Consider the following 55938-nt stretch of genomic DNA (forward strand, 5'->3'; position numbering starts at 1 on the left):
GTGCTCACCATGCTCGCCGTGCTCGCCGTGGCCCTCGTGACCGCCGTGCTCACCATGCTCGCCGTGCTCGCCATGGCCCTCGTGACCGCCGTGCTCACCATGCTCGCCGTGCTCGCCATGGCCCTCGTGACCGCCGTGCTCGCCGGGCGGGCAGGCGCACTCGGACAGCCCGTGCTGGCCGGGGGCCCCCTCCTTGCAGGCCTCGCCGCCGGCGGCGGCGGCCCCCGGCCCTTCGGGGTGCCCGAGCGCCGACGGCTCGCCCATCGGCCGACCACGCTCGGCGCCGTCCTCGCCGGCTTGGACCGAGTCGCCCTGCTCAGTGGGGGTTTCGCCCTGCTCGGTGGTCTCGGTCGACTCCGGGTCGGCCGGGTCCGGGGTGTCCGACCGCAGGATGCTCCGGCCGGTGAAGGTCCAGGTGTTGCCGGAGAAGCCGGTGCGGTCCCCGGCCAGGCGCAGAAGGTTGTCGACCCATTCGCCCTGGGCCGCTGCCGACTCGGAGGCGATGCCGTGGTTGACGGAGGACGAGGCGTAGGCCGTGTGACCGGCACCCAGCACGAGCGTGGCCGAGGCCAGTCCGGACAGGACAAGGGTGGTGATTCGAGTACGCATGACACTCCAGGATGATCCGTAAAGCGGATCTTCTGAATACGCCCCTGCCTCACTCGCTCGCGGCTCGCACCGCTGCAGAGTAGTCGGATTGGCTCAACGGATTAGCGTGCGCGGGGGATGCCCCACGAAACAGGCGGGCCCGCTCCGACCGGAGCGGGCCCGCCTGGTGATTGACGAACCGTCAGAGAACCTGGAGGTTCTTCCGCAGCTCGAACGGCGTCACCTCGGAGCGGTACTCCTCCCACTCCTGGCGCTTGTTGCGCAGGAAGAAGTCGAAGACGTGCTCGCCCAGTGTCTCGGCGACGAGTTCGCTGCGCTGCATCAGGTCGATGGCCTCGCCGAGGTTCTGCGGCATCGGCTGGATGCCGAGGGCGCGGCGCTCGGAGTCGGACAGCGCCCACACGTCGTCGTCGGCGCCGGGCGGGAGCTCGTAGCCTTCCTCGATGCCCTTCAGGCCGGCCGCGAGGGTGACGGCGTAGGCGAGGTAGGGGTTGCAGCCGGTGTCGAGGGAGCGGACCTCGATCCGGGTGGAGCCCTGCTTGCCCGGCTTGTACATCGGCACCCGGATCAGCGCCGAGCGGTTGTTGTGGCCCCAGCAGATGTACGAGGGGGCCTCGCCGCCGGCGCCGGCGGTGCGCTGGGAGCCGCCCCAGATCCGCTTGTAGGAGTTCACCCACTGGTTGGTCACGGCGGCGGTCTCGGCGGCGTGCTTCAGCAGGCCGGCGATGAACGATCTGCCGACCTTGGAGAGCTGGTACTCGGCACCGGACTCATGGAAGGCGTTGCGGTCGCCCTCGAACAGCGAGACGTGGGTGTGCATGCCGCTGCCGGGGTGCTCCGAGAAGGGCTTGGGCATGAAGCTCGCGTGCACGCCCTGCTCCAGCGCGACCTCCTTCATGACCAGACGGAAGGTCATGATGTTGTCGGCGGTGGAGAGCGCGTCGGCGTAGCGCAGGTCGATCTCCTGCTGGCCGGGGGCGCCCTCGTGGTGCGAGAACTCGACCGAGATGCCCATCGACTCCAGCATGGTGATCGCCTGGCGGCGGAAGTCGTGGCCGACACCGCGCGGGGTGTGGTCGAAGTAGCCGGACTGGTCGGCCGGGATGGGCGCGGTGCCGTCGCCGGGCAGGTTCTTCAGCAGGAAGAACTCGATCTCCGGGTGGGTGTAGAAGGTGAAGCCCAGGTCGGAGGCCTTCTCCAGGGTGCGCTTGAGCACGAACCGGGGGTCGGCGTAGGACGGCGAGCCGTCCGGCATCAGGATGTCGCAGAACATCCGGGCGGTGCCAGGGGTCTCCGAGCGCCACGGCAGGATCTGGAAGGTGGTCGGATCCGGCTTGGCGATCATGTCGGACTCGTACACCCGGGCGAAGCCCTCGATCGCGGAGCCGTCGAACCCGATGCCCTCCTCGAAGGCCTGCTCCAGCTCGGCCGGGGCGACCGCGACCGACTTGAGGAACCCGAGCACGTCGGTGAACCACAGCCGGACGAACCGGATGTCACGCTCTTCGAGCGTCCGAAGCACGAACTGCTGCTGCTTGCCCATGGGGACAGTCTCACCTCTGCTCTTTACGCTCGTGTTACGCCCGGGAGGCCACCGGAGGACCCCTGCCGGCGAATGCCCCCATCATGGCCGATCACCGGGCGAGACGGCAGTCCCGACCCCCGGGAACACCCGCTGAACACCTCCGGAACCGTCCGGGGGCGGCCTCGGGACCACCGCGGAGCGACCCCCTCGCGGGACATTGCGTCAGATAGACGATTACACTCGGGGACATGCCCAATCTCCGTCTCGCCCTGAGCCAGATCGACCCCTGGGTCGGTGACCTCGCCCGCAACAGCGATGAGGTGGTGCGCTGGACCAAGCAGGCCGTCGAGGCCGGCGCCCAGCTGGTCGCCTTCCCCGAGATGGCCCTCACCGGGTACCCGGTCGAGGACCTCGCCCTGCGGCACTCCTTCGTCGAGGCCTCCCGCGGCGCGCTGGTCGAGCTGGCCGGCCGGCTGGCGGCCGACGGGCTGGGCGAGGTGCCGGTGGTGGTCGGCTACCTCGGGCGCTCCGAGCACGCGTCGCCGCGCTTCAACCGCCCGGCCGGGTCGCCGCAGAACTGCGCCGCCGTGCTGTACCGGGGCGAGGTGGTGACCCGCTTCGCCAAGCACCACCTGCCCAACTACGGCGTGTTCGACGAGTTCCGCTGGTTCGTCCCGGGCGACCAGCTGCCGGTGGTCCGGGTGCACGGGGTGGACGTCGCGCTGGCGATCTGCGAGGACATCTGGCAGGACGGCGGCCGGGTCACCGCGGCCCGCGAGGCCGAGGCCGGGCTGCTGCTGGTGATCAACGGCTCGCCGTACGAGCGCAACAAGGACGACCAGCGGCTGGAGCTGGTCCGGCGCCGGGCGGCCGAGGCGGGCTGCCCCCTGGCGTACGTCAACATGGTCGGCGGCCAGGACGAGCTGGTCTTCGACGGCGACTCGATCGTGGTCGGCGCGGACGGCGAAGTCCTCGCCCGCTCCCCGCAGTTCGAGGAGCACCTGCTGGTGCTGGACCTCGACCTGCCGGCGGCCAGCAGCGACCACACCGACGGTCTGCTGCTGAGCGACGGGCTGCACCTGGTCCGGACCGAGCTGGGCGGCGAGGTGCAGCCCGCGCCCGCCGAGCGGGCGGGCGCCGGGGTCGCGCCGCGACTGTCCGACGAGGCCGAGATCTGGGCCGCGCTGGTCTCCGGCACCCGGGCGTACGTCGCCAAGAACGGCTTCAGGTCGGTGCTGATCGGCCTCTCCGGCGGCATCGACTCGGCACTGGTGGCCTCGATCGCCGTGGACGCGATCGGCGCCGAGAACGTGTACTGCGTCTCGATGCCCAGCCGCTACTCCTCCGAGCACTCCAAGGACGACGCGGCCGACCTGGCCCACCGCACCGGGCTGCACTTCCGGACGGTCTCCATCGCCCCGATGTTCGACGCCTACCTGGCCGCCACCGAGCTGACCGGCCTGGCCGAGGAGAACCTGCAGTCCCGGCTGCGCGGCACCCTGCTGATGGCGATCTCCAACCAGGAGGGGCACATCGTGCTCGCGCCCGGCAACAAGAGCGAGCTGGCGGTCGGCTACTCGACCCTGTACGGCGACTCGGTGGGCGCGTTCGGGCCGATCAAGGACGTCTACAAGTCGCTGATCTTCCGGTTGGCCCGGTGGCGCAACGAGGAGGCCGAGCGGCGCGGCGAGGCGGCTCCGATCCCGGAGAACACCATCGTCAAGCCGCCGTCCGCCGAGCTGCGGCCGGACCAGAAGGACACCGACTCGCTCCCGGACTACGACCTCCTGGACAGCGTGCTGGCGCGCTACATCGAGGGCGACGAGGGCCGGGACGCGATCGTGGCGGCCGGCTTCGACCCGGCCGTGGTGGACCGGGTGGTGCGGCTGGTCGACACCGCCGAGTACAAGCGCCGGCAGTACCCGCCGGGCCCGAAGATCTCGGTGAAGAACTTCGGGCGGGACCGCCGACTGCCGATCACCAACCGCTGGCGGCGCGGCTGACGCTCGGTCAGTACCGGTAGGTGGCGACCACCGCGAGGTGGTCGCTGCCGTCCCGGGGCAGGGTGCGGGAGTCGACCGGGTCGAGCCCGCCCTTGCTCATGATCTGGTCGATCCGGGCCATCGGGAAGGACGCCGGCCAGCTGAAGCCGAAGCCGTCCCCGGCGGCGCCCTGGGCCGAGCGCATCTGCGAGGTGACCGGCGCGAGGCTGCGGTCGTTCATGGTGCCGTTGAGGTCGCCGAGCAGCAGCACCTTCTTGATCGGCTCGGCTTCGATCGCGTCGCCGAGCGCCTGCGCGCTGGCGTCCCGCTGGTTGACGGTGAAGCCGCCCTCGGCCTTCAGCCGCACCGAGGGCAGGTGCGCGACGTACACCGCGACCGGGCCCTGCGGGGTGCCGACCTGGGCCCGGAACGCCCTGGTCCAGCCCATCTTGAGGTCCACCGGCGCGACCCCGCTGATCGGGTACTTCGACCACAGCCCGACCGTGCCCTCCACGGTGTGGTACGGGTAGGCGTCGGCGAGCCCGGTCTCGTACGAGTGCAGCGCCCGGCCCGCGAGCTCCTGCAGGGCGACGATCTGGGCGCCGGAGGCGACCAGCCCCCGGATGGTGGCCGGCACGTCGGTGTTGGCGGCGGCGACGTTGTGGCTGACCACCGTCCACTCGCCCTTGCCGCCGCTCCTGTCGGTCAGCAGGCCGCCGAACAGGTTGACCCAGAGCACCACGGGCAGCAGCAGCGCGAGCAGCGCGGTGGCGGAGCGGCGCAGCAGCGCGGGCACCAGCAGCACCGGGACGGCCAGGCCCAGCCAGGGCAGGAAGGTCTCCAGCAGGCTGCCGAGGTTGCCGACGCCGTTGGGCACCTCGGCGTGGAAGGCGAGCAGCGCGGCGGTGAGCCCGGCCAGGGCGGCGATCACCAGGCCGCGCCGCCAGGTGGTGGCGCCGCGGGCGTCCCGGCCCCAGTCCCGCAGGCCGAGGAAGCCGCCGGACCGCGCTGCGGGGGCCGAGTCGTCGGCACCTCCGGGGGCAGCGATCCGCTCGGTCCTGTCCGCCTGCGCCATACCGTGGCTCCCGTTCGTTCGTGCCGTCCGCCGGTCCGGGGTCCGGCCCGTGCGGACGGGCACGGCACCGGACCGGTGCCGGTTCGATCGGATACCCGGCTCAGCCTATGCCGGGACAGACGTCACGCCCCCGGAGCGGGTTCCGGCGCGGCCCGGTTTGGTGAGTTAGGCCACGTCCGGTCGGTGCGGCGAGCGGGCGGCCGGGCCGCCGCGGGGCGTCCCCGGGCGGCGGGCCGGCGCCCGGGGTCAGCGCGGCCCGAGGCCCTCGATCAGCGAGTCGACCATCTTGCGGGCGAGGTCCGGGTCCTCCAGGTCGGAGTCGTCCCACAGGATGCTGCGGTAGAGGATCGGGCCCATCAGCAGGTCGCCGAGCAGCTCGAGGTCGAGGTCGGAGCGGAGCACGCCCTCGTCCACGGCGCCGCGGATGAGCTTCAGCCCGGCTTCGCGGCGCGGCTTGACCACCCGTTCGCGGTAGGCGTTGTGCAGCTCGGGCAGGCTGTGCATCTGGCCCAGGGCGGCCTTCAGCACCCAGCGGGTGCGCTTGGCGAGGCCGCGCCGGCGCATGTAGTCGATCATCTCGATCAGGTCGGCCCGCGCGCCGCGGCCGGTCGGCTCGGGCATCGGGACCTCCAACTTGCCGACCACGTCGACCAGCAGGGCCTCCTTGTTGGGCCAGCGGCGGTAGATGGTGGCCTTGCCGACGCCCGCCGCGGTGGCGATGCCCTCGATGGTGAGTTCGGCCATCGTGGTGCCGCTCGACATCAGGTCCACCACCGCGGTGAAGATGGCCTGTTCGGCGGCCTCGCTGCGCGGCCGGCCGCGGCGTGCGGCGGCACAGGCCTGGCCGCTGTCGGCGGCGCAGTCCTGATCGGTGTCGGCGGTCGGGGTGTCCGTCTTCATCCCCGCTGTACTCCCTCGCTGTCCCCGGGCGCGCGGGCGCCGTCCGTGTCGTTGGCGGTCCGTGTGGCGGGCGGGAGCCCGCCGCCGGACCGAGGCCCTGTCCCCTCGGGCGCACCCGGGGTGACAGGGCCATTGTCACTCAGTCGTGTTCGAGACCTCACCGCCGTCCGGTCGGACCGCAGGTCAGGCGTCCGCGGCCGCCGCCTCGACGAGCGGCTCGTCCCGCTGCTCGGGGGCCGGACCGGCCGGAGCACCGGGGGCGGCCGAGCGGCGCGGCAGCAGGAACCAGGCGACCAGCGCGCCGAGCACCGAGATGCCGACCGAGAAGGAGGCCACCACGTGCATGGCGTGGATGAAGGAGTCGTTCGCCGGGGCGATCAGGGCCTTGCCGCCGGGGATCCGGTCGGCGATGGCCAGGGTGGCCTCCAGCGACTCGCCGGCCTTGTCCCGCAGGTTCTCGGGCAGCTGGTTCAGCGTGTCGCTCATCCCGTCGCGGTAGACGGTGGAGAGCACCGCGCCGAGCACGGCGACGCCCAGCGAGCCGCCGACCTGGCGGAAGGTGTTGTTGACGGCCGACCCGGCGCCGGCCTTCTCGCGGGGCAGCGAGCCCATGATCGCGACGGTGACCGGCGGCATGACGTGCGCCATGCCGGCGCCCATCACCAGGCCGAGCACGATCAGCACCCAGATCGGGCTGGTGGCGGTCAGCACGGTGTAGCCGACGAAGCCGATCGCGACCAGCACCATGCCGCCGGCGGCGGTGGCGGCGACGCCGATGCGGTCGACCACCAGCCGGGCCCGCGGTGCGAACAGCAGCTGGGCGACGGCCAGCGGCAGCATCAGCAGACCGGCCTGCAGCGCGCTGTAGCCGCGCACGCTCTGGATGTAGAAGACGCCGAAGAAGGAGACGCCCATCAGCGCGAAGAAGATCACGCCGACGACGACCACGGAGGCGCTGAACACCTTGTTGCGGAACCAGCTGACGTCCAGCGCGGGGAACGCGGTGCGGCGCTCGAACCAGACGAAGGCGACCAGCGCGACCACACCGATGAGGGTCGGCACCCAGGCCCCGGCGGCCGTGAAGTCGGCCAGCTCGCCGCCCTTGATGATGCCGTAGATCAGTGCGACCAGGCCGATGATCGACAGCAGCACGCCGATCGGGTCGAGCTTGCCCGGGTTGGGGTCCTTGGACTCGGGCACCAGGATCGCCATCGCGATCACCGCGACGATCACGATCGGGACGTTGATCAGGAAGACCGAGCCCCACCAGAAGTGCTCGATCAGCAGGCCGCCGGTGATCGGACCGATGGCGATGGCCAGGCCGACCGCGCCCGCCCAGATGCCGATCGCCTTGGGCTGCTCGGAGCGCTCGAAGACGTTCATGATGATCGCCAGCGTGGCGGGCATCGCGAGCGCGGCGCCGACGCCCATCAGGGCGCGGAAGCCGATGAGTTCACCGGGCGAGCCGGCCATCGAGGACAGCAGCGAGGCCATTCCGAAGACCACCATGCCGGCCAGCAGCGCGAGCTTGCGGCCGAAGCGGTCACCGAGCAGGCCCGAGGTGAAGAGCAGTCCGGCGAACACCAGGGTGTAGGAGTTGATCGACCACTCCAGGTCGCTCTGGGTGGCGCCGAGGCCGACCGGAGCGGGGGTCGCGATGGTCTTCATCGCGACGTTGAGGATCGAGTTGTCGAGCACGACGACGAGCAGGGCGAGCACCAGGGTGCAGAGGATCGCCCAGCGCCGACGGTGGATGGCTTCCGGCACGCGGGGTGGCGCGGCTGCGGTGGTCATTGGTCTTCCCGTCCGTGTTGGCGTGGCACTGGCGGGCTATTCCGAGTCGGATCCGTCTCGTAACCCCCGCACCAGAGTAGCCGGGAATACGATACGAGACGACCCCGTTTCGTAAAAACGAGGCAAAGCCCGCCGCCTCCGCCCACCGCGACCGGGGCCCGGTGTGTCACGGATCGCACCGGGACGAACGCACCCCTCTTTGCGCGCACGCCGGGGCGTGCAAGCATGGAGGTGATCCGGGGACGCCGCACGGCGCCACGAGACGACAACCCTTCAGGAGTCCGTTCGATGAACGCTTCTTCGCCTTCGCCTGCCCAGAACCAGGCGTCGACCGCCACCCTCTACGGCGGGGTCACCAACCGCCGCATCACCGTCCGCGACCTGGCCTCCGCCAAGCAGCGCGGCGAGAAGTGGTCGATGCTGACCGCCTACGACGCCCTGACCGCGGGCGTGTTCGACGAGGCCGGCATCCCGGTCCTGCTGGTCGGCGACTCGGCGGGCAACTGCCACCTCGGCTACGAGACCACCGTCCCGGTGACCATGGATCAGATGGTGATGCTCTCCGCCGCAGTCGTCCGCGGCACCAAGCGGTCGATGATCGTCGCCGACCTGCCGTTCGGCTCCTACCAGGAGTCCCCCGCGCAGGCCATGCACAACGCGGCCCGGCTGATGAAGGAGGCCGGCGTCGGCGCGGTGAAGCTGGAGGGCGGGGAGCGCAGCGCCCGCTCGATCGAGCTGCTGGTCGAGGCCGGCATCCCGGTGATGGCACACATCGGCCTCACCCCGCAGTCCGTGCACGCCCTCGGCGGCTACCCGGTCCAGGGCCGCGGCGACGAGGCGGCGCACCAGCTGCTGCGCGACGCCAAGGCCGTCCAGCAGGCGGGCGCCTTCGCCGTGGTGCTGGAGGCGGTGCCGGCCGAGCTGGCCGCCCAGGTCACCGAGCAGCTCGCGATCCCGACCGTCGGCATCGGCGGCGGCCGCGACACCGACGCCCAGGTGCTGGTCTGGACCGACATGGCCGGCATGACGGCCGGCCGGGTGCCGAAGTTCGTCAAGCAGTACGCCAACCTGCGGGCCGTCCTGGGCGACGCCGCCCGGGCCTTCGCCGAGGACGTCCGCGGCGGCGCCTTCCCGGCGGAGGAGCACACCTTCCACTGACCGGTCGTACGGCCCAGTGCCCCCGCTCCGCCCCTCGGAGCGGGGGCACCGTCCTGCCCGGCCGACGGATGACAGCGGCGTGACAGCCTCCTGGCAGCGCGGTGCCACGACCGCCGCCGGGCTGACAGGGGGCTGACAGCCGGGGCGGACAACCTGGTGGCATGACACGAATCGCCACCGCCCCGAACGACCGGGGAGTCGCCGTCGGCAACGCCGTCGAGGTCCGCGGCATCGTCAAGCACTACGGCACCACCAAAGCCCTCGACGGGGTCGACCTCACCGTGCGGGAAGGCACCGTCCTCGGCGTGCTCGGCCCCAACGGCGCGGGCAAGACCACCCTGGTACGGGTCCTCTCCACCCTGATCAAGCCGGACGCCGGCACCGCCGTCGTCGGCGGCTACGACGTCCTGCGCCAGCCCAAGCAGCTGCGCCGGACCATCGGCCTCACCGGCCAGTACGCCTCTGTCGACGAACTCCTGTCCGGGTACGAGAACCTCTACCTGATCGGCCGGCTGCTCGACCTCTCCGGCCGCGAGGCCAAGGCCCGCGCGCACGAGCTGCTGGAGCGCTTCTCGCTCACCGAGGCCGGCAAGCGGACCGCCAAGACCTACTCCGGCGGCATGCGCCGCCGCCTCGACCTGGCCGCCAGCATGATCGGCCGCCCCCGGGTGCTCTACCTGGACGAGCCCACCACCGGCCTGGACCCGCGCACCCGCAACGAGGTCTGGGACGAGGTGCAGCGGATGGTCGCCGAGGGCACCACCGTGCTGCTGACCACCCAGTACATGGAGGAGGCGGAGCAGCTCGCGAACGAGCTGACCGTCATCGACCGCGGCAAGGTCATCGCCAACGGCCTGGTGTCCGAGCTCAAGGCCAAGGTCGGCGGCCAGACCCTGCAGGTCCGCCCGGTCCACCCGGCCGAACTGCCCGAGATGGCCCGCTGCCTGCACGAGAGCGGCATCACCAGCGCCACCTTCTCCGCCGACACCGGCCTGCTCGCGGTGCCGATCACCGGCGACGAGCAGCTCACCGCGGTGATCGGCGTGCTCGGCGGCCGCGGCTTCGCGATCGCCGGCATCGACACCAAGGTGCCCAGCCTCGACGAGGTCTTCCTCGCCATCACCGGCAAGCCCGCCGCCGACGCGGAGCCCGCCCCCAGCCTCGCCAAGGAGCCCGTCGCATGACCACCGCCACGCTCTCCCCCGCCCGGGTGCAGGACTCCCGGATCGGCCTGTCCGGAACGCTGCGCCACGTCGGCGCGCTGACCCGGCGCAACCTGATGCGGATCAAGGCCGACCCGGAGTCCATGTTCGACGCGGTGCTGATGCCGATCATCTTCACCGTGCTGTTCGTCTACGTCTTCGGCGGGGCGATGGCCGGCGACCAGGACACCTACAAGCAGTACCTCGTCCCCGGTCTGCTCGGGCAGACCGGCCTCACCCTCGCGATGGCCGTCGGCACCGGCCTCAACAGCGACTTCCAGACCGGTGTGATGGACCGCTTCCGGACCCTGCCGATCGGCCGGGCCTCCGTGCTGCTCTCCAAGATCGCCGCCGAGACCCTCCGCGGGCTGCTCTCCTTCGCGATCCTGATCGGCTTCGCGATGTGCATCGGCTTCGAGGTGAAGACCGGCCCGCTGGAGGTGCTGGCCACGGTCGGCCTGGGCCTGGTGTTCGGCATGTCGATCGTCTGGATCTCCATGCTGCTGGGCATGGCGCTGCGCAGCGCCCAGGCCGTCCAGGGCGTGGCCATGCTGGTCCTGATGCCGATGCAGTTCGGCAGCTCGATCTTCGCCCCGACCTCGACCATGCCGGGCTGGCTGCAGTCCTTCACCAAGGTCAACCCGCTGTCCGCGCTGGCCGACGCCTCCCGTGCGCTGCTCAACGGCGAGGGCGCGGTGGCCCACCCGGTGATGATCGTGCTGGTCTGGTCCGCGGCCGTGACCGCGGTCTTCGCCCCGCTGGCGGTGGCCCGGTTCCGCAAGCGGACCTGACCTCCCCGGAGAAGAGCCGCCGGCGGCCCTCTTCGGGGGAGGGCCGGCGGACCGGACGGCCGGTCGCCCGGGACAGGCGCCGGCCGTCGTACGGGCCCGGTGGGCCGGTGACCAGGGGACGGCACCGGCCCACCGGGCCCTCAGCCCTCAGCCCTCAGCCCTCGACGATCAACTCGTCCAGCAGCTCGTTCGTCTGCGCCTGGGTCATCCCGGCGCCGCGGGCGCGGGCCGCTTCGAACCCGGCGTCGCCGAGCAGCTCCCGCAGGGCGTCGGCGGAGCGCTCCCGCTCGACCCGGTCCAGGTAGCCGCCCTTCGGGCCGTTCAGTCCGGTGTGCGCGCCGAGCAGCACGGCCGCCGCCTCGGCCCGCCGCAGGTCCCCGTCCCGCTGGGCGAAGCCGACCAGCACCGCGGCCACCGCCGGCACCACCATGACCGCCACGTGCTCGGCGAACCCGCTGGCGGCCGAGATGGCGCGCAGCAGCCTCCGGCCCTCCCGCAGCAGGGCGTAGCCCTGGTCCGGATCCCCGGCCCGGGCGATGATCCAGCCCCGGGCGCTCACCAGCATCCCGTCCACGATGCCCGGTGCGAAGCCGCCCACCCGGACCACGTCGAGGGCGTCCAACTCGGCCAGGGCCGCCTCGTACTCGCCGCGCACGGCGTGGATGCCGCAGAGCGTCAGATGGCCGAACATCAGCGCGCCGGTGGTGGACTGGTTGGCGCCCGGGGCGTCGACGGAGGCCAGGGCCTCCCGGACGATCCGCTCGCCGCGCTCCATGTCGTGCTCCAGCACGGCGGTGCCCAGGTGCACCCGCAGGATCGGGACCTCCTGCGGCGCGCCCAGCTCCTCGGCCAGTTCGATCGCCCGCGCGTACGCGGCGGCGGCAGCCTGCGACTCGCCCTGGTTGGCCAGGCTCTCCCCGTGCGCGGCCAGGGCCTGGGAGATCCCCCAGAGGTCCCCGGCCCGCTCGTACAGCTCCAGCGAGCGCTCGCCGTCGCGCAGGCTCTGCTCGGCGCCGCTCGGCCAGTCGTTCATCATCCGGGCCCGGACCTGCAGGATGAAGGCCAGGTCACCCGGCCCGCCGTACTGCTCGCAGCCGCGGACGGCGTCGTCCAGCAGGTCCTTCATCAGCTCCAGCCGGCCGGCCAGGAAGGCGCCGAACACCCGCATCAGCGCCGGGAACCGGTAGGCCTGCGGCAGCTCCGGGCCGTAGGCGTCCATCAGCTGCCGGGCGACCACGACCGCCTCCGGATCGCCGAGCACGTCCAGGTTCCCCTCGAACAGCCCGATCAGCCGGTACATCGCGAGCAGCCGGCGGGACTCCTCCAGCACGCCCTCGGGCATCGGCACGCCGTACGCGAGCACGTCGCGCTCCAGCGGCAGCGGCGGCGGGACGTCGGGGCCGAACGGGTCCGGGCCGAGGGCGGCGACCGCGTTGTACCAGCCGCGGGCCTCCATGCTGTAGGCGCGCAGCGACCAGTACCAGCTCATGCCGAGGCAGAGGACCAGCGCCTGTTCCTCGTCCCGGAGGTCGATCGCGCGGCGCAGCACGGCCCGGATGTTGTCCTGCTCGCGCTCCAGCACGGTCAGCCAGTGCAGTTGCCGGGGGCCGTGGATCTGCTGTTCGGCCTCGGCGACCAGGGCGCGGAAGTGCGCCAGGTGACGGGCCTCGGTGGCGGCGCGCTCGGCGGCCGACTCGGCGAGGCGCTCGGTGGCGTACTCGTGGATGGTCTCCAGCATCCGGTAGCGCGGCAGGCTGGCGCCGTCCAGGTCGGCGACCAGCAGGGACTTGTCGACCAGCGACAGCAGCAGGTCGGCGACCTCCCCGGGGGCCACGTCGAGGCCGTCGGCGCAGACCGCCTCGGCGTCCTCCAGCTGCCAGCCGCCGGAGAACACCGCGAGTCGGCGCAGCACCGCTCGCTCCCGCTTGCCCAGCAGGTCCCAGCTCCAGTCGACCACCGCGCGCAGGGTCTGCTGGCGCGGCAGCAGGGTGCGGCTGCCCGCGGTGAGCAGCGCGAACCGGCCGTCCAGCCGGTCGGCTATCTGGCGGGCCGTCATCACCCGCAGCCGGGCGGCGGCCAGTTCGATGGCCAGCGGCAGCCCGTCCAGCCGGCGGCAGATCTCGGCGCAGGCCTCCGGGTCGCCCTGCGGGTCGAATCCGGGACGGGCGGTGGCGGCGCGCTCGGCGAACAGCCGCAGCGCGACCGGGTCGGGCAGCGGCTCGACCGGCAGCACCGTCTCGCCGGGCACGCCGAGCGGCTCGCGGCTGGTGGCGAGCACGGTCAGCCCGGGGCACTCGGCGAGCAGCGCGTCGGCGAGGTCGGCGGCGGCCTGGATCAGGTGCTCGCAGTTGTCCAGGACGAGCAGCATCCGACGGTGGGCGCAGTGCTCGACGAGCCGGCGCAGCGGGTCCTCGGCGCGCTTCTCGATCACTTCGGCGACCATGCTGGTGCTGTGCAGCACGATCTCGCGCAGGCCCAGTGCGGAGACCACGGCGGCGGGCACCGCCTCCGGGCTCTCCAGCGGGGCCAGTTCGGCCACCCAGACGCCGTCCGGCCACGCCCCGACGCGCTGTTCGGCCCGGCCGGCCTCGACCGAGAGGCTGGTCTTGCCGGAGCCGCCGGGGCCGGTGAGCGTCACCAATCGACGGTCCGTCAACAGTCCGCGCAGCGAGCCGAGATCGACCTCTCGGCCGACGAAGCTGGTCAGCCGGCCGCGCAGGTTGCCGCCGGTGCGCGGGAGTTGGGGCGTCGGAGCGGCCGCGGCCGGCGGCCGCTCCGGGCCGGGTTCCGCCTCCGCCACGGGGGCGAGCAACTCGGCGTAGAGGGCCTGGAGTTGTCGGTCCGGGTCGACGCCCAGCTCATCGGCCAGCGCCCGCCTGGTCCGCTCGTAGTGGCGCAGCGCCTCGGCCGTCCGGCCGCTCGTGTGCAGCGCCCGGATCATCAGCAGCTGCAGCGGTTCGTCCAGCGGCTGCCGCTCGCACAGCTCGGCGAGTTCGGCGACCAGCTCCGCGGCCAGGCCGAGCCCGAGGTCGGCGGTGATCCGGTGGCGGTGGGCCTCCTCGCGCTGGGCCTCCAGCCGGGCGGCCGGGCCGGTGCGGTCCGGCAGGTCGGCGAGGGCGGGGCCGCGCCACAGCGCCAGGGCGGCGCGCAGCCGCTCGGCGGCGAGCGCGTCGTCCCCGGTGTCCAGGGCGCGGCGGCCCTCGGCGCTCAGCCGCTGGAAGTCGGCGAGGTCGGTGCCGGGGCCGGTCAGCCAGTACCCGGCCGGGCCGGAGCCGACCTCGTCCCGGCCGATGGTGCGGCGCAGCCGGCCGACCAGGGTCTGCAGCGCGGCGGAGGAGTCCTGCGGCGGATCGGCGTCCCACACCTCGTCCACCAGCAGGTCGGCCGGGACCGGGCGGCCCTGCCGCAGGGCCAGCGCGGTGAGCAGCGCCCGCAGCCGGGCGCCGCCGAGGGGCACCGGGGTTCCGTCGTCGTGGTGGGCCGTGGTCGTCCCGAGGATGCCGTAGTGCACCGGACCATTCTGGTCGATCGGCGCGGGTACGGCCGCACAATTGTGCTGCCCGCCCGGACCGGCGACGGAACGCGGCCGGGCGTTCGGACGTTCACCCGGAGCGGCTTGTCCGGTCACCGGCCCGCCCGGCATGATCGACCCCTGCCCGCCTCCCGACCTCCCACTGCCCACGGAGCATCCACACCATGACCTTCGCCGCCACGCCGCGCTCCCGCAGCGAGGACCGCCGGATCAGCCCGGTGTTCTGGGTGCTCCTCGCCGTCCTCGCCACCTCCGCCTGGGCGGTGTACGCCGACTACGGGAACAGCTCGTTCGGGGTGTTCCTGTTCGTGGTCGCCGGCTGGATGGTCTCGCTCTGCCTGCACGAGTACGCCCACGCGCGCACCGCGCTGCACGGCGGCGACATCACCGTCGGCGCCAAGGGCTACCTCACGCTCAACCCGCTGAAGTACACCAACGTGCTGCTCAGCTTCGTGCTGCCGATCGTCTTCATGATCCTCGTCGGCATCGGCCTGCCCGGCGGCTCGGTGTGGATCGAGCGGCACCGGATCCACGGCCGGCTCAAGCACAGCCTGGTCTCGGCGGCCGGGCCGCTGGTCAACCTGCTGTTCGCGGCGGTGCTGCTGATCCCGGTGGGGGCGGGGTGGCTGCACGGCGGCGGCGGGGTGTACGTGTGGGCCCTCGGCGTGGACCCGTACAAGCCGATCGAGTGCGCGATGGCCTTCCTCGGCCTGCTCCAGCTGAGTGCCGCGCTGCTCAACCTGCTCCCGGTGCCCGGCCTCGACGGCTACGGGATCGTCGAGCCGTGGCTGTCCGCCAAGACCCGGCGCGCGGTCGAGCCGTTCGCGCCGTACGGGATGCTGGCGGTGTTCGCCCTGCTGTGGCAGCCGCAGGTCAACCACCTGTTCTTCGAGGCGGTGCACGGGCTGATGGGGCTGTTCGGGGCGGACGGCCGGGTCTCCGACCTGGGCTACGCGCTGTTCCGCTTCTGGGACAGCTGAGGCCGGAACGCCTCGGCCCTGCCCGCCCGGCCCCCGGTCATGCGCCTAGCCCTGCTCGGCGGCCGCGGCGTGGGCCTCGGCGATCTTCGCCCGGCGGCGGTTCAGCCACACCACGTTGCTGGCCACGCCGGCCATCGGCAGCCAGATCAGGCCCAGCCACAGGCCCTGGGTCAGCGAGAAGACGGCGGCCGCCAGCGCGAGGACGACGACGATCAGGGCGAGCAGGGACGTGCGGGGCATGGCGGGAGACTCCTAGAACCGGGTGCGGCCGGTCGGTTGCGGCCGCGACCCATTGTCGCCGACCTCACCTCCGGAACGGGTCCAGGGGTGAGGTCGACACGGCGTCCACCGGTCAGACGTCGGTGATCCGCAGGCCCGCGTGGGCCTTGTAGCGGCGGTTGACCGAGATCAGGTTGGCCACCAGTGCCTCGACCTGGTGGGCGTTGCGCAGCCGGCCCGCGTAGATGCCGCGCATGCCGGGGATCCGGGCGGCCAGGGCGCGCACGACGTCGGTGGCGGCCCGCTCGTCGCCGAGCACCATGACGTCGGTGTCGATCGCCTCCACCGACTCGTCCTGCAGCAGCACCGCCGAGAGGTGGTGGAAGGCGGCGGTGACGCGGGAGTCCGGGAGCAGCGCGGCGGCCTGCTCGGCGGCGCTGCCCTCCTCCGGCTTCAGCGCGTACGCGCCCTGCTTGTCGAAGCCGAGCGGGTTGACGCAGTCGACGACGATCTTGCCGGCGAGTTCCTCGCGCAGTGCGGTCAGCGTGGCGGCGTGGCCGTCCCACGGGACCGCGATGATCACTACGTCGCTCTCCCGGGCGACGGTCGCGTTGTCGGCGCCGCGCACGCCGAGGCCCAGCTCGGCGGCCGAGGCCTCGGCCCGGGCCGCGTCCCGGGAGCCGATGATCACCTGCTGGCCCGCCTTGGCCAACCGCAGGGCCAGGCCCCGCCCCTGGTCGCCGGTGCCGCCGAGGACGCCGACCACCAGCTGCGAGACGTCCGGCATCTCGTGGGCCGGGTTTGTCGCTGAATCGAGGGAAGTCATGGGCCGATCCTGCCAAATCCCCGGCCCTGCGCGACATTCTGGCCCGCATGGATGCGGTGAGAGTTTCGGCACTCCGGGAACGGCTGGCGGGTACGGGCTGGTTGGAGGCGGTCGGCGGCTTCGCCGGGTCGCTGCGGCGCTCGGTGCAGCGGCGCGGAGCGGGCACCCTGCTGCTGGTCGGAACCGAGGCGTACGAGCCCTGGCACCTGGCCGCCCACCTCGCGGACGAGGCCGCGTGGTCGGCCGTCCCCCGGCTGGCGCCCACCCTGCTGCGGCACCGTCCGCCGGCCGGTGCCCCGGCGCACCTGGCGTACGACCTGCGGCGGCTCACCGAGGCCGGGCGCGGCGCCACCGTCCTGGTGGTGGCCCCGGAGGCGGCCGGCGCCCCGCTGCTGGAGCGGGTGCACGACGCCCGGCGGCACGGCGCGACCGTGCTCGCGCTGGACGGCGCCCCCACCGCCGCGGGCGACCTCGGCGGGCTCGCGCACGAACGGCTGGCCGTCGGCACCGCCGCCGAGGAACCCTTCGACCTGGCCCAGCACCTGGTCAGTGCCGCCGCCGGCCGACCGGCCGGCCGCCGCTCCGCCCTCGACCGCCTGGCCGACCTCGCTGGCCGGCTGACCTCGGCACCCGGCCTCAGCCGCTGGTAGGCCGCCGGTCAGGAACGCCGCAGCATCACGTGTCGTAGATCGTGGAACGGTGGTTGACGTGGACGACCCACACCACCAACTGTCCGTTGTCGATCGTGTAGATGATCCGGTAGTCGCCCACCCGCAGGCGTCTGCGGTCGGGCTGCGACACGAGCGCGGTGGTGTTGAAGCCGAGCGGATCGCTTTCCAGCTCGGTCAGCTTGGCCAGGATGCGAAGCGCCACGTCACGGGGGATCTTCCGGAGTTCGTCCCGGGCTTCCGGCCGGAAGAGGGTGCGGTACTCACTCACTGCGGGCCAGCGTCTCCCTCATGACGTCCTCGATCGGGATGCCCTGCGAGGGGTCGGCCATGCGCTCGTCGATGATCCGGTTGATCTCGCGCTCCTCCCATTCCTGGTACTTCCGGAGGACCTCGATCGACACGACGGCGGCGACCTGCTTGCCCCGGCGCGTGATCACAGTGGGGACGTCCTCCCGATCGGCCCGCTCGACGACCTCGGCCAAGTGCGCGCGGACATCGCGGATCGACTTTATGGGCAGTGGCTGCGTCATGCGCCCAAGCGTACGTTCTGTACCAGGTGTACACAACGGCGGGCGGCTCGAAAACCCTTTGCGGGCGTGGCGGGGACCGGCTCAGGATGATGGTTCGTGAACGTCGACGAACCCCCGCACACCTCCGCGCCCGGGCGGCTCCGAAGGGCCGTGCGCTCGCTGACGCCCGACCTGTCGCCCTGGCGTGCCTCGCGCGACTTCCGCCTCCTCTGGACCTCCGGCTGCGTCACCGGCTTCGGCAGCTTCCTCACGCTCGTCGCCGTGCCGATGCAGATCAAGGAGCTCACCGGCTCCTCCTTCGCGGTCGGCCTGATCGGCGCCGTCGAACTGGTGCCGCTGATCGTCTTCGGCCTGTGGGGCGGCGCCCTCGCCGACGCCCTGGACCGCCGCAGGCTGGTGCTGCGCGCCGAGGCCGCACTCGGCGTGCTGGCCGGGTTGCTGCTGCTCAACGCGCTGCTGCCGCACCCGCTGCTCTGGCCGATCTACCTGGTCGCCGCGCTGGTCGCGGCCGCCGACGGCCTGCAGCGCCCGGCCCTGGACTCGCTCACCCCGCGGATCGTCCCGCACCGGCACCTGACCGCCGCGTTCGCCCTCAAGTCCCTGTACCACAACGCCGCTTCGGTGGCCGGGCCGGCGCTGGCCGGCGTCGTGGTGGCCCTCGCCGGGGTGCAGACCGCGTACGCGCTGGACGTGCTCACCTTCGCCGCCTCGCTGCTGCTGCTCGTCCGGATCAAGGCGGTGCCGCCCGCCACCGGCGCCGAACGGCCTTCGGTGCAGGCGGTGTTGACCGGCGTCCGGTACGCCTGGAGCCGCAAGGACCTGCTCGGCACCTACGCGATCGACGTGTGCGCCATGCTGTTCGCCTACCCGGTGGCCGTCTTCCCCTTCCTGGCCTCGGAGTCGGGCGCGGACTGGGCGCTCGGCCCGATGTACGCGGCCTCCGCCGCCGGCGCCCTGCTGGTCGGGGCGACCAGCGGCTGGACGTCCCGGGTGCACCGGCACGGGCGGCTGCTGCTGGCCGCCGCCGTCGGCTGGGGCGCGGCGATGGCGCTGGCCGGACTGTCCGGCAGCGTCTGGCTGGTGCTGCTCGGACTGGCGCTGGCCGGCGGCGCCGACGAGATCAGCGGGCTGGCCCGCTCGACCATGTGGAACCAGTCCATCCCGGACGGGGTCCGCGGCCGGATGGCCGGTGTCGAGCTGCTCAGCTACTCGGTCGGGCCGCAGCTCGGCCAGGTCCGGGCGGGCACCGTGGCCGGGCTGATCGGCGTGCGCGCCGCCGTCTGGACCGGCGGGGTCGCCTGCGTCGTCGCCGTCCTCGCGGTCGCGGCGGCGCTGCCGAAGCTGCTCGCCTACGACGACCGCACCGACCCGCACGCCGCCGCCGTCCGCGCCGAACACGAACGGACCGAGCAGGAACGGGCGCTGCGGGAAGGGACGCAGCAGGAGCCGGCAGCCGAGCGGGAGACGGAGAAGTCCACCGGGACGGCCGCCACGCTGTGACAGACTGCCCGGCATGAGGACCGGGGGCTGGAAGCCGTGGACGGCCGTGGTGATCGTCGTGGCCGCCGTCGCGGCCGGCACGCTCAACTGGGCGCTGTCACCGGGTGACAAGGCCGCGGACCAAGCGGCTCCGACACCCCGCGCGGTCGGCGGCACGCTCGCCCCGCAGCCGCCGGACGTCGCGGCCCTGGCCGCCTCCCCCGAGGTCGCCGCCGCCGACCGGTCCCTCACCGCCGAGATCGACCGGCGGCTGGCCACGCTGCTCCCGGCGCTCTCCGGCGCCCAGCCGATCGGCGAGGGCGTGCAGGACGGCTGCGGTGTCGATCCCGGCAGGTCCGACGGCTCCGGGGTGCACTGGCCGGCCCCGACGTGCCGCCGACAGGTGGTCAAGTACCTGGCGGTGAGCGGCGATCCGCAGCAGGCCCGGTCGCGCTGGGACCAGGCGATGGCCGCCCAGGGCGCCCAGGGCGCCGACTCCAACGCCTCGCCCCGGCCCGGCGAGGGGCTCTGGTACGGCTTCCCGCGCACCGACGGGGACCGCGACCTGCTCGGGGTCAGCCTGGCCTTCGACGAGCGGAAGGACCCGAGCGGCGCCCCGACCCCGGGCGCGGGCTTCCCCTGGAAGCCCGCGGCGCCGAACGCCACCACGACGGCCTGGGCCGACCGGGAGTCCAAGCCCGCGCCGCCCGTGGACCAGGCCGCCGCCCAGGCACTCGCGGGCGGGCGGCGCCTCGTCGTACTGAGCGTGGACGAGGAGTACTTCACCGCCCCCGAGCCGCACTGACCCAGCCTGCTCCGGGCCGCACCGTCCTCCCTGCTCCGGGCCGCTGTGCCCTCCCTGCCGCGAGCCGGCGCCGTCTACTCGGTCGTCCTGTCCTCGGCCGTCCCGCCCTCGGGCCTGTCGCTCCACCGCGGGTCGTTCTGCCACTCCCGGTTGCGCTCGTCCGCGGTCTGCAGCGCGTGGGCGGCCTCCTCGGGGCTGCCGTACGGCCCCAGGCGGTCCTTGGCCGGGCACTCCGGGCCCTCCTCGACCTTGCCGTGCTTGATGCAGTAGAACCACTCGCCGGGCTTTCCGGTCGGCTTGCGGTGGAATCCGAGGGGCATGGCGTACTCCCGTTCAGTCGGATGGGTCGGTACCGATCATTCCCCGGCCCGGGTGGGTCCGCACACCGCCCGTCCCGGCCGGGACCGGCGACTAGACTCGCCGCCATGGCTCTCGTACCCGGCATCCAGTCCCCCACCCGCAAGGTCCCGGCGCACATCGCGCGTCCCGAGTACGTCGGGCGGCCCGCCCCGACCCCGTACACCGGGCCCGAGGTACAGACCGCCGAGACCATCGAGAAGATGCGGATCGCGAGCCGGATCGCCGCGCAGGCGATGGAGGAGGCCGCCAAGCTGATCGCCCCCGGAGTCACCACGGACGCGCTGGACGTCGTCGCGCACGAGTACATGTGCGACCACGGCGCCTACCCGTCCGACCTCGGTTACCGGGGCTTCCCCAAGTCGGTCTGCACCTCGATCAACGAGGTGATCTGCCACGGCATCCCGGACTCGACCGTGCTGCTGGACGGCGACATCGTCAACATCGACGCCACCGCGTACATCCACGGGGTGCACGGCGACCTCAACGCCACCTACCTGGTCGGCGACGTGGACGAGGAGTCCCGGCTGCTGGTCGAGCGCACCCGGGAATCCCTCAACCGGGCGATCAAGGCGGTCAAGCCGGGTCGTCAGATCAACGTCATCGGACGGGTCATCGAGTCCTACGCCAAGCGCTTCGACTACGGCGTGGTGCGGGACTTCACCGGACACGGCATCAACACGTCGTTCCACTCCGGCCTGATCATCCCGCACTACGACAGCGAGCGGGCCACCGAGGTGATCAAGCCGGGCATGACCTTCACCATCGAGCCGATGCTGACCCTGGGCACCTACGACTACGAGATCTGGCCGGACGGCTGGACGGTCGTCACCAAGGACCGCAAGCGCACAGCCCAGTTCGAGCACACCCTGGTGGTCACGGCGGACGGCGCGGAGATCCTCACCCTGCCGTAGCGGCGACGGCGCCTAGCCGATGAGCCACTGCTCCTCGGCTACGGCGCCCACCTCGGTGCAGGCGTCGGTCAGCACGTCCAGGACGCGCAGCGGGTCCGGCAGCGGCTGCTCGGGCCCGCGCAGCCACTGCACCCGGGAGCCGTCCGGCAGCGCGGCCGGCGGGAGCAGGGTGTACGAGCCGCGGCAGTGCCAACGCAGGCCGGGGTGCTCGGACATGGTGTCCGGGGTGGAGTCGAGCGCGCTGGGCCACCACTCGTCCTCGTCCTGCGGGGTGCCGCGGGTGGCGGTGAAGAAGAGGTAGCGGTCCTCGCCGACGGCGGCGACCGGGCCCTCGACGCCCAGCGCGGTCAGCCGCTCCAGCGCCAGCCGCCCGGCCTCCGCCGGGACGTCCAGCACGTCGTGCACCCGGCCGGTGGCGGTGATGAAGTTGGCGTTCGGGTCGCGGGAGAGCCAGCGGGAGAGCTGCTCGGGATCGGTGGTGGCCTGGGTCTGCCAGGCGAAGGAGACCGGGTGCTGGGCCGGGGCCGGACAGGCCACCCGGTCACAGGAACAGCGGTAGCCGGTCGGATGGGCGGCCGGCGCGAGCGGGAAACCGGCGTGCACCGCCCCGAGCAGCTGATCCAGCCCGGTGGCCGGGCCGTCCGCGCCCCCTGCCCTGGCCCGCTGACGATCACGCCTCTGCCACCAGGTCGTCCACCTGCCGCCGGCTTCCATCGGGCCCCTTCCGCGCAACTGCCGTGCCTGGTGCGACACAGCGTTCGACGTACACTCCGACGCAACGCACGATGCCCCCGCATGCTTCCCGGGGTGCTCGGCCCTGCCGTCCGCGCCCTGTCGACCGCGGCCCGGGGTCACCGGACGGCCGACGCCCGGGTCACGGTACGGAGTCGCGGCAGCACGCTGTCCGCGCCGGATCGGCCGGAGAGCGCGCGGATCCGCGCCTCGCCCGGCCCGTACGGGGCCCGCTGACCCGGGTGAACCCCGAGGGCGTACAGGCAAGGATAGGGGTGCTCGGACCCTCCGGATGACCGGGGGCGGTGCCTCTCCGGTCACACTCCCGCGCGCACCCCGGGCACACTCCCGGCACTCCGCCCTCACGAGGCCTTCCGCTCACCCTCCCACCCGGCTGCCCCCGGTCACCCGACGGGGAGGCCCGGACACCTCGCGGAGGTGAGACCCTGGGGGGATGAAGAGCACGGACACCGCGTTCGTCGGCGGCCCCCTCGACGGGAAGATCCTCCCGATCCCGCTGGGGCCGATGCTGGGCGTGCCCAAGAAGTACACCGTCCCGGTCCCCGCGCACGGTGACGTTCCCGCGCGCACACTGGTGTACGTCCGGGCCAAGCAGGTTCGGGGCCTGAGCTGGTTCTGGCGCTACGAGTACGACGAGGCGGCCTCCGCCAAGGCCTCCGGCTGACGGAGCCTCCGGCCGGCGGACCGCCCGCTCCCCCATCGCCCTCGGGAGGTCGGCATGGCCAGGTCGGTACGGCACCCGCGAAGCGGTTCCCGCGCGGTCGCGCACCACAACCGGCAGGTCGCCGGGGTCACCGGGGTGCTGCTGGCGGCGGTGAGCCTCTACACGGTGACGATCGGACCCAACGGCTGGCTCTGGTTCGGCTGGGCGGTGCTGCTGCTGGTCTGCGTGGCCCTGTTCCTGGTCCACCCCTGAGCAGCGGCACCGCCCGTCACGCCGGTGCGCCTCCCCCCGCCCCGGTCAGTCATCCTCGGCGAGGATGAGGTAGAGCTTCTTGCGGGCCTCGGTCAGCACGGCCAGGCCCTTGGCGCGCTGCGCCTCCGTCCCGGTCGCCATGACCTGCCGGATCGCCTGGTCGACGGCGGCCAGCGCCTGGCCGACCTCCTGGACGGCCTCCCAGTCGACCTCCCGGCCGGCTTCCGCCCACGGCTCCGCCGGGCCGGCCTCGGCCTGGGCCCGGCCCGCCTCGGTGAGCGAGACCAGCCGCTTGCCGCCGACCTCCTCCGCGGTGATCAGGCCCTCCTCCTCCAGCAGCTGGAGGTTGGGGTAGATCGACCCCGGGCTGGGCCGCCAGGCCCCGCCGGTCCGCTCGGTGATCTCGGCGATCATCTCGTAGCCGTGCATCGGCCGCTCCTTGAGCAGTGCCAGCAGCGAGGCCCGCACGTCACCGCGCCGGGCCCGGCCGCCACGCCGCCCGTGCGGGCCGCCCCGCCGGCCGCCGTGACCGCCGAAGCCGTGCCCGAACGGGCCGCCCATCGGCCGCCCGGGGCCACCGCCGCCGAACGGCGGACCGAACCCGCCGAACGCCTCCCGGCCCTCGAAGGCCTCCCCGGGCATCCCCCGGAAGTCCGGCCCCGGCCCACGCCGACGACCGCCGCCGCGCGGGCCCTCTCCACGAAATCGCGTTCCTGAGCGCATGGCGCCCACCTCCTGTTTCTCCGAGACAGTCGAGTCACTGTCTCGATAGTTCGACGATATATCGGTGACTGTCGCTCGTCAACGGTTCGCCGATATGTCGCCGACAGTCGTCCCGATGGTCCCCGGACCGTGTCGGGCGCGGCCCGCCCGACCGCGCCCGACACGGCCGCCAGGCCCGGACTCGGCCACCACCCAGCCGCTACGGTGGCGGGCATGGCCGGAGAACGAGATCTTGCGACGCTGCTGCGCGGAATGCGCCCGCTGCTCAACCCGGGGCGGTACGTGTACTGCACGCTCCCCGCGAAGGTGCCCGCCGGCATGCGGCCGGTGGTGACCGTCGCCGAGCCCGAGGGGGTCACGGTCGTGGTCGCCCAGGAGGAGGCGGACGCGCTCGGGCTGCGCTACGAGTACGTGGCGGCCTGGATCACGCTGCAGATCCACTCGGCGCTGGAGGCCGTCGGCCTGACCGCGGCCGTGGCCGGGCGGCTCGCCGAGGACGGGATCAGCTGCAACGTGGTGGCCGGCTTCCACCACGACCACCTGTTCGTCGCCGCCGACGACGCCGAACGCGCCGTCCGCGCCCTGGAGGAGCTCTCCGAACGCCAGGGCCCGTCCTCGGGCTGAACCGGATCCGCCCGACAGTCCTGCCGGGTGGCCGCCGCCGACGGGGCCTTCGACACTGGGAACAGCCGCCCCGCCGGGGGCGGCCCCATCGGAAGGAGACGGCCGCCATGGCCATCTGCGTCACCTGCGGCAACGACTACTGGCTGGCCTTCGAGATCAAGACGGTCACCGGCGACACCTACACCTTCGACAGCTTCGAGTGCGCGATGGAGAAGCTGGCACCCCGCTGCGAGCAGTGCAACGTCCGCATCGTGGGCCACGGCGTCGAAGTGGCCGGGATGTTCTTCTGCTGCGCCAACTGCGCCCGGGTCAACGGCGGCCTCGGCGAGCAGATCCGCGACGCCGTCGGCGCGCATCCCGCGTAGTCGCGGGGACTCCCGCGTCGTCGGGGGGCGCATCCCGCGTACGCGCGGCGCGCCCCGCCCGGGGGCGGGGAAGGGGGCGGAAGAGTCGGCCTGTACGCCGGGTTCTGTCTCCCGGGTTGCTTGCGCGGCCCGAGGAGGCGGCCATCCATCTAGGGCTGCCGTTGCCGACAGCCTCGTGCGGTCCACCCGCGGACTCGGGCGAGCAGCCTTCAATCGTCCGCGCACGGCGCCCGAGGGCACCGATCTTGACCTTGCTCCAGGTGGGGTTTACCTAGCCGGCCGGGTCACCCCGGTCGCTGGTGGTCTCTTACACCACCGTTTCACCCTTACCCACCACGAAAAGCGGTGGGCGGTCTGTTTTCTGTGGCACTGTCCCGCGGGTCACCCCGGGTGGGCGTTACCCACCACCCTGCTCTGTGGAGCCCGGACGTTCCTCGGCGGGTCTGGTGACCCGTCGCGACCGCCCGGCCGGCTCTTCCGCCGTAGTGGTCATCGTAGCCGCTCGGGCGGCGCCTCCCGTACACCGGACCGCACCGCCGGAGGCTCGCCGCCGAGGCGGTCGGCGACCCGGGCGGCCGTCGCGCTCGCCCAGGCACCGGTGGTGACCAGACCCAGGACGAGGATCGCGCCGCCGAGGCCCACCAGGATCCACCAACCGACGTGGCTGGCCGGGGCGAAGCCGGTCACGACCGGACCGACCACCGCCGAGGTGACGACCGTGCCGATCACCGCGACGCCCAACGACTGGCCGATCTGACGGCTGGTCGAGGCGACCGCCGCCGCCACGCCCGCCTGGGCGCGCGGCATGCCGGAGACCGCGGCGTTGGTGATCGGCGCGTTCACCATGCCGAAGCCGAAGCCGAACAGCGCGTACGCGGCCAGCAGCAGCGCCGGCGGGGAGTCGGCGGTGAGCCGGGTGAGCAGCAGGCCGCTGGCGGCGAGGCCGAGCCCGGCCGCGACCAGCGGCAGGCGCGGGCCCCGGCTGCCGACGATCCGTCCGGACAGCGGCGCGCAGACCAGCATCATCCCGGCCATCGGCAGCGTCCACAGGCCGGCCTCGACCGGGTCGTAGTGCCGGACGACCTGCAGGTAGAGGGTGTTGAGGAAGAGGAAGCCGCCGAGTGCGGCGAAGGCGCAGACCGCGGTGACGGTCGCCCCGGTGAACGGCGCGCTGGCGAAGAACCGCGGGTCCACCAGCGGCTCGGCCACCCGCCGCTCCCACAGCGGGAACGCCACCGCCGCGGCCACGGCGGCCGCGGCGAGCGCGAGGATCAGCGGGGAGGTCCAGCCGTTGCCCGGGCCCTCGATGATCGCGGCGGTGCCGCAGCCGAGCAGCACGATCATCAGCAGCTGCCCCACCGGGTCCAGCCGGCGCGGCCGGGGCGAGCGGGACTCCGGGACGTAGCGGGCCGTCAGCGCGATGGCGACCAGCGCGACCGGGACGTTGATCAGGAAGATCGACGGCCAGCCCGCGCCGTCCACCAGGAAGCCGCCGACCAGCGGGCCGAGCGCCATCGAGATGCCGACCACGCCACCCCAGACGCCGATCGCCCGGGCCCGCTCCCTGGGATCGGTGAAGGTGTTGGTGATGATCGACATCGCCACCGGGTTGAGCATCGAACCGCCCACCGCCTGCAGCGCCCGGAAGGCCACCAGCCAGCCGAGGTTCGGCGCCAGGCTGCACAGCAGCGAACCGAGCGCGAAGCACACCAGCCCGGTCTGGAACACCCGGCGGCGGCCGAACCGGTCGGCCACCGAGCCGAACAGCATCAGCAGCGAGGCCAGCACCAGGGTGTAGGCGTCGATGATCCACTGCAGCCCGGAGGCCGGGGCCCGCAGGTCCCGCTGGATCGCGGGCAGCGCGATGTTCACCACGGTGTTGTCGAGGCCGACGATGAACAGGCTCAGGCAGCAGATCGCCAGGACGAGCAGGCGGCGGCGCGGACCGGGCCCGGACTCGGGGGCGGACACGGGGGCGACGGCGGGGGGCTGGGCTTCGAGCACGGACCGATCCTCCCACCGCGGGCCCGGGGGCGGGGCGGCGGGACGGACCGTACGGGTGGCTCGCGCGGGCGTGCGGGTGGCGGGCGCGGGCTTGCGGGCGGCGTACGGGAGCGTGCGGCCCCGCCCGGTCAGAGCGCCGCGAAGCGAACGGTCCGGGTGGCCGGGTCGGCCTTCGTCAGCCGGACGTCGATCACCCGACCGAGTGGCAGCCGACCGGCCGCACCCTCCGCCGCGCCGGCGCCCGGCGCGTCGCAGCGGGCCCGGACGGCGGGGTCGCGCAGCTGCACGGTGCCCGAGCCGGGCCGCTTCTCGTCCACGTCGACGACCACCGCGGAGAAGTCCTCGCCCTCCCGGCCGGCCAGCAGCTCCGCCTCCACCAGGTCCACGCAGACGCGTTCGACCTCGGCCGAGCGGCGGTCCCCGCTCGCCATCAGCTCCGGTACGGACGGCAGCGCCTCCCGCGCCCAGTCCGGCACCTCCTCCCCCGCCGCCACCGCCGCGCACACCTCCTGCGCGAAGCGGTCGCCGAGCCGGCGCAGCGGCGCGGTGCAGTGCGCGTACGGGGCGGCGAGCGCGGCGTGGCCGGGTTCGGCGGGCGCGGGCAGGCCGCGGGACTCGTCGAAGGCGTGGTAGCCGGCGCCGCGCAGCAGCCCCGTACAGGCGTTCAGGAAGGCGGCGTTCAGCGGCACGTCCGGGTCCAGGGAGCGGATCAGCTCCGGGTACGGGAGCGCCTGCGGCCAGGCCACGTCCAGTGCGGCGGCGATCCGGCGCAGCCGCTCGTAGGCGGCGGCGGGCGCGGCGGGCAGGGTGCGCAGCAGGCCGACGCCCGCGTCCAGCATCAGCTCGGCCGCGGCCATGCCGGTGAGCAGCGAGATCTGGGCGTTCCAGCCGTCGGCGGGGCCGGGCGCGCGGTAGCCGAGGACGTAGCCGTGCAGGGTCTCCTCGACCTCCTGCTCGGGCACCGGCAGGCTGACCCCGCCGCGGGCGCGCTCCTGCTCCTCGCGCAGCCGGCCGACGGTGGCGAGCAGGGCGAGCTGTTCGTCGGCGCCGCCGAGCTCCACCGCGCGTTCGACGGCGGCGTAGTCCAGGCGGCGGTGCGATCGGACGAGCGCGCGGCGCAGGTCGGCGAGGACGACGGCGCCGTCGGCGTCCAGGTCCAGCTGCCAGAGCAGGGCGGGCCGGGGCTCGCCCGGCAGCAGGCTGGCGGCGTCCTCGGAGATCCGGGTCGGGTGCAGCGGGACCCGGTGGTCCGGGAAGTAGAGGGTTTCGACCCGGCGGCGGGCCTCGGCGTCGATCGCGCCGCCCGGGCGGACGAACGCGGCGACGTCGGCGATCGCGTAGTACACCCGGTAGCCGCCGCCGGCGCGGTGGGTGAGGTGCATGGCCTGGTCGAGGTCGCGGGAGCCGGGCGGGTCGACGGTGAACAGCGGCAGGTCGGTGGCGTCGTCCTCGGGCAGGCGGGGACGCTCGGCCGCCTCCTCCGCCTCGGCGAGCACCGCCTCCGGCCACTCGGTGTGGATCTCCAGGCGGGTGCGGAGTTCGGTCAGCTCGGTGTTGATCCGGGCGGAGTCGGCGGCCTTGACGCGCAGTTTTCGGCGAGGCATGGAGGCAGCGTAGAGCGGAATCGGGTGATTCCGGACGGAGGCTCAGCGTCCCAGCAGGGACTTCAGGTCCTTCGCGGCGAGCGCGACCGCGTCGTCGTACCCGCCGGTGGCCAGCCGCAGCATGAACGCCACGGCGTCGTCCGGGTGCGGGTCGGTGTACGGCTCGCCGTTGTAGTCGAGGAACAGCAGCATCGCCTCGAAGGCGGTGCGCTTGTTGCGGTCGACCAGGGGGTGGTTGCGGGCCAGGCTCTGCCCGAGGGCGGCCGCCTTGGACCAGAGGTCCGGGTAGGCGTCGTCGCCGAACAGGCTCGCCTGGGGGCGGGCGATCGCCGAGAGCAGGCCGCCGAGGTCGCGGATGTTCTCCGGGCCGCCGGCGAGGTAGGTGACGTCCTCCGGGTCGAGGTACTCGGTGTGCGTCGTCACAGGTCCTTCAGCCTCTCCAGCGTCTCCGCGTTGGCGGCGCGGATCCGGGCCACCATGGCGGCCCGGCGCTCGGCCCTGCCCGGCCGGGCCTGCTCGGTGAGCGCCTCGGGCACCTCGGACTGCCGGACCTCGAAGGCCAGCTCGGCGGTGTCCGACCCGGCGGGCGCCTCCGTCACCCGCACCCGCCCGGCCATCACCGCCTGCGCCGTCGCCCGCAGCGCGAACTCCAGCGCCTGCCGGGTCTCCTCCGGCAGGCCGGCGGGCAGCCGCACGGACAGGGACTCCTCCACCGCGTCACCGTCGTCGGGTACCAGGTCCAGGGGTCGCAGGGTCATCTCGATCACTCTCCTCGCTGCTCACGGTAGTGGCGGGCGGGGCATGTTCCCACCGGATTGCCGCGGCCACCGCTCACCGGCCGGCAGTACCGCCGGCCCCGCTGCCCGGCGTCGGGAGCCGGAGCGGTCGCAGTAGGGTGGCGGGGTCCGTCCGCCACAAACTGTTGAGGAGTCCGCTGTGCTGGTGCTGTTGCCGCCCTCGGAGGGCAAGGCCGGATCCGGGGACGGCGGGCCGGTGGCGCTGGACGGGCTGTCGCTGCCCGGACTGACGGCGGCGCGCGCGACGGTGCTGGACGCGCTGGTCGGCCTCTGCCGGGGCGACGAGGACACCGCCGCCGAGGTGCTGGGACTCTCCCCGGGCCTGCGTGGCGAGATCGCCAAGAACGCCGGGCTGCCGACCGCCGGTGCCCGCCCGGCGGGCGAGGTGTACACCGGGGTGCTGTTCGACAACCTCGGCCTGGCCACCCTGGACCCGGCCGCGTACGACCGGGCCGAGCGTTCGCTGCTGGTCTTCTCCGGCCTCTGGGGTGCGGTGCGGATCTCCGACCGGATCCCGTCCTACCGCTGCTCGATGGGCGTGAAGCTCCCCGGCCCGGGGGCACTCGGGGCGTACTGGCGGGGCGCGACGGCCGCCGTGCTCCCGGAGGTCGCGGACGGGCTGGTGCTGGACCTGCGCAGCTCCGCGTACGCGGCGGCCTGGAAGCCGGCCGGCGAGGTGGCCTCCAGGACCGCGACCGTCCGGGTGCTGCAGGAGCGGGGCGGCAAGCGCACCGTGGTCAGCCACTTCAACAAGGCCACCAAGGGCCGTCTCGTCCGGGACCTGCTGGTCGCCGGGGCCGAGCCGAAGACGCCCGGCGAGCTGATGGACGCGCTGCAGGAGCTGGGCCACCGGGTGGAGCTCGCGGCCGAGGGCACCGCCCGCAAGCCGTGGCAGCTGGACGTGGTCGTCACCGAGGTGCACTGACCCCGCCGGGGCCCGGGGGCAGCCGGGGGCAGGGCGGGTCAGCGCAGGTGCGAGGTGTCGTTGAGCAGCCGCAGCGAGGCGTTGCCGTCCGAGTAGTACTGGACGGCGCAGATCGAGGCGGCGCTCAGCTCCATCCGGTACATCGAGTCCGGCGGGGCACCGAGCGCCAGCCGGACCAGCGTCTTGATCGGGCTGACGTGCGAGACCACCAGCACCGTCTTCCCCGCGTACCGGGCGATGATCTTGTCCCGGGCGACGCCGGCCCGGTGGGTGAGGGTGGTGAAGCTCTCGGCGCTGCCGGTCGGCTTGGCCTTGGCGGAGCCGAGCCAGGCCGACAGGTCGTCCGGGTGGCGCTCCTGCACCTCGGCGAAGGTCAGGCCCTCCCAGTCGCCGAAGTCGACCTCGCGCAGCCCGTCCTCGTACCGGACGTCCAGGCCCAGCCGGGCGGCGACGGTCTCGGCGGTCTGCCGGGTGCGGCGCATCGGGGAGGCGACGACCGCCTGGATGCTGCCGCGCGCGGCGAGTGCCTCGGCGGCCCGCTCGGCCTGCCAGCGGCCCTTGTCGGAGAGCTCCGGGTCGCTGCCGCCGCTGCCGGAGAAACGCTTCTCCGGGGTGAGCGGGGTCTCGCCGTGGCGCAGCAGGACGAACGTGGTCGGGGTGCCGAGGTCGGCGGGGGCGGCCCAGCCCGCCTTGGGGGCGGCGGTCTCCAGCGGCGGCTCGTCGACGGACGTGGCGGCCGTGGCGACGGCCGGGGCCTTCGGCCTGGGCTCCCACTGGCGCCCGGCCTTGCCCGCGTCCATCGCCTCGTTGGCCAGCCGGTCGGCGTCCTTGTTCCGCTCACGCGGGATCCAGGTGTACGCGACCCGGCCGCGCGGGAAGACCGTCCGGGCCTCGGCGGCGAGCGGCTGCATGTCGGGGTGCTTGATCTTCCAGCGCCCGGACATCTGCTCGACGACGAGCTTGGAGTCCATCCGGACGTCCACCGAGGCGTCCGGGTCGAGCTCCCGGGCCGCCTTGAGGCCGGCGATCAGACCCTTGTACTCGGCCACGTTGTTGGTGGCGTGTCCGATGAACTCGGCGGCCTCCGCGACGATCTGCCCGGTGTCCCCGTCACGGACCACCGCGCCGTAGCCGGCCGGCCCCGGGTTGCCCCGGGACCCGCCGTCCGCCTCGACGATGAAGCGCGCCGCCACCGGCTCAGACGCCCGTGTCGGCGGTGCGGACCAGGATCCGCGAGCAGTTCTCGCAGCGGACCACCTTGTCGGCCGGCTCGGCCTTGATGGCGTTCAGCTCGGTGATCGAGAACTCGGTGCGGCAGCCCTCGCAGCGGCGCTGGTAGAGGCGGGCCGCGCCGACGCCGCCCTGGGTCTCGCGCAGCTTGGTGTAGAGCTTCAGCAGGTCGGCCGGGATGACCGTGGCGACGGTCTCGCGGTCGCGCTTGACCTTGTCGGCCTCGCCGTCGATCTCGGCGAAGGAGGCGTCGCGGCGGCCCTCGGCCTCGGTGAGGACGACGGTGGAGTGCTCCAGGCGGGCGGACAGCTCGTCGACCCGGGTCTTGGCGCTCTCCTGGCGCTCCATGATCTCCAGCACGACGTCCTCCAGGTCACCCTGGCGCTTGGCGAGCGAGCCGATCTCGTGCTGGAGGTTCTCCAGGTCCTTCGGCGAGGTGATCGCGCCGGAGTCCAGGCGCTGCTGGTTGCGGGCGGCACGGGCACGGACCTGCTCGACGTCCTGCTCGGCCTTGGTCAGCTCGCGGGCGGTGTCGCCCTTCTGGGCCTCGGCGGCGACGACGAGGTCCTTGAGCGCGGTGTGGTCGGCGGTCACCTTGTCGATCTCGGCGTGCTCGGGCAGCGTCCGGCGCCGGTGGGCCAGCTGGTCGAGCTTCGAGTCGATGGCCTGGAGGTCGAGCAGGCGGATCTGGTCGGCGGGCGCGGCGTTCAAGCGGAGAGCTCCTGTGAATCGGGTCAGGCGGTGAAGGACATGGGGGCGTGCGCGGTCCACGGGTCGGTGACCCGGTGGGAGACCTTGGTCTCCACGGTCCAGCCGCACTTGTCGGCGGCGGACTGCAGGGCGCGCTCGGCCAGGCCGAGCCAGGGCCACTCGGTGGCCCAGTGGGCGGCGTCGACCAACGCGACGGGCGCCGCCTCGGCGGCCTCGGAGGCCGGGTGGTGGCGCAGGTCGGCGGTCACGTAGGCGTCGACGCCGGCCGCCCGTACGTCGGCGAGGAAGCCGTCGCCCGAGCCGCCGCACACCGCGACCCGGCTGATCAGCCGGTTCGGGTCACCCGCGACACGGACGCCGGCGGCGGTGGCGGGCAGGCCCGCGGCGACCTGCGCGGCGAACGCGGACAGGGGCAGCGGGGGCTCCAGCAGACCGATCCGGCCGGAGCCCCGACGGCCCAGCGGGTCGGTCGGGTCCGGCACCAGCGGACCGGTCACCCGCAGGCCCACCGCCTCGGCGAGCGCGTCCGAGACGCCGGGGTCGGCGTGGTCGGCGTTGGTGTGGGCGACGTGCAGGGCGATGCCGTTGGTGATCAGCGTGTGCACCACCCGGCCCTTGAAGGTGGTGGCGGCGACGCTGGTGGTGCCGCGCAGGTAGAGGGGGTGGTGGGTGACCACCAGGTCGGCGCCCCACTCCACGGCCTCGTCGACGACCGCCTGGACGGGGTCGACGGCGAACAGCACGCGGTTGACCTCGGCCTGAGGGTCTCCGCAGACCAGGCCGACGGCGTCCCAGGACTCCGCCCACTGCGGCGGGTAGACCTCTTCGAGCGCGGTGATGACGTCGGACAGTTTCGGCACCTGTCGAGACTACCGTGCGCGCGGGGGCGATCGGGCCTCGGCCGTTCGGGCGCCGGGGCCGCCGTAGGGCGGTCGCGGGGTGCCTCGGCGACGGAGGCGGGGCGGCACGGGGGCCGGTGCGAGCGTCCGCGCGGGTGTCGGCGCCGGATCGGCGCCGGATCGGAGCCGGATCGGAGCCGGATCAGCTCGGTGTTCGAACGGCTCGCGGAGGGGTTCGGACGGGGGTGCCGCCGGCGCACGGATGCGCGTCAACCTGCGACGGGGGGCGCCCGGACGGCCCCGCGCGGGCCGTGCGCGCCCGCACGCCCGGCGCCCGCTGCACACATCACGGCTCTCGTACGAATTCGAAACCGCCCCTGGATCACCCTTACGAGTGAAGTGACCGGCTCTGCGTTGAGCCGCCGGTTTTCTCGAAACTAACTTCAGTCCTGCGAACGGGAGTTGCCCCAGTCGCCCCGGCGGACCGGCGGGGCGGCGGGGCGGGCACCCCGCCGGCGCGGACCCCGGGCGACGGGCCCTGGGCCCCGCCGATCGAGAGGCGTCGTCCTCATCGCCCCTGGAGGGGCAGCAACCGACGAAGGGATGTGGTGGCGAATGAGCGCGAGCACATCGCTGCGTGCTGCTGGGGGCCGGGGATCGGCGCGCCGCGGACCGGATGCGGACGGTTCGTGGCCGGAGACGACGCGGGCGGCGCTGGCCGGCGCCGGAGGCCGGGGAGGCGACGGCGGCTGGGACGTCACCGTCGGCGGCTTCTGGTGCACGGCCAGGCCGTCCGCGTCCTCTCCCCTGCCCGAGCAGGGGTGGAAGCTCCATGTCAGCGCGGCGACCCTGGTGGGCGAGGAGGTGCTCTCGGCGGTCGTCCGGGTGCTCACCGAGGACCCGTGCAGCTTCAAGTTCGCCGCCGCCCGGGAGCGGCTCAGCGAGCTCAACTCCCGTAACAGCGACCGGGGATCGGCGGGGAAGTTCATCACCGTCTATCCGGCGGACGACGCGCAGTTCCAGCGGCTGGCGGCCGAGCTCGACCGGGCCACCGCCGGACTGCCGGGGCCGGTGGTGCTCTCCGACCGGCCGTACCGGCCCGGGAGCCGGGTGCACTACCGGTACGGCGCGTTCGCGCTGCCGGCGGAGCTCGGCAACGACGGGGAGTACCGGTCGGTGCTGCGCGGGCCCGGTGGGGAGCGGGCCGAGGACGTGCGCGGCGGGTCGTACCGGGCGCCGGCCTGGGTGCGGGACCCGCTGCGCACCGGGGCACCGCCGCGATCGGAGACATCACCGCGATCCGGCGCATCGCCCCGCTCCGCGGCCGCCGGGGGCGGGCAGCGCAGGGGCGGCGTGCTGCTGGCCGGACGGTACGCGGTGACCGCCGCCGTGCGGCACGGCGCCAAGGGCGGGGTGTTCCTCGGACGGGAGGCGTCCAGCGGCGCCGAGGTCGTGGTCAAGCAGGCCCGGGCGCACATCGAGGTCGACCGCGCGGGCACCGACGCCCGCGACGCGCTGCGGCACGAGGCCGCGCTGCTCGACCGCCTGAGCGGGCAGGACCTGGCGCCGCGCGCCGTCGAACTGATCGAGCAGGACGACTCCGTCTTCCTGGTGCAGGAACGAATCGCCGGACAGCCGCTGGGCAGCTGGGTCGCCGCCCGGCTGCGCCGCGACGGCAGCCCCGACGTCGACTGGGCCGAGGCCGGGCCGGTCGCGCACGCCCTCCTCGACCTGGTCGAGCGGGTGCACGCCCAGGGCCTGGTGCTGCGCGACCTCTCCCCCGGCAACGTCATGGTCCGCCCCGACGGCACCCTGCGCCTGGTCGACCTCGAACTCGCCGCCGAGGCCGGCCGGACCGCCGGATCGGCCGGCACCCCCGGCTACCGCGCCCCCGAGCACGGACCCGGCCGCCTCGCCCCCGCGGGCAGCTGCGTCGCCGACCCGGCCGTCGACCTGTACGCCCTCGGCGGTCTGCTCTTCCTCCTGGCCACCGGCCACGACCCCCTCCTGCCGGACGACCTCCCACAGGCCCGCCCGGTCACCGAACGCCTCGGCCGCTGGCTCGCGCTCGCCGCGCGGACGGGAACCACCGCGCGCCGCCTGGCACCGGCCGTCCTCGGGCTGCGGGCCGACGAGCCGGAGCGGAGGTGGGCGATCGCACGGGTGCGGGAGGCGCTGCGCGAGGACGAAGCGCCGCAGGGCGCCGACGCCGGCCGCACCGACGCCGGCCGCGCCGCGCGACCCGCCCTGGTCACGCCCCTGTGGCACGCACCCACCCGACGGGGCGCCGGCCCCGCACGCGACGCTTCCGCACCCCTCGACCTCCTCCCGGACGACGGCCCGCTGGGCGACCGCCTCCTGTGCGACGGCCTGCGGCACATCGCCGCCACCGCCACACCGGAGCGGCGGGACCGACTGTGGCCGGTGGTGCGCGCCGGCGAGCGGACCGATCCGTGCAACGTCCAGCACGGCGCCGCCGGGGTGCTGGCCGTCCTGGCGCGGGCGGTCGCGGCCGAGGGGTTGCCGGACGACGTCCGGACGCAGGCCGCGCGGACGGCCCGGACCGCGGCGGACTGGATCGAGCGGCGCACCGCCGCCGAGCCGGTGGTGCTGCCCGGACTGCACTTCGGGCGCTCGGGGACGGCCTGGGCGCTGCTGGACGCCGCCCGGGTGCTGGACGACACCGCACTGGCCGAGCGCGCCGCCGGGCTCGCCCGCCGGATCGCCGTCGAATGGCCCAACCCCGATGTCTGCCACGGCGCGGCCGGCGCCGGATTCACCCGACTGCGCTTCGCCGCGGAGGCCTCCGGGGCGCCCGACTCCGGCGCGACCGACTTCCTCGACCGGGCCGCCCACGGCGCCCACGCGCTGCTCGCCGCCGCCGGCCGCGAGCCGTACGGGACGGTCTGGCCGGTACCGGCGGACTTCGACTCGGCCCTCGCCGGGATCACCCACCTCGGCTTCGCCCACGGCGTGGCCGGTGTGGGCACCTTCCTCCTGGCCACCGCCGAGGCCACCGGCGACCGTGCCCTGCTCGCCGGCGCCGCCGAAGCCGGGCGCACGCTCGCCGCCACCGTCCGCTGGGGCGAGGCCCGGGACGGCGAGGGTCGGGACGGCGGGGCCCAGGACGCGCGGGACAGCGGACGGGCTCCCGCCGTCCGCGCGACCGCCTGGTGGCCGCAGAGCGCCGGCGACCCGGCGCACATCCGGCTCGCCCACTGGTGCAGCGGATCCTCCGGCGCGGGCAGCTTCCTGCTGCGGCTCTGGCGCGCCACCGGCGACGCCGAGGCGCTCGACCTGGCCCGCGCCGCCGGCCGCGCCGTCCTGGCCGCCCGCTGGCACGGCGGGGCGAGCGCCTGCCACGGGCTGGCCGGCGACGGCGAGTACCTCCTGGACCTCGCCGAGGCCACCGACGAGCCCGAGTTCCGTACCGGAGCCGAACAGCTGGCCGCCCTCCTGGCCACCCGGGCAGCCCTGCGCGACGGCCTCCTGGTCCTCCCGGACGAGACCGGCACCGGCTGCGCCCCCGCCTACGGCACCGGCACCGCAGGCCCGTTGGCCTTCCTGCTGCGACTGCGCCACGGCGGCCCCCGGCTCTGGCTGGACCCGGCCCCGCCCGCACCACCCGGACTCCCCTCCGGCGGAAGCGGGGTGAGCGGAGCATGAACGTGGCCACCCGGACCATGACCCAGGCCCTGCGCCGGCTGAGCTTCGCCTTCGCCGCCGACGGCAGCCACGCCGCCTGCCTGGCCGCGTCCGCCGACAGCGGTTGGTACGTGGAGAGCTGGCGACTGCCGCCGGACGGCACACCGGCCGCGCCACTACCGCTGCCGCTGTCCGGCAACCGCTCGGAGAGCCTGCGCTCACAGCTGGTCGCCCTGCCGGACGGCTCGGTGCTGGTCTGCCGTCACGACGGCGATCGGCACGACCTGGTCCGCCTCCACTACGGCGAAACCGCCACCGTGGAACAGCCGTTGGCCTCCCTCCGGATGGCCGGGCTGCGCCTGCTGCCGCTCCCCGTACCGGAGGGCGCCGGCCCCCGGACCCCGGTGGCGGTCGCCCTCGGCACCGACACCCGCCCGGCGACCACCGCCTGGCTGGTGCGGGCGGACGGCAGCGAGCCCGAACCGGTCGCCGAGATCGCGGGACTGCACGGCGGCGGCACCTGGCTGGACCGCACCGGCGCACTGCTCGCCCTGGACCGGGTGCACGCGGGCCTGGTCCGCAGTGTGGTGCTCGACCTGCGCAGCGGCACCACCACCCCGCTGCTGGAGATCGGCGAGCGCAGCAACGACCGCCTGGTGCTGTTCGACCCGGACAGCCGGTTCGCGATGGTGCGCAGTGACGCCCCCGGCACCGACCGGCTCGGCTGGGGCGTCCTCGGCGGCGGCGAGCCGCTGCGGTTCCCGGAGTGCCTGCACGTCGCCGGCATGTTCCTGCGGCCGGTCGCCCTCCACCAGGCGGCGGACGGCCCCCGGGTCGCGGTGCAGATCGACCACGGCGCCGGATCCGCGCTCGCCCTGTGGCGGCCGACCACGGGACGACTGGACCCGGTGCCGGTGCCGCCCGGGCGGCTCGGCGCGGTCGGGCACTGGGACGCGGCCGGGCTGCGGCTGCCGTACTCCTCGCCCGACCATCCGGCGGCACTGGCCACCCTGGACGTGGACGCGCTGCTGGCGCACGGCCCGGTACCGACCGGCACCGGCCCGATGCCACTGCCGCTCCAACTCGCGCCGCTGGCCTCGGGACTGCCCGGCCCGTGGCGGGACACCGCACTGCCCTGGCAGCCCGGCGGGGTGCGCACCGTCCGGACCCCGCCGCCCGGCTGGCAACTGGACGGCAGCACCCCGCCCGGCGAGGGCGGCCGCTGGCAGCACGCCCAGAGCCTCGAACTGGCGGGCCCGGCCGGCCCGTTGGAGGCCGTCGTGTACGGCGGCGACGCCTGGCTGAGCAGCCCGCACCTGGTGCTGGCGCTGCACGGCGGCCCGGCCGACGCCTGGCGGCTGGAGTTCGACCCGGCGCTGCAGCGGATGGCCGCCGAGGGCCTGGCCGTGGTCGCACCCAACCAACGCGGCTCCACGGGCTACGGCGTGGCGCACGCGCTGGCCATCCGGGGCGCCTGGGGCGGGCCCGACCTGGACGACGTGCTGTACCTGCTGGACGGCATCGCCGGCCAGCGCGCGGCACTCGGCCTGGAGCCGCCCGCGCTGTTCGGGGTCAGCTACGGCGCGTTCCTGGCACTGCTGGCGGCCGCACACGCACCGACCGGCCAGGTCGCCCGCTGCGCGGTGGTCGCCCCGTTCCTGTCCGGCGCCCGACTGCTGGCCGAAGCGGCGCCCCCCGTAAGGGCGTTGACCACCCGGCTGGGCGGCGGCGAGCCGATCGCCGACGCCCGCGGCCCGCGCGACGTGCTGCAGCTCGCGCACCGGCTGAGCGCGCCACTGCTGGTGGTGCACGGCAACCGGGACGAGATCGTCCCGGTCAGCCAGTCCCGGTCGCTGCGGCACGAGTTGCTGCGGATCGGCCGGATCGAGGGCGAGGACTTCCGGTACGTCGAGGCGGCCGGAGCCGGGCACGAGGTGCTCGCCGAGGAGGGCGCCGCCGTGCTGCACGAGCTGCTGGCCGCGTTCCTGCGGACCGGCCGGCCGGGCTGAGCCCGCCCCGCCACCCGACAACCCACAGACTCCCGGGCCCGCCGAGGCCCGGGGCACACCCCCGGCACGGTGGATGGAGGCCGTCCGGGGGGCGATACCCGACGCCCGCGTGCAGATCGCGGCGGGCGTGACCTCAAGGGGAGGAACCGATCATGGAGAACATGGTGGACTTTGAGACCGACCTCGCGGCTCTGCAGGACCTGCCGGAGACCGAGTCCGTCGAGCTGACCGGCCACGGCAACGGCTGCCAGTACACCTGTCTCATCCTGACCTGCCTGCTGTTCACCGTCAGCTGAGCCGGCGGCTCGGCCGACCGTCGATCGGGCGGTAGTCACCGGGTGCCGCCCCTGCCTGTCCGGACAGGCGGGGGCGGCACCCGCCCTCTTCCGGCCCGCTTCCCGCGTGGATTCCCGCCGTTCCCGCTTTCCGTTCCCGCTTTCCGTTTCCGACGCTCCGTTTCCGACGCTCCGTTTCCGACTCCGACGGGAGCTCCCGGTTGCCCCGCCGCCCCACCGGTTGGACCCTCGCCCTCGGCCTCGCCCTGCCGATCGGGGCCGCCGGCACCCTCGCGCTCCCCGCCGTACTCGCCGGAGCCGTCGACGCCGTCCTCGGCCGCCGCTCCGGGCCCGGCGCCCTCCTCCTGCTCGCCCTCGTCCTGGGCGCGGCGGCCGCCGCCGACGCCACCGCCGCGGCAGCCGGACCGGCCTGTTCCGCCGAGGCCACCGCCACCCTGCGCGGACGCCTCGTCCGCCACCTGCTCGCCCTCGGGCCCGGCGGCCGGCTGCACGGCGGCCCGCCGCCCGGCGACCTCGCCGCCCGTCTGCTGGGCTCGGCCGGCGCCGCGGGCGGCCGACTGCCCGCCGCCCTGGGCGCCACCACCGCGCTGCTCACCTCGGTCGGCGCGATCGTCGGGCTCGGGGTGCTGTCACCGTGGCTGGCGCTCACCTTCTTCGCGGGCGTGGTGCCCGGCGTGGTGCTGATCCGGCTCTTCCTGCGGCAGGCCGGGCCGGTGTTCGCCCGCTACCAGGAAGTCCAGGCCGCGCTCGCCGCCCGACTGAGCGGCGCCCTCACCGGACTGCGCAGCATCCACGCGGCGGGAGCCCAACAGCGCGAGGCAGAGCGGGTGTTGGCCCCGCTGCCGGAACTCGCGGCGGCCGGGCACGCGCTCTGGGCGGCACAGCGGCGCACGGCCTGGCAGGCGACCCTGCTGATCGCCCTGGTCGAGGTCGCGGTGCTCACCACCGCCGGCGCGCTGCTCGCCGACGGCGCTCTCGCCCCCGGCGCGCTCGCCGCGGCGGCCGGCTGGGCGGCACTCGGCGCGGGACTGTTCGAGCAGGTCGAGGCGCTGGTCGGGGTCGCCCATGCGCGCGCCGGGCAGGCCCGGGTGGACGAGCTGCTGGCGCTCGCGCCCGCCCCCTCCGGTACGGGCGCGCTCCCGGCCGGCGGCCCCGGGCGGGTCGAGCTGCGGGGCGTGGTGGTGCGCGACGGCGACCGGGTGCTGCTCGGCCCGCTCGACCTCACCGTCCCCGGCGGCCGCACGGTCGCGCTGGTCGGGCGCTCCGGCTCCGGCAAGTCGCTGCTGGCCGCGCTCCCCGGGCGGCTGCGCGACCCCGACGAGGGCACCGTCCTGATCGACGGCGTCCCGGTCGGCACGCTCGCGCCGACCGAACTGCGGCACGCGGTCGGCTACGCCTTCGCCCGGCCCGCACTGGTCGGCCGTACCGTGCGCGACGCGCTGGCCGGCGCCGGCCCGACCGAGGCGGCGGCCGCCCGAGCGGACGGCTTCCTGCAGCGACTGCCGTCCGGCTGGGACACCCCGCTCGGCGAACTCCACCTCTCCGGTGGCGAGTTGCAGCGCCTCGGGCTCGCCCGGCTGCTGGCCCGGCCGACCCGGGTGGTCGTCCTGGACGACGCGACCTCGGGCCTCGACCTCGCCACCGAGTACCAGGTCACCGAAGCCCTCGACCGCGCCACCCACGGCCGCACCCGGCTGGTGATCGCCCACCGGGCCGCCGTCGCCGCCCGCGCCGACCTCGTCGCCTGGCTCGACGCCGGCCGCCTCCGCGCCCTGGCCCCCCACGCCACCCTGCTCACCCACCCCGACTACCGCGCCACCCTCGCCGACAGCGCCTTGCAGGCCGCTGCCGCCGGGTGACGGCCTGCGTGGGAAGTCGGCGGGTCCGACTTCCCACGTCGGTTCGCCTTCCCACGTCGGTCCGACTTCCCACGCGGGTCCGACTTCCCAGGTCGGTTCGCCGATCCCGTTCCGCGTTCGCGCCCGAAGGGCAGTTCCTCTCACAGAAAGCCGGCCCAGCCGACCAGCCATGCAGCCCACCTCGCTCCCCTCCACAGGAAGTCGGCGACATCGACTTTCCACGCCGCGGGGCCCCGCCACCGCGCCGCACCGACACCGCCGCGCGCACCGCCGACCGTCCGGACGCGCGGACAGCCCGGCACCGAAGGCGCCCGCCCGCGCCCGCGCAGGACGTCGGCGGGGCCGACGTTCCGCGCTCGGCGCCCCGCCCGGGTGGGGGCTGCTCTTCCGGCAGTTGGCGACCACCCGGGGACCGCTGGTGCGGTTGCTCGCGTGGTCCGGGGTGGAGGCGCTGCCGCCACTGGTGTCCGGACTGTTCGTCTCGGTCGCCGTCGACCAGGGGTTCCTGGCCGGCCGGCCCGGCGTCGGGGTCGCCTGGCTGAGCGGGTTCGGCGCCGCCATGGCCGTCCGGGCGTACGCGACGCGGGCCGGGTTCCCGCACCTCGCCGCCGTGGTGGAGCCACTGCGGGACGCCCTGGTCGAGCGGGTGGTCCGCAGTGCGCTCGCCCGCCCGACCGCGGATCCGGCCGAAGTCGCCCGGCTCACCGAACAGGTCGAGTCCGCCCGGCAGTTGACCGCCACCCTGCTCCGCACTCTGCGCGGGGTCGGGGTCACCCTGGTCGCCGCACTGATCGGCCTGACGCTGCTCGCGCCCGTCGTCCTGCCGCTGGTCCTGCTGCCGCTGCCGGTCGCCGGGCTGCTCTTCGCCCGGCTGCTGCGCCCGATGGTGGCGCGGAGGCGGGCGGTGGTGCTGGCCGAGGAACGGCTCGCCGCCGAGGCCGGACGGGCGCTGCACGGGCTGCGCGACATCCAGGCGACCGGCACCGGCGACGAGGTCGCCCGGGCACTGGTCGAGGCCGCCGACGCGAGCGCCGCCGCCTCACGGGCACTCGGCCGGGCGTCGGCGCTGCGCGCGCTCGTGGTGGCGCTCGGCGGGCGGCTGCCGGTCCTCGCCGTCCTCACGGCGGCACCCTGGCTGCTCGCGCACCGGACCCTCACCCCGGGCGAACTGCTCGGAGTCGCCACCTACCTGGTCCAGCAACTCGACCCGGCCGTCCGGACCCTCGCCGGTACGGTCGGCGGCTGGCTGCTCGACCTGGCCGTGGTCCTCGACCGCCTGGCCGCGACAACGGCGCCCGCCGACCGGCACCACGACGCCCGCGCCACCGTCGCGGCCACACATCCCACGGCACCCGACATCCGGGATGACACCGACAGCACCGACGACCAGGCCGCGGGCGCAGCACCCGCAGGCGGCCGACACACAGCCGCCGCGGGAAGGGCCCGCCCGGCCCCACGAACCACCTGGACACCGCGAACTGCCTGGACACCGCAACCGACCGGCAGCGACCGGCCGGGCGCGGCGGGAGCCGATCCCGACCCGGGCGCAGCCCCCGACGCCTCGGGCCGTACCGACCGACCGGGTTTCGCGGGCAGCGCCCCCGACGTCCGGCTGGTCGGTGTCCGGTTCGGCCACGGTGCGGGTGCGGCGCCGGTGCTGGACGGGCTCGATGCCGCCGTCCGGGCCGGGGAGCACGTGGCGGTGGTCGGGCCCAGTGGGGCGGGCAAGTCGACGCTGGCGGCGCTGCTGGCCGGGGTGGTGGTGCCGACGACCGGGTGGGTGGCGGTCGGCGGGGTGCGGCCGGAGCCGGGCCGGCTGGTGGCGCTGGTGCCGCAGGAGGCGTACGTGTTCCCGGGCTCGGTGCGGGAGAACCTGGCCTGGCTCGCACCGGACGTCACCGACGACCGGCTGGCCGCGGCCGTGGCGCTGCTGGGCGCGGAGGGACTGGTGGCGCGCCTCGGCGGGCCGGGCGCCGCGCTACTCGATCCGAGTGAACTCTCCGCAGGTGAGCGCCAGTTGCTGGCGCTGGTGCGGACGTACCTGTCGCCCGCCCCGGTCGTCGTGCTGGACGAGGCGACCTGCCACCTGGACCCGGGTGCGGAGGAGCGGGTCGAGCGGGCCTTCGCCTCCCGTCCGGGGACGCTGGTGGTCGTCGCGCACCGCGTCAGTTCCGCGTTGCGGGCGGACCGGGTGCTGTTGCTGGAGGGCGGGCGCGGCCTGCTGGCCCGGCACGGCGATCTGCAGGTGCTGTCCCCGCTCTACCGCGAGCTGGTCGGTCACTGGCTCGGTTCCACGCCCCGGACCAGCCCGGGGCTCGCGTCGTGATCTCGATAGGATCTCGTCCGTTCCGGCCGTTATGGTGGCCGGGGCACGGGCCGCGATCACCGGCTACGGGCGCGTACCGAGCGCCCGATCGGGGCCCCGACCGTGCGCCACCGGCGCCGGCCGGGCGCCGATGACCTGCACCCTCCGCACGGAAAAGACGATTTCTCATGTCCGACACCCTCACCGACACCACCGGACCCGCGGCCAACGGGACCGACGCCGACGAGAAGACGGCCGAGGACTCCGCCGCGCACGGCCGCCACCGCGGCCGTTCCGCCGCCGACGACACCCCGGAGTCCGACCCGCACGGCCGCCACCGCGCGGCTGCGGCACAGGGCTGATCCACCCGCACCACACGACGGGGCCCGCCGAGGGGAGCAACGCTCCCCCTGGCGGGCCCTCGTCCGTGAGAAGCCGAGGCGTCAGGACACCCGGACGCCCGGACGTCAGTCCATCGTCACGACGGTCCGCAGCGCCTCGCCGCTGCGCATCTGCGCGATCGCGTCGTTGACGTCCGCCAGGCCGACCCGGTGGGTGATCATGCCGTCGAGGTCGATCCGCCCGGCCCGCCAGAGGTCCACGACCAGCCCGATGGTGCGCCCGACGGTCGCCCCGCCGTACAGCGAGGGCAGCAGGCGCTTCTCGTTGAAGAACAGCTCGCCCATGGTGAACTGCGCCAGGTCGTCCTGGGCGCCCGCACCGATGACGACCACCGCGCCGCCGCGCCGGGCGGCGTCGTAGCCGGCCCGGACGGTGGCCGCGCGGCCGACCGCCTCGAAGACGTAGTCGAAGCCGCCGCCGGGCAGCTTCTTCGCCACCGCCTTCAGGTCCTCGGGGGCGATCGCCTCGGTGGCGCCGAAGGCGAGGGCGCGCTCGCGGCGGGAGGCGACCGGGTCGACCACGGTGATCCGGCCGGCGCCGCAGACCCGGGCGCCCTGCACGGTGGCCACGCCGACGCCGCCCGCCCCGATGACCGCGACGGACGCCCCGGGCTCGACCGCGGCGGTGTTCACCGCCGCGCCTATGCCCGTGGTCACCCCGCAGCCGATCAGCGCGGCGGCCTCGTACGGGAGGTCGGCGGGCACCTTGATCAGGGCGTTGGCGGAGACCACGACCTCGTCGGCGAAGGCGCCGGTGCCGTAGAAGCCGGAGGCGATCAGGCCGCCCTCCTCGATCCGGAAACCCGGGGCGCCGAGCCGGCGCAGGCTGGCGACGCAGAGGTGGCCGCGGTCCCGCACGCAGTGGTCGCAGCTGCCGCAGGGCGCCATCCAGCAGAGCACCACGCGGTCGCCGACCCGCAGGCCGGTCACTCCCTCGCCGACCTCGACGACGTCACCGGCGCCCTCGTGCCCGGGGACGAACGGCGCGGGCTGCGGCAGGACGCCGCTCATCGCGGAGAGGTCGGAGTGGCAGAGGCTGGCGGCGCGCATCCGGACCCGGACGCTGCCTCTCCTGAAGCCGACCGCGGTCACGTCCTCGCGGACGTCGAGGGTGTCCTGGCCGGTCTTGTGCAGGACGGCTGCGCGCATGGTGCTGCTCCCTGTATGCATCGGATGACACGGAGTGGATCCTCGGACGGGGCGATTGTGGCATGACCTCCGCAACATCAGGAGGACGGGTTCGACAACAACGGTGCGGCAGAACTGTGGAAGTTCGCCGCCCGTCCACCACCTGCCCGCGCCGTGATCAGCGACGTGCCGGTTCCCACACGCGTACCGGCCGGGCCGGACGGGCCCGCCGACGGCGCCGGCGCTACCGTCGAGTAAGGTCCCAGCAGCCCGTCCCCCATCCGATCCGAGGAGCACCGCATGTCAGACCTGCTGCAGAGCGCCCGCCCGGCGCCCGAGGTGCTGGCGGCGTTCGAGGCGGCCACCGGGTTCATGCCGGTGGACGAGGGACTCGCGCTGTACGCGGCGGCGGTGGCCGCGGCCCGCGACACCGGCCTGCCCGTGCTGGAGATCGGCACCTACTGCGGCCGCTCGGCGATCCTGCTGGCGGCGGCGGCCCGCGAGACCGGGACACTCGCGCTGACCGTGGACCACCACCGCGGCTCGGAGGAGCAGCAGCCCGGCTGGGAGTACCACGACCCGACCCTGGTCGACCCGGAGGTCGGCCTGATGGACACCCTGCCCCGGTTCCGCCGCGCCCTGCACGCCGCCGGGCTGGAGGAGCACGTGGTGGCGCTGGTCGGCCGCTCGCCGCGGATCGCCGCGCTCTGGGGGCGCCCGCTGGGCCTGGTGTTCATCGACGGCGGGCACACCGACGAGCACGCGACCGGGGACTACGAGGGCTGGGTGCCGCACCTGGCGCCGGAGGGCCTGCTGGTGGTGCACGACGTCTTCCCGGACCCCGCGGACGGCGGCCAGGCCCCGTACCGGGTGTACCTGCGGGCGCTCGCCGAGGGCTTCGAGGAGGTCTCGGTGACCGGTTCCCTGCGCGTCCTGCGCCGCCCCGCCCGCTGACTCGGCGGGCCCTCCCCCGCTGCTCCCACGGGCCCTCCCCCGCCGACCCGGTGGGCCCCCACCGCCGCAGATCCCCCGAGCCGCCCCACGGCCCCGCGCCGATGCTCTAACGTCGTGCCGGGGCTGTCGGGCATGGGTTCGAACGGTACGGTGGCCGCGCAGCACCAGGCAGAGCATCGGCGGACGGTGGGGGCCAGCAGCGACATGACGGACCAGCAGAACACCGCTCCGGCGGTCTGGGACCCGACGGCGCGCGGCGGCGCCGGCGGCTGGGTGCGCGGCCCGCAGCACCCGGCCGGTGCCGAACCCGCTCCCGGGGCCCCCGCAGCGGGCCCCGCGCCGCATGCCCCCGCCACGCCGCAGGCCCCCGCCGACCCGCGCCTCGACCGGGTCGTCCCGCCCGCCGGGCCCGGCGCCGCCGACGACCAGGGCCCGCCGCTGGGCGCCCGCCCGTACCTGGCCACCGCGCCCGGCTTCGACCCGCCGACCGCCCCGATCCCCCGCGCCACCACCCCGCAGCCGCCCGCCGCACCTCCGGCGGCCTCGCCCTTCCCCGCCCACGCGACCGCGCAGCACCAGCCGGCGCAGGGCTACGGCTACCCCCAGCCCCCGCCCGCCCCGCCACAGCCCCCGTACGGCGCCCAGCCCGGCCACCCGGCCGGCCACCCGGCCGACTATCCGACCTCCTACTCCTACGAGGACGACGACGAGCACCGCCCGGCCAACCGCAAGGCCCCGCTGCTGATCGGCTTCGCGCTGCTCCTGGTGCTGGCGATCGGCGGCGGCCTGCTGTTCGCCGCCCGGGACGACGGCAAGGGCGGCCAGGCGGCGCCGGCTCCGACCTCCGCCCCCGCGACCGGTGGCGGCGCTCCGCAGCCCGTTCCCGCACCCGCCGGCACGGACGCCGCGCCGAGCGGCAGCGCGAGCGCCCCGGCCTCGCCGACCGCCGCGCCGTCCCCGACCGCGACCGGCCCCGGGCCGAACGCCCAGGCCCAGGCGCAGGCGCTGGACGGCGTGCTCAGCGAGGGCGAGAACGCGAAGGCCCCGATCGGCAGCGCCGTCGCCAAGGTGAGCAGCTGCCCGTCGAAGGCCGACATCGCGAGTGCCGCCCAGACCTTCGACAACGGCGCCACCCAGCGCGCCACGCTGCTGGCCAAGGTCGCCAACCTGAGCCTCACGGACGTGCCGGGCGGGGCGGAGGCGCTGAACTCGCTGAAGTCGGCGTGGCAGTTGTCCGCCGAGATCGACAAGGCGTACGCGGCCTGGGCGCGCGCCGTCGCCGCCCAGGGCTGCTCCGGCCGGGCCCCGACCACCCAGGACAAGAAGCACGCGGACGAGCTCAACCCGCAGGCCACGCAGGCGAAGGCGGACTTCATGAACAAGTGGAACCCGATCGCCAAGAGCTACGGCCTGACCCCGCTCACCCAGGACAGGATCTGACCCACCCGTGACCGGCACAGCCCCCCGACCGCCCCGCCGCTCCACCCTGCTGCGCGTCACCACGGTGGTGGCCGCGGCCGTTCCGCTCTGCACGGCGGGGTGGTTCGGCTGGCAGGCCCTCGACCGCTCCGGCCCGGCGGGCGCCACGGCCGCCGCCTCCGCCCCGGCCGCCGCCCCGGACACGGCGCAGGCCGCAGGCGCGCCGTCGGACGCCGGCGACGCCACGACGCCGCTCACCCCGCCCGTCGCACCGGCGCCGACCTCCGGTGCCCCGGCGGCCGAGGCGCCCACCGCGGCCCCGAGCCAGGTGCCGGCCCCGGCCGCACCGGCCCCGAGCACGGCCGCTGCGGCCGACAGCCTCGCCGGGCGGACCGTCGTCCTCGACCCCGGCCACAACCCCGGCAACGTCGCGCACTCCGCCGAGATCAACCGTCAGGTGGACATCGGCAACGCCCGCAAGGAGTGCGACACCACCGGGACCGAGACCAACGCCGGCTACACCGAAGCCGAGTACACCCTGGACGTCTCCCGCCGGGCCCGCGCCATCCTGGCCGCCCGGGGCGCCAAGGTGGTGCTGGTGCAGGACGGCGACCGCCCCTGGGGCCCGTGCATCGACGAGCGTGCCCGGGCCGGCGCCGACGCGCACGCCGACGTCGCCGTCTCGGTGCACGGGGACGGCGGCCCGGCGAGCGGCAGCGGGTTCCACGTGATCATGCCCGCCAAGGTGGTGGCCGGGAAAGCGGACAACTCCGCGATCGTCGAACCCTCGCACCGGCTCGGTCTGCTGTTGCGCGACCACTTCCACACCGCCACCGGCGAGCCGTACGCGGACTACATCGCGAACCAGGGTCTGGACACCCGGTCCGACCTGGGCGGGCTGAACCTGTCGAGCGTCCCCAAGGTGTTCATCGAGTGCGGTAACATGCGCAACTCGACGGACGCGAAGCGGATGACGGACCCTCAGTGGCGCCAGCAGGCGGCCCAGGGGATCGCCGACGCGCTCACCGCGTTCCTGACGACTCAATAGAAGATTCGAAGGCCCAGTACGGGAGTTGAGCCGCGCAGCGCGGCGGGCGGAGTTCCGTCCGGCCCGCGCGGTTTGCAACGACTTCGCCCCGTTCCCGGTCCCGCCGTGCGCCGACAGGACGGTTGGGCCTAGGCTTCTGGTCCGTTCGGGAGTTTCGGCCGGTCAGCCCGACCGCACGAAGCACCGTCCACGACACGTCAACGAGGGGAACGTTAGTGAATCTGCGCGCTCTCACCAGGGGAGACGCCGCCGTCGCGGGCGCGGCCGTCCTGCTCTTCATCGCCTCCTTCCTGCCCTACTGGACCCTGGACTGCAGCGGCCGGTACTGCCCGCCTGACAGCTCGCAGAACGCGTGGAGCACCCAGCTGTTCCCCATCCTGCCCTCGATCTACCTGCTGGGCATCGCCGCCGCGGCGCTGATCCTGGTGCAGCGGTTCCAGGGTCAGAACGCGGCCAACCGCCAGGTGCTCGGCCTGCGGCTGGACCAGTGGGGCATCGCCTTCTCCGTCGCCGCGCTGTGGACCTCGATCTGGGCGCTGGGCGGCGGTGTGTCGGGCACCGGCGTCAGCCACGGCTTCGGCGCCTGGCTCGGCTTCATCTCGCTGATCGTGCTCGCCGGTGCGGCCGCGGCCGGCCCGCTGCTGCCCGCGCTGAAGGCCCCGCTGACCTCCGACCGCCCGGCCGTGCCCTACCAGGGCGGCTACCCGGTCCCCGGTCAGCCCGGCCACCCGGGTGCGCCCGGCCAGCCCGGCCAGTACGGCCAGTACGGCTACCCGGGCCAGGGCCACGACCCGGCCTTCGGCACCCAGGGCGGCTACGGCTTCCCGGCCGCCGGCCAGCCGCAGCCCGGCCAGCCGCAGGACGCCGGCGTCCCGGCCCCGCAGCCGGCCCCGGTCGCGCAGCAGACCGCCCCGGCGGCGGACTTCCAGCCGTACTGGTTCGCCGTCCCGGCCCCGCGCCAGCTGGCCCCGAAGGACAACCCGGCCGGCGCCCCGATCGGCGAGGTCGTGCCCGGCACCTGGTACCTGGCCGTCGAGCAGCGCGGCACCGCGCTGGTCGCGCAGCTGGCGGACGGCACCCAGGGCGTGCTGACCGACACCACGGGCATCCAGCGCGGCTGACGTCCCCGGACGCACGAGGAAGGGGCGGGACCGGTTCTCCGGTCCCGCCCCTTCGTCGTACCCGCTACTGCGCCGCGGCCGCCCGCTGCCGGACCCGCTCCGGGCGGCGGCCGCTCAGCAGCAGTCCTGGACCACCAGCCCGGCGGGCAGCTGGTCCCCGCCGAAGACCGCGACCGTCGCCGGGTCCCCGCCGAGCGCGGCCACCGCGAGCAGCAGCGCCCCGGCCGTCCAGGTGGTGCGCTCCTCCGGCCAGATCGCGTCGTCCTCGAACACGTACCCGGTCCAGTACGAGCCGTCCTCGTGCCGCAGGTGCTTCTGGATCCAGCGCAGGATGTCCACCGCGCGGTCGGACTGCCCGATCGCCCAGAGCGCCAGGGCCAGTTCGGCGCTCTCGCCGCCGGTCACCCACGGGCGGTCGCTGACGCAGCGCACGCCGAGGCCGGGGACGACGAAGCGCTCCCAGTCCCGCTCGATCCGGGCCAGCGCCGCGTCGCCGCGCAGGCCGGTGCCGAGCACCGGGTAGTACCAGTCCATCGAGTAGCGGTCCTTGTCCAGGAACCGCTCGGGGTGGTGGGCGATGGCGTGCCGCAGCCGGCCGGCCGCGAGCTCCCAGTCGGGCTGCGGCTCCTCCAGGTAGTCCGCGATGGCCAGGCCGCAGCGCAGCGCGTGCAGGATGCTGGACGAGCCGGTGAGCAGCGCCTCCTCGGTGGCGGCGCCGTCCCCGTCGACCCGCCAGGCGATCGGGCCGCCGGGCAGCCGCAGCGAGACGATGAAGTCCAGGGCGCGCCGGACGACCGGCCAGATCCACTCCAGGAAGGCGTCGTCGCCGGTGCTGAGGTGGTGGTGCCAGACCCCGACCGCGACGTAGGCGCAGAAGTTGCTCTCCTTGGCCCGGTCGGTGACGACGCCGTCGGTGTAGGCGGCGTACCAGGAGCCGTCCGCGTTCTGGCCGGCGGCGAGCCAGCGGTAGGCGGCCTCGGCGGCGGCGTGCTCGCCGGCCGTGTCGAGGGCCATCGCGGCCTCGGTGTGGTCCCAGGGGTCCAGGTGGTGGCCGGCGAACCAGGGTATGGCACCGTCGGGGCGCTGCTCGGCGAGGATGCTGCGCACGGTGTCGGCGGCCTGCTCGGCGTCGAGGACGCCGTCGAGGAGCAGGACCTCGGGGACGGCGGCGGTCACGCCGTGCCGCCCGGGGCGCGGTTCGGCTTGGAGGCGTACGCGACGAAGCTCTTGCCGATGACCGGGTTGAGCGCCCGCTCGGCGGCCTTGGTGAGGGTGCTGATCACCGGGGTGCCGACGATGTCCCAGACCAGCAGCTGGTGGTAGGCCTTGACCGGCAGCGCCTTGTCGTTGTTCACGCCGACGGCGCACTTGATCCACCAGTACGGCGAGTGCAGCGCGTGCGCGTGGTGGGTGCCGTACGGTTCCAGGCCGGCGTCCTTGAGCTTGCCGAGGAGCTCGTCACCCCGGTAGATCCGGATGTGGCCGCCCTCGACCTCGTGGTACTCGTCGGACAGCGCCCAGCAGATCTTCTCGGGCAGCCAGCGCGGCACGGTGACGGCGAGCAGGCCGCCCGGCTTGAGGACGCGGAACATCTCGTTGAGCACGCCCTTGTCGTCGGGGATGTGCTCCATCACCTCGGAGATGATGATCTTGTCGAAGTACTCGTCCTCGAACGGCAGGGCCAGCGCGTTGCCCTCCATCGCGACCGCCGACGCGCCCTCGGGGGCCTCACCGGCCTGCTCCATCGCCGCGAACCACTTCGTGACCTCGGCGATCTCCTCGGTGTTCTGGTCGAGGGCGATCACGTTGGCGCCGCGGCGGTAGCACTCGAACGCGTGCCGGCCCCCGCCGCAGCCCAGGTCGAGCACCCGGTCGCCGGGGGCGAGCGGGAAGCGCGAGAAATCGACGGTCAGCACTGCAGGACTCCCATTCCTATTGCTACCAAGCGTCCTTGACGCTTCGTCACGCTTCGTCGGGCGGCGTGCGCCGGGGCGGCGGTCCGCGGCGGCGCACCCGGCCGGGCGGCCGAGCCGGCCCTGGCGGCTAGGCCACGTACCGCCAGCCGGGCCCGGACCGGGCCCGGGCGCCGACGCCGGTGGCGATCGCCGCGCGGTAGGCCTCGGCGGTCAGCTCGGCGGCCCGCTCCCAGGTGAACCGGGCCAGCACCCGCTCCCGGCCCGCAGCGCCGAGCCCCGCACGCAACTCCGGGTCGTCCAGCAGCCGGCCGAGCGCCGCGGCCAGCGCGTCCGCCTCGCCCGGCGGCACGGCCAGGCAGGTCTCCCCGTCCGGTCCGGCGACCTCGGGGATCGCCCCGCCGGTGGTGGCGACCAGCGGGGTGCCGGTGGCCATCGCCTCGGCGGCCGGCAGCGAGAAGCCCTCGTACAGCGACGGGACGCAGGCCACCTCGGCCGAGCGGTACAGGTCGACCAGCTCCTGGTCGGTCAGGCCGCTGCGGAACTCGATGTGCTCGGCCAGCCCGAAGCGGCGCACCGCGTCGGCCACCGGCCCGTCCTCCTTCTGCGGCTTGCCGACCACCACCAGGTGGGCGTCCCGCTCGGTCCGGACCTTGGCCAGCGCCTCGACCAGGAAGACCAGGCCCTTCAGCGGGACGTCGGCGCTGGAGGTGGTGACGATCCGTCCGGGCACCCGCTCGACCGCGTCCGAGGGCGACCAGAGCCGGGTGTCGGCGCCGATCGGCACCACCGAGATCGCGCCGGGCGCGGCGCCCAGGTGCTCGGCGATCTCGCGCTGCGAGGTGCCGGAGACGGTGATCACGCGGTCCAGCCGGGCGGCGACCCGGCGCTGCATCCGGGTGAAGGCGTACCAGCGGCGCAGCGACAGGCGCTTGATCCGGGTGGTGGCCGCGTCCAGCTCCAACTGCCGGTCCACGGTGATCGGGTGGTGGATCGTGGTGACCAGCGGGAAGCCGTGCCGGGCCAGGCCCAACAGGCCGTAGCCGAGGGTCTGGTTGTCGTGCACCACGTCGTAGCGGCCCTTGTGGGCGGCCAGGTACCGGCGGGCGCGCAGCGAGAAGGTCAGCGGCTCGGGGAAGCCGCCGGTGCGCATGGTGGCGAACTCCAGCGCGTCCACCGGGCCGCGGAACTCGCCGCGGGCCGGGGTGCGGAAGGGGTCGTCGGCCCGGTAGAGATCCAGGCTGGGCAGCTCGACCAGGCGCACCGAACCCGGGCCCTCGACCTCGTCCAGCACCGGGTAGGGCTGGGCGCCGATCACGTCCACGTGGTGGCCGAGCCTGGCCAGCTCACGGGAGAGGTGCCGTACGTACACGCCCTGACCGCCGCAGAAGGGGTCCCCGCGGTACGACAGCAGGGCAATCCGCAGCGGCTGCGCGGTCATCCTGGGCCCTCATCTCTAGCTGCTATCTGTGCTGCCGGTCGCTAAAGTAGATCAGGTTTCAGTGGATGTGGAACTCGTCATCGACCACGTGAACAATGAGAGACCTCGAAGATACCGGCCCGTAGCTTTTCCTCAGGTGTCAGGGCTGGTGATTCCCGCCACGCCGACCCTTGCCGACCATGTGAGCACACCGCCACTCTCGCCTGCCCGGGAGCACCTTTGCCGCCGTCGACCGAGCCCCTGCCCCCGATCCCCGTCACGCCCCGGCCCGGCGAGCCGCCGCTGACCACGCGGCAGGCCGAGCGCCGGCGGCGGATCCTGCGGGCCGCCACCGCGCTGGCCGCCCGGGGCGGGTACGAGGCGGTGCAGATGCGGGAGGTCGCGGAGAGCGCCCAGGTCGCGCTCGGCACGCTCTACCGGTACTTCCCGTCCAAGGTCCACCTGCTGGTCGCGGTGATGCTGGAACAGCTGCAGGGCCTGCACGAACACATCCGGCGCCACCCGCCGACCGACGCGGAACCGGCCCTGCGGGTCGCCGACACCCTCACCCGGGCCTTCCACGCGCTGCAGCGCGAACCGCTGCTGGCCGAGGCGATGGTCCGGGCACTGTCCTTCGCGGACCGCTCGGTCGGCGCCGAGGTGGACCAGGTCAGCGTGGCCACCGGGCAGCTCATCCTGGACGCCATCGGCCAGTCCGGCCCGCCCAGCGAGAGCCAGCGCGCGGCGGTGCGGGTGATCGAGCACACCTGGCACTCGGCGCTCGTCGCCTGGCTCTCGGGGCGCGCCTCGATCGCCGAGGTCCGGGCCGACCTGCACACGGCGGCGCGGCTGCTCACGCTGCCGTGACCGCCGCCGTGACCGCCGCCGTCACCGCCCTCGTCGCCTCCCAGGCGCCTCCGCAGGCCTCGCGGAACGCCCGTACTGGAACCTGTTCCTGCTGCGGCGCCGTGGCCGCCCGCTCCGGCGGTTAGAGTCGACGGGCACCACAACTCCATCCCGCTCCTCCCCCGGGGGAAGCCGGTGGGACTCCGGCACTGACCCCGCAACCGTGAGCCCGGTCCTCCTGGTCACCGGACGAGTCGGAGCACCCGGGGCGGGGCGAGCGGCCGGTCCGGGCGCACGCGCCCGGCACCGTCGAGGACTACGGAACGGCCCCGCCCGGGCCACCACCGCTCACCGAAAGGCACAACCGCACCATGCTGACCGCCGCCCGCCTGGGCGCCGCCACCCTGTCCGCCGCGCTGCTCGCCGGCGTCGCCGCCGGACCGGCCCTGGCCGACAGCCCCTCGCCGACCCCGGTGACCGCCCCCGACGGCCTGTACGGGAAGAGCGACCCGACGTACGACGGCGTGTGGCGGCAGTCGCTGGCGCTCATCGCGCTCACCGCGGCCAAGGTCACCCCCGCCGACTCGGCGGTCGGCTGGCTCACCGGGCAGCAGTGCGAGGACGGCGGCTGGCCCTCCTACCGGGCGGCCGGGGCGGCCTGCGACCCCAAGACCGAGGACAGCAACGCCACCGCCGTCGCCATCCAGGCCCTGGCCGCCCTCGGCGGGCACCAGCCGGCCGTCGACAAGGGCGTCGCCTGGCTCAAGGCCAACCAGAACGCCGACGGCAGCTGGGCCTACAACCCGGGCAGCCCGGGCGACGCCAACTCCACCGGGCTCGCCGTCAACGCGCTGTTCGCCGCCCGGACGGACCCGGCGAGCGTCGCCAAGGCGGGGTCCACCGGTGCGGGTGCCGCCGGTGCGGGGTCCGCCGGTACGGGTGCCGGTGCCGCTGCGGGGAAGAACGCGTTCGACGGGCTCGCCCACTTCCAGCTCGGCTGCGCCGCCCCCGCCGACCAGCGCGGGGCCTTCGCCTACCAGCCGGACACCGCCACCGGCGCCCTCGCCCCCAACGCCCTGGCCAGCGGCCAGGCCGCACTCGCCGCCGCGGGCGGGCACCTGCCGGTCGCCAACTCGGTCCGCGCCGACACCGAGCCGAAGGCCCTCACCTGCTCCGACGGCTCCGCGCCCGCCACCGTCCCGCACGCCGAAGCGGGCGAGGCCGTCGGCGCCTACCTCGCCGCCCAGCTCACGTCCGGCGGCAACCACCTCACCCTCACCACCCCGGGCGCCGCCCCCAGCCCCGACTACACCGCCACCGCCTGGGCCACCCTCGCCCTCATCCAGAGCGGCCACCCCGACCAGGCCTCCGACGCCGCCGACTGGCTCAACCAGCAGGAGGCCACCTGGACCAAGAACGGCACCGACGCCGCCGCCACCGCCACCCTCCTCCTGGTCGCCCAGGCCGACCACCGCTCCACCGCGGACCTCACCGGCAAGCTGACCGCCCTCGGCCCCGCCCCCAAGGCCACCGCCGCCACGGAGGAGGCCACCCCGGCGAAGAAGGAGAACGACGGCATCGGCCAGTACTGGCTCATCGGCATCGGCCTCCTCGTCGGCGTCGGCGGCGGCCTCCTGCTCAGCCTCCAGCGCAAGCGCAACCCGAACCTCTGATGCCCCCGACCCGCCACCCCCGCGCCGCCCGGCGTGACGTGCGTGCGCGCGGGCGCCTCGCCGTGCTGCTCGGGGCGCTGCTGCTCCTGCCGCTGCTCGGGGCGCTGCTGCTGGTCGCCGGTGCGGCGCCCGCCGAGGCGGCCGGGTACCGCTACTGGTCGTTCTGGCGCGGCGCCGACGGAGGTTGGGCCTACCAGCAGCAGGGCCCGGCGATCGCCGTGCCGCCGGACGGGGCCGTGGACGGCTGGCGGTTCGCGGTGAGTCCGGACGGCGGGCAGGACGCCGCCAAGCCGCGGACGGCCGGGAGCTTCGCGGACATCTGTGCGCAGACGCCCGCGCAGGACGGCCGCAAGCGGGTGGCCGTCGTGCTGGACTTCGGGACCGCCGACGACGCCGGATCGGCCGCCGGGGCGGTGCCCGAGCCGCGGACGGCATGCGCCGCCGTCGCGCCGCGCGCCACCTCGGCCGAGGTGCTGGCCGCCGTCGCGCCGCCGCTGCGGTACGACACCAACGGGCTGCTGTGCGCCATCGCCGGGTACCCGACGGCGGGCTGCGCCGACCAGGTCGGCGCCGCGGGCGCGGCCGCACCGGCCACCGGCGGCACCTCCACCGCCCACGGCGGCGGCCCGGACATCGGGCTGATCGCCGGTGGTGCGCTGGTCGCCGTCCTCGCCGCCGGAGCCGTCCGGCAGACGCGCCGCCGCCGCAACCCGTGAACCCCGCCCAGGCCGCACCCGATCCAGGAACGTCTCCGTGAGCAGCACCGCCCGTAGCACCCGGCCGCCCACCGGCCCCCGCCAACTGCACCCCGGTGCCTGGTGGTTGTGGGCACTCGGGCTGGGCGCGGCGGCCACCCGCACCACCAACCCGGCGATCCTGCTGCTGCTCTGCGCCGTCGCCGGGTACGTGGTCGCGGCCCGGCGCGGCGACGCGCCCTGGTCGCGGTCGTACGGGGCGTTCCTGCGGCTGGGTCTGCTGGTGCTCGGCATCCGGCTGGTGTTCGCCGTCTTCCTGGGCTCGCCGATCCCCGGCACCCACGTGCTGCTCACGCTGCCCGAAGT

51 protein-coding genes, 1 other RNA gene, 1 pseudogene and 1 riboswitch (1 of these 54 running past the window's edge) are annotated in these 55938 nt (G+C 74.6%); of the genes and pseudogenes, 28 read left to right on the forward strand and 25 right to left on the reverse strand.

Annotated elements, in window-relative coordinates; translation table 11 throughout:
- Window positions 1-609: pseudogene (locus ABTY56_RS22765) on the reverse strand (hypothetical protein); the annotation flags it as partial.
- Window positions 610-790: 181 nt separating this feature from the next.
- Complete coding sequence (gene glnA2, locus ABTY56_RS22770) at window positions 791-2152, reverse strand: gamma-glutamylpolyamine synthetase GlnA2 (RefSeq protein WP_097238167.1); 1362 nt, start codon at window positions 2150-2152, stop codon at window positions 791-793.
- A 230-nt stretch (window positions 2153-2382) separates the two neighbouring features.
- On the opposite strand from glnA2, the gene ABTY56_RS22775 reads away from it, so the two are divergent.
- Window positions 2383-4137, forward strand: coding sequence for an NAD+ synthase (locus ABTY56_RS22775; protein WP_350630820.1), 1755 nt, complete (start codon window positions 2383-2385; stop codon window positions 4135-4137).
- A 7-nt stretch (window positions 4138-4144) separates the two neighbouring features.
- Here the strand turns inward: ABTY56_RS22775 and ABTY56_RS22780 are convergent, their stop codons facing one another.
- The 3 genes from ABTY56_RS22780 to ABTY56_RS22790 all read right to left on the reverse strand — a co-directional run bounded on the left by ABTY56_RS22780 (window position 4145) and on the right by ABTY56_RS22790 (window position 7885).
- A complete protein-coding gene (locus tag ABTY56_RS22780) occupies window positions 4145-5191 on the reverse strand; it encodes an endonuclease/exonuclease/phosphatase family protein (protein WP_350630821.1) in 1047 nt (348 codons plus the stop codon).
- Window positions 5192-5437: 246 nt separating this feature from the next.
- A complete protein-coding gene (locus ABTY56_RS22785; RefSeq protein WP_350630822.1) occupies window positions 5438-6091 on the reverse strand; it encodes a TetR/AcrR family transcriptional regulator in 654 nt (217 codons plus the stop codon).
- A gap of 183 nt (window positions 6092-6274) precedes the next feature.
- Window positions 6275-7885 (reverse strand): DHA2 family efflux MFS transporter permease subunit, encoded by a 1611-nt coding sequence (locus ABTY56_RS22790; protein WP_350630823.1) that lies wholly within the window; start codon window positions 7883-7885, stop codon window positions 6275-6277.
- 288 nt (window positions 7886-8173) lie between these two features.
- Here ABTY56_RS22790 and panB point away from each other — a divergent pair, with 288 nt between their 5' ends.
- From panB to ABTY56_RS22805, 3 genes are all read left to right on the forward strand, one after another.
- Window positions 8174-9043: a 3-methyl-2-oxobutanoate hydroxymethyltransferase gene (gene panB / locus ABTY56_RS22795; RefSeq protein ID WP_350630824.1), complete on the forward strand. Its 870-nt coding sequence runs from the start codon at window positions 8174-8176 to the stop codon at window positions 9041-9043.
- 161 nt (window positions 9044-9204) lie between these two features.
- The gene (locus tag ABTY56_RS22800; protein WP_350630825.1) at window positions 9205-10227 is read left to right on the forward strand and encodes an ATP-binding cassette domain-containing protein; all 1023 of its coding nucleotides are present in this window, start codon (window positions 9205-9207) and stop codon (window positions 10225-10227) included.
- Entirely contained in the window at window positions 10224-11036 is an 813-nt protein-coding gene (locus tag ABTY56_RS22805) for an ABC transporter permease (RefSeq protein WP_350630826.1), read from the forward strand. Before ABTY56_RS22800 ends, ABTY56_RS22805 begins: the two co-directional genes overlap by 4 nt.
- Before the next feature lie 154 nt (window positions 11037-11190).
- Here ABTY56_RS22805 and ABTY56_RS22810 read toward each other — a convergent pair whose 3' ends face one another.
- The gene (locus ABTY56_RS22810) at window positions 11191-14547 is read right to left on the reverse strand and encodes an AfsR/SARP family transcriptional regulator (RefSeq protein WP_350630827.1); all 3357 of its coding nucleotides are present in this window, start codon (window positions 14545-14547) and stop codon (window positions 11191-11193) included.
- Between the two features lie 185 nt (window positions 14548-14732).
- Here ABTY56_RS22810 and ABTY56_RS22815 point away from each other — a divergent pair, with 185 nt between their 5' ends.
- The gene (locus ABTY56_RS22815) at window positions 14733-15548 is read left to right on the forward strand and encodes a site-2 protease family protein (RefSeq protein ID WP_350630828.1); all 816 of its coding nucleotides are present in this window, start codon (window positions 14733-14735) and stop codon (window positions 15546-15548) included.
- A 45-nt stretch (window positions 15549-15593) separates the two neighbouring features.
- Here the strand turns inward: ABTY56_RS22815 and ABTY56_RS22820 are convergent, their stop codons facing one another.
- Together ABTY56_RS22820 and npdG are read right to left on the reverse strand one after the other, a co-directional pair.
- Window positions 15594-15788, reverse strand: coding sequence for a hypothetical protein (locus ABTY56_RS22820; RefSeq protein ID WP_350630829.1), 195 nt, complete (start codon window positions 15786-15788; stop codon window positions 15594-15596).
- A 112-nt stretch (window positions 15789-15900) separates the two neighbouring features.
- A complete protein-coding gene (gene npdG, locus ABTY56_RS22825) occupies window positions 15901-16593 on the reverse strand; it encodes an NADPH-dependent F420 reductase (protein ID WP_350630830.1) in 693 nt (230 codons plus the stop codon).
- A gap of 47 nt (window positions 16594-16640) precedes the next feature.
- Here npdG and ABTY56_RS22830 point away from each other — a divergent pair, with 47 nt between their 5' ends.
- Window positions 16641-17243, forward strand: a complete 603-nt coding sequence (locus tag ABTY56_RS22830; protein WP_350630831.1) for a hypothetical protein — start codon at window positions 16641-16643, stop codon at window positions 17241-17243.
- Between the two features lie 25 nt (window positions 17244-17268).
- Here ABTY56_RS22830 and ABTY56_RS22835 read toward each other — a convergent pair whose 3' ends face one another.
- Both ABTY56_RS22835 and ABTY56_RS22840 read right to left on the reverse strand, forming a co-directional pair.
- Window positions 17269-17532 carry a type II toxin-antitoxin system RelE family toxin gene (locus tag ABTY56_RS22835; RefSeq protein ID WP_350630832.1) on the reverse strand — a complete coding sequence of 88 codons (264 nt, stop codon included), beginning with the start codon at window positions 17530-17532 and terminating at the stop codon, window positions 17269-17271.
- Window positions 17525-17794 carry a type II toxin-antitoxin system Phd/YefM family antitoxin gene (locus ABTY56_RS22840; protein WP_350630833.1) on the reverse strand — a complete coding sequence of 90 codons (270 nt, stop codon included), beginning with the start codon at window positions 17792-17794 and terminating at the stop codon, window positions 17525-17527. Before ABTY56_RS22840 ends, ABTY56_RS22835 begins: the two co-directional genes overlap by 8 nt.
- 96 nt (window positions 17795-17890) lie before the next feature.
- Here ABTY56_RS22840 and ABTY56_RS22845 point away from each other — a divergent pair, with 96 nt between their 5' ends.
- Together ABTY56_RS22845 and ABTY56_RS22850 are read left to right on the forward strand one after the other, a co-directional pair.
- On the forward strand, window positions 17891-19294 hold the full coding sequence (locus ABTY56_RS22845) for an MFS transporter (RefSeq protein ID WP_350630834.1): 1404 nt from the start codon (window positions 17891-17893) through the stop codon (window positions 19292-19294).
- Between the two features lie 13 nt (window positions 19295-19307).
- Window positions 19308-20078: a hypothetical protein gene (locus ABTY56_RS22850; protein WP_350630835.1), complete on the forward strand. Its 771-nt coding sequence runs from the start codon at window positions 19308-19310 to the stop codon at window positions 20076-20078.
- Window positions 20079-20152: 74 nt separating this feature from the next.
- Here the strand turns inward: ABTY56_RS22850 and ABTY56_RS22855 are convergent, their stop codons facing one another.
- Window positions 20153-20398: a hypothetical protein gene (locus ABTY56_RS22855; protein ID WP_350630836.1), complete on the reverse strand. Its 246-nt coding sequence runs from the start codon at window positions 20396-20398 to the stop codon at window positions 20153-20155.
- A 105-nt stretch (window positions 20399-20503) separates the two neighbouring features.
- Between ABTY56_RS22855 and map the strand changes: the two genes are divergently transcribed.
- Window positions 20504-21349, forward strand: a complete 846-nt coding sequence (gene map, locus ABTY56_RS22860; protein ID WP_350630837.1) for a type I methionyl aminopeptidase — start codon at window positions 20504-20506, stop codon at window positions 21347-21349.
- Between the two features lie 12 nt (window positions 21350-21361).
- Here map and ABTY56_RS22865 read toward each other — a convergent pair whose 3' ends face one another.
- The gene (locus ABTY56_RS22865; RefSeq protein WP_350630838.1) at window positions 21362-22063 is read right to left on the reverse strand and encodes a bifunctional DNA primase/polymerase; all 702 of its coding nucleotides are present in this window, start codon (window positions 22061-22063) and stop codon (window positions 21362-21364) included.
- Window positions 22064-22535: 472 nt separating this feature from the next.
- Between ABTY56_RS22865 and ABTY56_RS22870 the strand changes: the two genes are divergently transcribed.
- Together ABTY56_RS22870 and ABTY56_RS22875 are read left to right on the forward strand one after the other, a co-directional pair.
- On the forward strand, window positions 22536-22766 hold the full coding sequence (locus ABTY56_RS22870) for a DUF8847 domain-containing protein (protein WP_350630839.1): 231 nt from the start codon (window positions 22536-22538) through the stop codon (window positions 22764-22766).
- 54 nt (window positions 22767-22820) lie between these two features.
- Window positions 22821-23018, forward strand: coding sequence for a hypothetical protein (locus ABTY56_RS22875; RefSeq protein ID WP_350630840.1), 198 nt, complete (start codon window positions 22821-22823; stop codon window positions 23016-23018).
- Window positions 23019-23063: 45 nt separating this feature from the next.
- On the opposite strand, the gene ABTY56_RS22880 is transcribed toward ABTY56_RS22875, so the two are convergent.
- A complete protein-coding gene (locus ABTY56_RS22880) occupies window positions 23064-23741 on the reverse strand; it encodes a PadR family transcriptional regulator (RefSeq protein ID WP_502893168.1) in 678 nt (225 codons plus the stop codon).
- Between the two features lie 213 nt (window positions 23742-23954).
- Here ABTY56_RS22880 and ABTY56_RS22885 point away from each other — a divergent pair, with 213 nt between their 5' ends.
- Window positions 23955-24365: an ACT domain-containing protein gene (locus ABTY56_RS22885; RefSeq protein ID WP_350630842.1), complete on the forward strand. Its 411-nt coding sequence runs from the start codon at window positions 23955-23957 to the stop codon at window positions 24363-24365.
- A gap of 107 nt (window positions 24366-24472) precedes the next feature.
- On the forward strand, window positions 24473-24730 hold the full coding sequence (locus ABTY56_RS22890; protein ID WP_030056921.1) for a metallothionein: 258 nt from the start codon (window positions 24473-24475) through the stop codon (window positions 24728-24730).
- A 77-nt stretch (window positions 24731-24807) separates the two neighbouring features.
- Here the strand turns inward: ABTY56_RS22890 and rnpB are convergent.
- The 5 genes from rnpB to ABTY56_RS22915 all read right to left on the reverse strand — a co-directional run bounded on the left by rnpB (window position 24808) and on the right by ABTY56_RS22915 (window position 29096).
- An RNA gene (gene rnpB, locus ABTY56_RS22895) (RNase P RNA component class A) lies at window positions 24808-25206 on the reverse strand.
- Window positions 25207-25219: 13 nt separating this feature from the next.
- Window positions 25220-26701 carry an MFS transporter gene (locus ABTY56_RS22900; protein ID WP_350630885.1) on the reverse strand — a complete coding sequence of 494 codons (1482 nt, stop codon included), beginning with the start codon at window positions 26699-26701 and terminating at the stop codon, window positions 25220-25222.
- A gap of 161 nt (window positions 26702-26862) precedes the next feature.
- Window positions 26863-28338 (reverse strand): RNB domain-containing ribonuclease, encoded by a 1476-nt coding sequence (locus tag ABTY56_RS22905; RefSeq protein WP_350630843.1) that lies wholly within the window; start codon window positions 28336-28338, stop codon window positions 26863-26865.
- Between the two features lie 42 nt (window positions 28339-28380).
- On the reverse strand, window positions 28381-28761 hold the full coding sequence (locus ABTY56_RS22910; protein WP_350630844.1) for a type II toxin-antitoxin system death-on-curing family toxin: 381 nt from the start codon (window positions 28759-28761) through the stop codon (window positions 28381-28383).
- Window positions 28758-29096, reverse strand: coding sequence for a hypothetical protein (locus ABTY56_RS22915; protein WP_350630845.1), 339 nt, complete (start codon window positions 29094-29096; stop codon window positions 28758-28760). The genes ABTY56_RS22910 and ABTY56_RS22915 overlap by 4 nt, the downstream gene beginning before the upstream one ends.
- A 178-nt stretch (window positions 29097-29274) precedes the next feature.
- Between ABTY56_RS22915 and yaaA the strand changes: the two genes are divergently transcribed.
- Window positions 29275-30060 carry a peroxide stress protein YaaA gene (gene yaaA, locus ABTY56_RS22920; RefSeq protein WP_350630846.1) on the forward strand — a complete coding sequence of 262 codons (786 nt, stop codon included), beginning with the start codon at window positions 29275-29277 and terminating at the stop codon, window positions 30058-30060.
- Between the two features lie 38 nt (window positions 30061-30098).
- Here the strand turns inward: yaaA and ABTY56_RS22925 are convergent, their stop codons facing one another.
- The 3 genes from ABTY56_RS22925 to ABTY56_RS22935 are packed head-to-tail and all read right to left on the reverse strand — an operon-like array spanning window position 30099 to window position 32861.
- Window positions 30099-31253, reverse strand: a complete 1155-nt coding sequence (locus ABTY56_RS22925) for a bifunctional RNase H/acid phosphatase (RefSeq protein WP_350630847.1) — start codon at window positions 31251-31253, stop codon at window positions 30099-30101.
- A gap of 4 nt (window positions 31254-31257) precedes the next feature.
- The gene (locus tag ABTY56_RS22930) at window positions 31258-32001 is read right to left on the reverse strand and encodes a zinc ribbon domain-containing protein (RefSeq protein WP_350630848.1); all 744 of its coding nucleotides are present in this window, start codon (window positions 31999-32001) and stop codon (window positions 31258-31260) included.
- Between the two features lie 23 nt (window positions 32002-32024).
- Window positions 32025-32861: a Nif3-like dinuclear metal center hexameric protein gene (locus tag ABTY56_RS22935; RefSeq protein WP_350630849.1), complete on the reverse strand. Its 837-nt coding sequence runs from the start codon at window positions 32859-32861 to the stop codon at window positions 32025-32027.
- Window positions 32862-33455: 594 nt separating this feature from the next.
- Here ABTY56_RS22935 and lanL point away from each other — a divergent pair.
- From lanL to ABTY56_RS22965, 6 genes are all read left to right on the forward strand, one after another.
- Window positions 33456-36506 (forward strand): class IV lanthionine synthetase LanL, encoded by a 3051-nt coding sequence (gene lanL, locus ABTY56_RS22940; protein ID WP_350630850.1) that lies wholly within the window; start codon window positions 33456-33458, stop codon window positions 36504-36506.
- Window positions 36503-38494 carry an alpha/beta hydrolase family protein gene (locus ABTY56_RS22945; protein WP_350630851.1) on the forward strand — a complete coding sequence of 664 codons (1992 nt, stop codon included), beginning with the start codon at window positions 36503-36505 and terminating at the stop codon, window positions 38492-38494. Before lanL ends, ABTY56_RS22945 begins: the two co-directional genes overlap by 4 nt.
- Window positions 38495-38646: 152 nt before the next feature.
- Window positions 38647-38790, forward strand: coding sequence for a VenA family class IV lanthipeptide (locus tag ABTY56_RS22950; RefSeq protein ID WP_350630852.1), 144 nt, complete (start codon window positions 38647-38649; stop codon window positions 38788-38790).
- 200 nt (window positions 38791-38990) lie between these two features.
- Entirely contained in the window at window positions 38991-40649 is a 1659-nt protein-coding gene (locus ABTY56_RS22955) for an ATP-binding cassette domain-containing protein (RefSeq protein ID WP_350630853.1), read from the forward strand.
- A 418-nt stretch (window positions 40650-41067) separates the two neighbouring features.
- Window positions 41068-42975, forward strand: coding sequence for an ATP-binding cassette domain-containing protein (locus ABTY56_RS22960; RefSeq protein WP_350630854.1), 1908 nt, complete (start codon window positions 41068-41070; stop codon window positions 42973-42975).
- Window positions 42976-43142: 167 nt separating this feature from the next.
- Window positions 43143-43316, forward strand: a complete 174-nt coding sequence (locus ABTY56_RS22965) for a hypothetical protein (protein WP_350630855.1) — start codon at window positions 43143-43145, stop codon at window positions 43314-43316.
- A gap of 105 nt (window positions 43317-43421) precedes the next feature.
- On the opposite strand, the gene ABTY56_RS22970 is transcribed toward ABTY56_RS22965, so the two are convergent.
- Complete coding sequence (locus ABTY56_RS22970; RefSeq protein ID WP_350630856.1) at window positions 43422-44504, reverse strand: alcohol dehydrogenase catalytic domain-containing protein; 1083 nt, start codon at window positions 44502-44504, stop codon at window positions 43422-43424.
- 279 nt (window positions 44505-44783) lie between these two features.
- On the opposite strand from ABTY56_RS22970, the gene ABTY56_RS22975 reads away from it, so the two are divergent.
- From ABTY56_RS22975 to ABTY56_RS22990, 4 genes are all read left to right on the forward strand, one after another.
- Window positions 44784-45437, forward strand: coding sequence for a class I SAM-dependent methyltransferase (locus ABTY56_RS22975; RefSeq protein WP_350630857.1), 654 nt, complete (start codon window positions 44784-44786; stop codon window positions 45435-45437).
- Window positions 45438-45641: 204 nt separating this feature from the next.
- Window positions 45642-46877 carry a hypothetical protein gene (locus ABTY56_RS22980; protein WP_350630858.1) on the forward strand — a complete coding sequence of 412 codons (1236 nt, stop codon included), beginning with the start codon at window positions 45642-45644 and terminating at the stop codon, window positions 46875-46877.
- A gap of 7 nt (window positions 46878-46884) precedes the next feature.
- On the forward strand, window positions 46885-47904 hold the full coding sequence (locus ABTY56_RS22985) for an N-acetylmuramoyl-L-alanine amidase (RefSeq protein WP_350630859.1): 1020 nt from the start codon (window positions 46885-46887) through the stop codon (window positions 47902-47904).
- A gap of 215 nt (window positions 47905-48119) precedes the next feature.
- Window positions 48120-49025 (forward strand): hypothetical protein, encoded by a 906-nt coding sequence (locus tag ABTY56_RS22990; RefSeq protein ID WP_350630860.1) that lies wholly within the window; start codon window positions 48120-48122, stop codon window positions 49023-49025.
- 114 nt (window positions 49026-49139) lie between these two features.
- Here the strand turns inward: ABTY56_RS22990 and ABTY56_RS22995 are convergent, their stop codons facing one another.
- The 3 genes from ABTY56_RS22995 to ABTY56_RS23005 form a co-directional block, all read right to left on the reverse strand.
- Window positions 49140-50201 carry a prenyltransferase gene (locus tag ABTY56_RS22995; protein ID WP_350630861.1) on the reverse strand — a complete coding sequence of 354 codons (1062 nt, stop codon included), beginning with the start codon at window positions 50199-50201 and terminating at the stop codon, window positions 49140-49142.
- Complete coding sequence (locus tag ABTY56_RS23000) at window positions 50198-50941, reverse strand: class I SAM-dependent methyltransferase (protein WP_350630862.1); 744 nt, start codon at window positions 50939-50941, stop codon at window positions 50198-50200. Before ABTY56_RS23000 ends, ABTY56_RS22995 begins: the two co-directional genes overlap by 4 nt.
- A 127-nt stretch (window positions 50942-51068) precedes the next feature.
- Window positions 51069-52379, reverse strand: coding sequence for a glycosyltransferase family 4 protein (locus ABTY56_RS23005; RefSeq protein WP_350630863.1), 1311 nt, complete (start codon window positions 52377-52379; stop codon window positions 51069-51071).
- A gap of 219 nt (window positions 52380-52598) precedes the next feature.
- On the opposite strand from ABTY56_RS23005, the gene ABTY56_RS23010 reads away from it, so the two are divergent.
- The 4 genes from ABTY56_RS23010 to ABTY56_RS23025 all read left to right on the forward strand — a co-directional run.
- Entirely contained in the window at window positions 52599-53225 is a 627-nt protein-coding gene (locus ABTY56_RS23010; protein ID WP_350630864.1) for a TetR family transcriptional regulator, read from the forward strand.
- A 164-nt stretch (window positions 53226-53389) separates the two neighbouring features.
- Window positions 53390-53469, forward strand: a riboswitch (cobalamin riboswitch).
- 106 nt (window positions 53470-53575) lie between these two features.
- Window positions 53576-54877 carry a prenyltransferase/squalene oxidase repeat-containing protein gene (locus ABTY56_RS23015; protein WP_350630865.1) on the forward strand — a complete coding sequence of 434 codons (1302 nt, stop codon included), beginning with the start codon at window positions 53576-53578 and terminating at the stop codon, window positions 54875-54877.
- Complete coding sequence (locus ABTY56_RS23020; protein WP_350630866.1) at window positions 54877-55593, forward strand: SCO2322 family protein; 717 nt, start codon at window positions 54877-54879, stop codon at window positions 55591-55593. Before ABTY56_RS23015 ends, ABTY56_RS23020 begins: the two co-directional genes overlap by 1 nt.
- A 37-nt stretch (window positions 55594-55630) precedes the next feature.
- Window positions 55631-55938 carry the 5' portion of a CbiQ family ECF transporter T component gene (locus ABTY56_RS23025; protein WP_350630867.1) on the forward strand. 799 nt of this gene lie beyond the right edge of the window, so only the first 308 of its 1107 coding nucleotides appear in the window; the start codon lies at window positions 55631-55633; the stop codon falls past the right edge of the window.

Source organism: Kitasatospora sp. NPDC097691 (assembly GCF_040302665.1).
Taxonomy (GTDB): domain Bacteria; phylum Actinomycetota; class Actinomycetes; order Streptomycetales; family Streptomycetaceae; genus Kitasatospora.

Excerpts from the sequence above, each read along its gene's own strand:
- ABTY56_RS22905 (WP_350630843.1), bottom strand. The coding sequence starts at position 28,338 with ATGCCTCGCCGAAAACTGCGCGTCAAGGCCGCCGACTCCGCCCGGATC.
- ABTY56_RS22805 (WP_350630826.1), top strand. The coding sequence starts at position 10,224 with ATGACCACCGCCACGCTCTCCCCCGCCCGGGTGCAGGACTCCCGGATC.
- ABTY56_RS22775 (WP_350630820.1), top strand. The coding sequence starts at position 2,383 with ATGCCCAATCTCCGTCTCGCCCTGAGCCAGATCGACCCCTGGGTCGGT.
- ABTY56_RS22975 (WP_350630857.1), top strand. The coding sequence starts at position 44,784 with ATGTCAGACCTGCTGCAGAGCGCCCGCCCGGCGCCCGAGGTGCTGGCG.
- ABTY56_RS23005 (WP_350630863.1), bottom strand. The coding sequence starts at position 52,379 with ATGACCGCGCAGCCGCTGCGGATTGCCCTGCTGTCGTACCGCGGGGAC.
- ABTY56_RS22855 (WP_350630836.1), bottom strand. The coding sequence starts at position 20,398 with ATGCCCCTCGGATTCCACCGCAAGCCGACCGGAAAGCCCGGCGAGTGG.
- panB (WP_350630824.1), top strand. The coding sequence starts at position 8,174 with ATGAACGCTTCTTCGCCTTCGCCTGCCCAGAACCAGGCGTCGACCGCC.
- ABTY56_RS22890 (WP_030056921.1), top strand. The coding sequence starts at position 24,473 with ATGGCCATCTGCGTCACCTGCGGCAACGACTACTGGCTGGCCTTCGAG.
- ABTY56_RS22865 (WP_350630838.1), bottom strand. The coding sequence starts at position 22,063 with ATGGAAGCCGGCGGCAGGTGGACGACCTGGTGGCAGAGGCGTGATCGT.
- map (WP_350630837.1), top strand. The coding sequence starts at position 20,504 with ATGGCTCTCGTACCCGGCATCCAGTCCCCCACCCGCAAGGTCCCGGCG.
- ABTY56_RS22840 (WP_350630833.1), bottom strand. The coding sequence starts at position 17,794 with ATGACGCAGCCACTGCCCATAAAGTCGATCCGCGATGTCCGCGCGCAC.
- ABTY56_RS22790 (WP_350630823.1), bottom strand. The coding sequence starts at position 7,885 with ATGACCACCGCAGCCGCGCCACCCCGCGTGCCGGAAGCCATCCACCGT.
- ABTY56_RS23015 (WP_350630865.1), top strand. The coding sequence starts at position 53,576 with ATGCTGACCGCCGCCCGCCTGGGCGCCGCCACCCTGTCCGCCGCGCTG.
- glnA2 (WP_097238167.1), bottom strand. The coding sequence starts at position 2,152 with ATGGGCAAGCAGCAGCAGTTCGTGCTTCGGACGCTCGAAGAGCGTGAC.
- ABTY56_RS22780 (WP_350630821.1), bottom strand. The coding sequence starts at position 5,191 with ATGGCGCAGGCGGACAGGACCGAGCGGATCGCTGCCCCCGGAGGTGCC.
- ABTY56_RS22830 (WP_350630831.1), top strand. The coding sequence starts at position 16,641 with ATGGATGCGGTGAGAGTTTCGGCACTCCGGGAACGGCTGGCGGGTACG.
- ABTY56_RS22870 (WP_350630839.1), top strand. The coding sequence starts at position 22,536 with ATGAAGAGCACGGACACCGCGTTCGTCGGCGGCCCCCTCGACGGGAAG.
- ABTY56_RS22885 (WP_350630842.1), top strand. The coding sequence starts at position 23,955 with ATGGCCGGAGAACGAGATCTTGCGACGCTGCTGCGCGGAATGCGCCCG.
- ABTY56_RS22785 (WP_350630822.1), bottom strand. The coding sequence starts at position 6,091 with ATGAAGACGGACACCCCGACCGCCGACACCGATCAGGACTGCGCCGCC.
- ABTY56_RS22850 (WP_350630835.1), top strand. The coding sequence starts at position 19,308 with ATGAGGACCGGGGGCTGGAAGCCGTGGACGGCCGTGGTGATCGTCGTG.
- ABTY56_RS22875 (WP_350630840.1), top strand. The coding sequence starts at position 22,821 with ATGGCCAGGTCGGTACGGCACCCGCGAAGCGGTTCCCGCGCGGTCGCG.
- ABTY56_RS22880 (WP_502893168.1), bottom strand. The coding sequence starts at position 23,741 with ATGCGCTCAGGAACGCGATTTCGTGGAGAGGGCCCGCGCGGCGGCGGT.
- ABTY56_RS22815 (WP_350630828.1), top strand. The coding sequence starts at position 14,733 with ATGACCTTCGCCGCCACGCCGCGCTCCCGCAGCGAGGACCGCCGGATC.
- ABTY56_RS22980 (WP_350630858.1), top strand. The coding sequence starts at position 45,642 with ATGACGGACCAGCAGAACACCGCTCCGGCGGTCTGGGACCCGACGGCG.
- ABTY56_RS22945 (WP_350630851.1), top strand. The coding sequence starts at position 36,503 with ATGAACGTGGCCACCCGGACCATGACCCAGGCCCTGCGCCGGCTGAGC.
- ABTY56_RS22950 (WP_350630852.1), top strand. The coding sequence starts at position 38,647 with ATGGAGAACATGGTGGACTTTGAGACCGACCTCGCGGCTCTGCAGGAC.
- npdG (WP_350630830.1), bottom strand. The coding sequence starts at position 16,593 with ATGACTTCCCTCGATTCAGCGACAAACCCGGCCCACGAGATGCCGGAC.
- ABTY56_RS22970 (WP_350630856.1), bottom strand. The coding sequence starts at position 44,504 with ATGCGCGCAGCCGTCCTGCACAAGACCGGCCAGGACACCCTCGACGTC.
- ABTY56_RS23020 (WP_350630866.1), top strand. The coding sequence starts at position 54,877 with ATGCCCCCGACCCGCCACCCCCGCGCCGCCCGGCGTGACGTGCGTGCG.
- ABTY56_RS22915 (WP_350630845.1), bottom strand. The coding sequence starts at position 29,096 with ATGACCCTGCGACCCCTGGACCTGGTACCCGACGACGGTGACGCGGTG.
- ABTY56_RS22965 (WP_350630855.1), top strand. The coding sequence starts at position 43,143 with ATGTCCGACACCCTCACCGACACCACCGGACCCGCGGCCAACGGGACC.
- ABTY56_RS22820 (WP_350630829.1), bottom strand. The coding sequence starts at position 15,788 with ATGCCCCGCACGTCCCTGCTCGCCCTGATCGTCGTCGTCCTCGCGCTG.
- lanL (WP_350630850.1), top strand. The coding sequence starts at position 33,456 with ATGAGCGCGAGCACATCGCTGCGTGCTGCTGGGGGCCGGGGATCGGCG.
- ABTY56_RS22800 (WP_350630825.1), top strand. The coding sequence starts at position 9,205 with ATGACACGAATCGCCACCGCCCCGAACGACCGGGGAGTCGCCGTCGGC.